We start from the raw sequence: 57671 nt of genomic DNA, 5'->3' as shown, positions 1-57671 counted from the left end.
CGATCTATGCGGCGACCAGTCACGGCAACACCACGATCGAGACCGGCGCGGCCTATGCCTGGGGCGGCTCGGCACGTGGCATCGTCGCCTATGCGTCGGGCACTACCACCGTGCATGCGGAATCGGTCGGCACTTCGGGCGGCGGCTACGGCACGGAGGCCGATGCGACGGCGGTGACCGCGATCGGCACCGCGGTCGATATCGCTATCTCGGGCGGTGTGCGCACCAATGGCGACTATGCCACCGGCATCTTCGCGCGCAGCAACCTGGTTTACAGCGACGACGAGGTCACGCCGACGATCAGCGTCAGCGCAGGCTCGGTCTCGACGTCGGGCGCCTTTTCGGACGGCATCGTCGCGCTCAACTATTCCGAAAGCGGCGCGGTCCACGTCGATGTCGGGTCCGTCGATACCCGCGGCCCGGCCTCGTTCGGCATCTATGCCGGCGGCAATGGCGATGTCTCGGTGCAGACCGGCAACGTGACGACGCTGGGCACGGGGTCGCAGGGCGTGCACGCGGTGAGCTTCGGCGGCGACATCACGGTCACCACCGGCAACGTCGCGACCAGCGGCGAGAATTCGCACGGCGTGTACGCGATCAACTACAGCGAGGGCTCGGTCACGGTGAAGACCGGCGACGTGAAGACGCGCCGCGACTATTCAATCGGCATCGGGGCACTGTCGATCGGCGACGTCTCGGTCGATGCCCATTCGGTGCAGGTGAGCGGCTATGGCAGCCAGGGCATCGTCGCATACAGCGTGGCCGGCTCGGTGGACGTCCAGGCGGGAACCGTATCCACCCTCGGCGGTAAGGGTACCGGCATCGGCGCCTACAGCTTCGCCGAGGGCGAGACCGCCCATATCACGGTGGGATCGGTGGAGACGCGCGGCGACTATGCGGTCGGTGCCCTGGCGCTTTCGGGCGGCGGGATGGCGAGCATCGACGTAACTGGCACGATCACCACGGCGGGCGAACACAGCGAGGGGATTGCGGCATCGGGCATCGCGCTCAACGGCGGGGACGCGGTGGTCATCAATGCCACCACGGTGATCACCACCGGCGGCGGTGCGCGCGGCATCTCGGCGAGCGGCTCGCTCGGTGACGTCCGGGTCAATGTCGACAAGGTCATCACCTCGGGCGATCTCGGCGGCGGCCGGCACTCAACCTGGGCGGAGGGGATCCTCGCCAGCACCTATAGCGGCACGATCTTCATCGATGCAGGCAGCGTCGAGACGTCCGGGCGCGGTGGCGCGGGCATCGACGCCCAGGCCAATTTCGGCAACATCGCGATAAAGGCCGACGCGGTCAGCACCGCCGGGATTCACGCGCCGGCCATCGTCACCGCCGCCATGGACGGCTGGACCACGATCGAAGCCGGTACGGTGAAGACCACCGGCGACGATTCCGAGGGGATCATCGCCCGCTCGATCCCGATGGACATCTATTCCGACGTCGATCGCAGCATCTCGATCAAGGCGGAATCGATCGCCACGACGGGCAACCGCTCGGATGCCGTCTATGCGGTGGGCGCGGGCGCGATCACTATCGATGCCGGCACCATCACCACCACAGGCACCGATGCCCGCGGCGTCTATGCTGCCAGCGTCTATGACGATGTCCGCGTCATCATCGACAGCCTCAAGACCACCGGCGTCGGTGCCACCGGCATCTTCGCCCTTTCGCCCTATGCGAATGTCAGTGTCGAGGCGGGCAGCGTAGAGACGCGCGGCGACGCTACCGATGCGATCCGCGCGGGCGGTCTGAATTCATCGGTCACCGTCCAGACCGTCATCGTCGCGGGAGCAGACTCACGGGCAGTCGATATCCTCGCCGCCGGCGGAGACGCGGTGCTGAAGGCCGGCACGATCACCGGCTCGGGTGACGGCAATATCGGTGCCGTGGTCACCAGCTATGACGGTGACACCTCGATCCAGGTCGACCGCATCACGCTCACCGGCGCCGGCAGCATTGGCATCGCCGCGAGCGCGATCGGCGGGAACCTGACAGTCTCCAGTGGCGCGGTCAGCACGACCGGCACCGCGATCGACGCGATGGCTAGCGGCGATGTCGGGATCACCGTCCGTGGCGCGACCAGGTCGCAGGGGGACGCGATCACTGCCACCGGCAACAACATATCCCTGACGATCGCCGCCGGCGGTAGCGTTTCGGGCGTCAACGGCGTCGTCGTCAGCGCGCAGACCTATGTGCCGCCCGCCGAGCCGGGCGACGGCGAGGAGCAGGGCCTGCGGGCGGCCGCAGATCCGATGCACCGCTTCACGCTGACCAATGCCGGGCTGCTCGAAGGCGGCAACGGCTATGCGCTGCGCGTCGACGCGGGCACCGCGACGATCGCCAACAGTGGCACGATCAAGGGTCGCCTGCTGCTCGGCGACGGCGATGATCTGCTGACCAATACCGGCCTGTTCCTCGCTACCGCGGACAGTGATTTCGGTACCGGCAATGACCGCTTCGTCAATCAGGGCACCGTCCGCATCGGCGCAGCGGGTGCGCCTGCCGCAAGCGTGACCTTGCTCGGGCTCGAGCGGTTCGAGAATGCCGGCGGCACGATCGATCTGTCGAACGGCCATGCCGGGGACACGTTCACCCTCCCGAAGGACTATGTCGGCTCGAACGGTGCCCGCGTTGCACTCGATGTCGGCAACGGCACGGCCGATCGGCTCGTCATCGGAGGCGCTGCGACCGGCTCCACCGCCGTGCTCCTCGCAGATGTTGGCAATGCCAACGCCGTCCTGACCGGTCAGGCACCCATCGCGCTGATCCAGGCCGGCGCGGGTTCCTCGGCCAATGCCTTCACCCTGGCAGTCAGCGACATTGGCCTGGTCCATTACGATCTCGGCTTCGACGCCGCGAGCGGGAAGTTCCTGTTGCGCAATGCAGCGGGCACGCCGGTCTACCGCCTGGCCAGGCTGAACGAGGCGCTGGCCAATGCATGGAACCGTGGCACCGACACCGTCGCGACGCATCTCGCCGGCGTCCGGGATGGGGGCACGGCCCAGCCCGGCGCGCTCTGGGGCATTTTCGGCGGCGGCTCCGAGCGTATCCGCCAGACCCGCTCTATCAACGGCAGCGATACAGCAGTCGGATACCGGCAGGACGAGGTGGAAGCCCGGATCGGCTACGACTTTGGCGGCGGCAATGCCGGGCGGCCGGGCTTCGGCATTGCCGGCGGCTATATCAACTCGAAGGTCAATTTCTCGGGCAGCGCGGCCCATGCCACTGCCGACAGCTTCGACCTTGGCGGCTATGGGCGTCTGTCGAGCGGCCGGTTCTTCGCCAATGGATCGGTGAGCGTGGCCTTCCATTCGCTCAAAGTCGTCGATCGGTCGCTGGGCTATAGCGACGACGTCTCCGGACGTAGCGTCGGCGCCCAGGCGGAGGTGGGTGCCCGCTTCGGTAAGGGGGTCTTCTTTGTCGAGCCCTCGGCCCGGCTGTCCTGGTCGCACACCAGCCTCGACGACATCACCGCACTAGGCCAGACGGTGTCGCTCGACAGTCTGAACAGCGTGCGCGGCACCTTTGGCGTGCGGCTGGGTGGCGCGGCCCATCTCGGCTCGACGTCGGCGACCTTCTATGGCGGTGTGCACTATGTGCACGAGTTTGCTGGTAAGAGTGCCGCGACGCTGTTCAGTAGCGCTGCCAGCGACGCGATCACCGGACCAGCACTGCCTGATCAGCTTCGGACGTCGATCGGAGCCAGCATTCGCGGCGCTGGGCCGCTCAGCGGATTTATCCAGGCGGAAGGAGCTTTTGGGTCTGGCCGTCGCGGAGGCGGCGGGCGCGTCGGTATCCGGTACGGATTCTGATTGCCATTGGATCGATTGCCGCCGCTGCGGCGACTGCGGCGGCAATCTGTGCCAAGGAATTGCGGTTCTGCAACGATGCCGTTCTCATCACCCTGTTCACGCCTGGCGTTCGCAGGAGTATCGCTGCAAAGCGGCAGGAGCGCCGCGTAAACGCTGTTGTCGAGGCCGCATTGCGTCCCTGTATTGCCATCGAAATTGCTGACCTCTTCGCGGATCGCCCGGAGGCCGTCGAGGCGCCCTTGAGTGATGGTTAAATCGTAAGAGACGGTGCGGTCGGAATTCATGACGTTCCTGCCGCACTTCATCTGCGGCGGCCTGCAGCATGTCCGCGTGTCCGATTTGCCCGAATGTCATCGGCATACGTTTTTTGAGTTACAGTTCCGCTCGCCAGGATTGTCTGAGGTCAGCAGAGCTGCCGCGATCCGTGGCAACGATCGGATTGAGCAATTGGACAGGGATAAGGCGGTCCGAACCTGGTTCTGTGAGGAGGTGCTTCCCCTTGAAGGGGCGCTGCTGCGCTTCATAAAAAGAAACTGGCCTAGCACGGACGATGCGACCGATCTGATGCATGACGTCTACGAGCTTGCAATCACCGGCGCCCGGAATGCTATTCCACACAATACGGCGGGGTTTCTGTTCACCGTCGCGCGCAATCACCTGATCAACCGTGCAAAGCGCGCCCGCATCGTTTCGTTCGAGCTTGTGGCAGACCTCGAGACCATTGCGCCGGAGATCGACATATTCGAAGCAGAGCGTCAGTTGCATGCGCGTGACGCACTGCGCAGAGTGCAGGCAGGCATTGAGAAACTGTCGCCGCGCGTCAGGGAGATCGTGCTGCTGCGCAAGGTCGAAGGGCTCGACGTCGCTGAAACGTCGCAACGGCTCGGGATCGGAAAGGATGCGGTCAATCACCAGCTTGCGATGGGGATGAAAGCGCTGGCCGACCACATGCTTGGGGGCGCGGGCAAGATCGTCAGGCGCAGATATCCGGCGCAACGGGCGAAGAGGGGCGAGTCGTGAGCGACGCCGGTTCAGCCAGAGACCGCGCCGCCCGCTGGATTCTCGCGCGCGAGCAGCAGGGTTGGTCCGATACAGACCAGGCGGCACTAGATGCGTGGCTCGAGGAATCCGACCTGAACAAGGCGGCCTATTGGCGCCTCGAGCACAGCTGGAGACAGGCCGATCGCATTGCTGCACTTCGAGATGGCAGTCCTGCGGTGGCGGCTAAGCGTGGACACGCTTTTCGGATAAAGCCCCGGGTCTTGAGCGGCTTGATTGGCCTCGCTGCCTCGCTGGTCGCGATCATAGGCGTGGTCGTTCATGACGGACATCGGAGAAACGCCGAAACCGGCAGCGTAGCTGCCGCTACCTTCACGACGGATGTGGGCGGCCACCGACTGGTCGGGCTCGCCGATGGCAGCCGCGTCGAACTGAATACCGATACCCGGGTCAGGACCGCGGTGGGCGGCGGCGGCCGTGCGGTGTGGCTGGATAAGGGCGAGGCATTTTTCGAAGTGGCGCACCGTGATGGGCTGCCGTTCGTGGTGCACGCCGGGTCCCGTGAAATCACCGTGCTGGGTACCAAATTTTCAGTCCGGCGGGTTGGTGGCAAGGTGGTGGTCTGGGTGCGCGAGGGGCGTGTGCGCGTCGATACTGCGGAACATGCCAGCGCGGCTCGCTCGGCGATAGTTACCGCCGGCGGCGTTGCGCTCAGCGATGGTGCGGCAACGCTGGTGACTGCAGCATCACCGGAACGCCTGGATCAGGCTCTGGCCTGGCGCGAAGGCATGCTGGGCTTCGATCACGAACGGCTTGGCGACATTGCCCTCGAGTTCAACCGCTATAATCGCAAGAAGATCGTCATCGCCGATCCGGCCGCCGCGAACATCCGTATCGGCGGCACTTTCCCGGCGTCGGAGCCGCGCGCGTTCGCACGGTTGCTCCGCGATGCCTATGGGCTCGAAATCGCGGAAACGGACGTGGAAATCAAAATTCAGAAAACTGCATTACAGCCGGCCGATCGTTGATTGTCCTAATCCCTGGAGACGGGCGGCTATGGAGCACCCGCACAAAAGGGGAAGAGGATGAGGTCCACCAGCCTCGCTGCGGCGCTTGCCGCCAGCACCTGCATGTTCGCGATTGCGGCGCCGGCTCAGGCGCAACAGCGAAACTTCGACATCCGGCCAGGCACCCTGAAGGCTGCTCTGGACGCATTCGCACGACAATCGGGCAGGCCGGTGATCTACCGTGTCGAGGACGTCGCCGGCTTGAACAGCGCCGGATTTCGAGGTGCTGCCTCTTCCGAAGATGCTCTGGCTGCGTTGCTGCGCGGCACGGGGTTCGGCAGCCGGAATGGCGAGGCTGGCGCGATCGCAATCGTGCGCGTGGGAAACGGACAGGCCGCAGGCGCTAGTTCGCCTTCCGGGGAGAGCTCCCAGGTCGAGGCATCGCCGGATGCACCCGAACAGGCAATCGTTGTAACCGGAATTCGTGGGTCGCTGCAGCAGTCGATCAATGTGAAGCGCCGTGCCGACAGCATCGTCGACGTTATCACCGCGCAGGACATCGGCAAGCTACCCGACCAGAATGTCGCAGAATCGCTGAGCCGCGTCACTGGCGTGCAGATCAGCCGGCGCGAAGGCGATGGCTCCACCTTCACGATCCGCGGCATTTCGCAGAACCGGCTGGAAATCAACGGCCGCAATTTCATCGGTCCGGGCAATGGCGGCAACGCGGCGCTGGAGACGATCAGCCCCGAAATCCTCTCCTCGATCGTCGTCGTGAAATCGCCGACCGCGGATATGCCGGAGGGCGCCCTCGGCGCGACAGTCAACCTGCGGACCAAGCGGCCACTGGAACTAGCCGATCTTGTCGTCGCGGGAAGACTTCAGGGCGCCTATGCCGACCAGGCCGACCATGTCGGCTATCGCGGGTCGGCTCTGGTCTCCACCAGGCTCGGTGACCGGTTCGGCCTGCTTGCCAGCGTCGCTTATTCAGACACCAAGACACTGGGTTACACCTTCGACAGTGGCGGCTGGACCCAGACCGGCGCCATCGACGGCAATGGCGACGGCATCGACGATCCCGGGCTCTTTCGGCCGAACCGTTTCATGGCGCGCGTATTCGACCGCACCGAGAAAAGGCTGACGCTCAATGGCACCGCGCAGTGGCGGCCGACGGACGAACTGGAAGTCATCCTCGACGCCACCTACAATCACCTCAAGCGTCGGCGGAACAGCGTCAACTACCAGGTGCTGTTCAACAATAATGACACGGCCGCCACGGTGAACGAAAAGGGCACCGTGGTTGCGGGCACCTTCACCGGCGTGACCGTCCGCCCGCTGATCTATGACGAACCGACCGACCTGAAATCGACGCTACTCGGCGGATCGGTGAAATGGGAAAATGATCGGGCACGCGTCACCCTCGACATGTCCTACAGCCGCGGCAAGGGCAGCGATGGTGGTCCGGGCGCGTCCTTCGCCTATGTTGTGGTTCCGCGCGCCGGGAACGTGGCGAATGCCAGCTATGACTTTCGCGGCGGCAATGCCGTGCCGGACCTGTCGATATCGGCCAACTTCAACCCGAACGATCCCGCGCAGTATCAGCTGCTGTCGATCTTCGACTATGACGCCGTCACCGACAACAGGGGCTATGACGCGCGTCTCGACTGGAAGTACAAGACGGAGTGGGGCATCCTTGCCTCGGTCGAGACGGGCATGCGCTACGAGCGCGTCGAACTGCTCGCGGCCGACCCGCAAAACCTGCCCGTGGCCGCGAGCCTGTTGAGCAGGGGGGATCGCAACGGCGACGGCATCCTGACTGTCGATGAGCTTCCGGGCCTGAGCTATGGCAAAGACTATGGCGCGTTCTTTCCGGGCGTCGCCGGAAACTTCCCGCGCGATCTGCTTGGTGGCGAGCTCGACAAGCAGGCCGCCCGTGAAGGGCTGGGGCTGGCGGCCCCCAATCCCTATGACACCAGCATCACGGTGGGGCCGACCTCGATCAAGGATGTGACGCAGGAGACGCTCGGCGCCTATGTGAAGGCGAATTTCGAGGGTGCGCTGGGCGCTATCGACTATACCGGCAACGCCGGCGTCCGATACATCGAGACTGCACGCTCCACGCTGGGCTATCTGTCGGCGACCCAGACTAACGTCATCAAATCGGATTTCGGCTACTGGCTGCCGAGCGCCAATCTGGCGGTCAACTTCAACAAGGATCTTACCCTGAGGCTAGCCGCCGCCAAGGTGGTATCGCGACCCAGCCTCAATCAGGTCAGCGCCAGCTTCGTTCCCAATACCGTCTCGATGACCGGATCACGCGGCAATCCGGGCCTGCGGCCGTTCGAGGCCATGCAGGCCGATGCGACGCTGGAATGGTACTTTGCGCAGGCGAGTTCGCTGACCGGCGCGGTTTTCTACAAGAAGGTCGATTCTTTCACTGTCAACACGGTCAGCCGCGAGTTCGTGCCCGGCTTCTCGGAGCGTTTCGGGCTGTTCGATATCTCGCAGCCCCAGAATGGCGAAGATGGCAGCATCAAGGGGTTCGAACTCGCCTATCAACAGGCCCTGCGCTTCCTGCCCGCGCCCTTCAACGGTCTCGGTGTCCAAGCCAACTATACCTATGTCGACAGCCGCACACCGCTCCGGGACGCGATTACCGGCGCGCGCCTGCCGCTTCCGGGGCTCTCCCGCGACAGCTTCACGCTGATCGGCTATTTCGAGGACAAGACCTTCTCGGTGCGGGCGGCCTATACCTATCGCAGCGAGTATCTGAACAGCGTCGGCGGCGCGGCGAGTGGCGGCAACAACTATGTCAACGGGCGCGGGCAGCTGGATGCGTCGGTGCAGGTCAATCTTACTCCCAACCTGCGTCTGACGCTCGAGGGGATCAATCTTACCAAGGAAATCGACTCCCAATATCTGGGCGAGCCCGATCGGCTGACCTTCTCCGCGCGTGAGGACCGCCGCATCTTCTTCGGCCTGGCCGCGAGCTTCTGAGCAGAGACGAAAGGGAAAACATGATCGAGCGCACGCTCTGCCGCGCCTTGGCAGTCGCCTGTATCGTCCCTGTCACCTTGGGTACGGGCGTACCGAATGCGATGGCTGCGCCAAATCGCGCTGACATAGTCATCTATGGCTGCACTTCGGGAGGTGTGATCGCCGCCATCGAAGCGCGGCGCCTGGGGCGATCCGTCCTGCTGGTATGTCGCGAAGACTATCTCGGGGGCATGTCCACCAATGGTCTGGGATGGTCGGATACCGGCAATCATCGCGCGATCGGCGGCCTGTCACTCGAATTCTATCGCAAGGTGAAGCGCTATTATGACGACCCAAAGATGTGGGTGCACGCGCCCAGGCCGGTTCGCGCCGAGAATTTCGTCGATGGAGAGGCGATGTGGCAGTTCGAACCCAGGGTCGGCGAGCGGATCTACGAGGATTGGGCGCGTGCGACGGGAGTGACGATCGTCCGCAACCAGCCGCTCGATCGCTCCAGGCTGGGAGTCCAGGTCGCGAACCGGCGCATCGTCGCTTTCCGTTCGAGGACGGGGCAGAGGTTCGAAGGCAAGGTCTTCATCGACGCCACCTATGAAGGAGACCTGATGGCAGGTGCCGGTGTCCGGTTCGCGGTCGGCCGGGAAGCCAATGCGACCTATGGCGAGACGCTGAATGGCGTGCAGTTGAAGAACACGACCAACCACCAGTTCACGCTCGACATAGATCCCTACCGGGTTGCCGGTGATCGCTCGAGCGGGTTGCTGCCGCGGATCAGCGCTGAGAGCCCGGCGCCTGACGGGACAGCCGACGCCAGGATCCAGGCTTACACCTACCGGATGTGCCTCACCGACGTGCCGGCCAATCGGGTGCCCTTTTCCAGGCCCCAGGGCTATGACGCCGGCCAGTATGCGCTCCTCAAGCGCTATATGGATGCGGGTTACCGCGACTTCTTCCGCAAGTTCGACCGGATCCCGAATGGCAAGACCGACACGAACAACTTCGGCGCCTTCTCCTTCGACAATATCGGGATGAACTATGGCTATCCCGAGGGCAGTGACGCCGAGCGACGCGAGATCGCGCGCGAGCACAGGGTCTATCAGCAGGGGCTGCTCTGGTTCATGGCGAATGATCCCGGAGTACCGGCGGAGACGCGTGCGGAGATGTCGAAATGGGGCCTCTGCAAGGACGAGTTCGCGCGCAATGGCCACTGGCCCCGGGAAATGTACGTGCGCGAGGCGCGCCGCATGGTGTCCGACTTCGTGATGGCGGAGCCCCACCTGCGAGGTACCCGCCCGACGCCGCGACCGATCGGGATGGGCTCCTACAACATGGACTCGCACAATGTGCAGCGGATCGTCGATATGCACGGCTTCGTCCGCAACGAAGGCAATATCGAGGTGAGCCCCGGCCGGGCCTATCCGATAAGCTATGACGCGATCGTCCCGCGCAGGAGCGAGGTCACGAATCTGCTCGTACCTGTGGCACTATCGGCGTCGCATATCGCTTATGGATCGATCCGGATGGAGCCGGTCTTCATGATCCTGGGCCAGTCCGCATCGGTCGCTGCCTCGATCGCGATCGACGACCGGTTGCCGGTGCAGGACATCGATTACGCGAAACTTCGCGGGCAACTGATAAAGGAGGGGCAGACCCTTGAGCTCGCCCAATAGTCTGCAGGCATGGTTCCGCCCATCTGGCTTTGATGCTGGTGGGATTCCCAATCTGCGGGATCATCGGTGGCTTTCCGCGGCCTTCAACCAGCAGGCGGCGGTCATTGCGGACTTTGACATCTGAAGGCCCCGGAAGCGGTTTACTGGCGACTATAGTCGGAACATAGACTTCCGGACCTGGGGTGCCGTGTGCCGACGAGCGATTGCGATGGTCGTCCGTCAATTGCAAAGGCGCCGTTGCTGGAAACTCATGGTGCTCCGTTGCCCAGACTCACGGCGTCGGCATATTGAGTGTCACTGACCTTTTCCATCCAAGTGACCGAGCGATTGCTCCTGGTTTCGGCGATGGCAACGTGAGTCATGGGCTCGGCCGCCGAGGCGCCGTGCCAGTGCTTTGTCCCCGGCGGAATCCAGATCACGTCTCCGGGGCCGATAGCCCGCGCGGAATGCTGCCATTCCTGTACGAAACCATGTCCTTGGAGGACGATCAGCGTCTGCCCTAGTGGGTGGGTGTGCCAGGCAGTCCGTGCGCTCGGTTCGAACATGACGGTCGCTCCGCCAACGCGCGCCGGAGACTCCCGCTGGAAGCGTCCCTGAACCCGAACCCTGCCGGTGAAGTTATCGGGCGATCCCTCGCTTGAAGGACCAGAGCCCGCCCGGATGACCGAGACGCTTTCCTGGTTCGGATCATTCGTTCCGGCCATTGCCAATGCCGAGAGCGAGGTCAGCCCGAGGGCGATGAATGTGCATGTCGCCCACCTCATTCTGCGTTGAAAACTTCACGCGCGATGCCGACGGCGGTGATTGCGTTGGGCCAGCCCGCATAGAAGGCGAGTTGTGTGATCGCCTCCACCATTTCAGTCTCCGTGACTCCGTTCCGACGCGCGAGCTGCATGTGCGAGCGCAACTGGTCGGGGCGGTTGAGCGCGATGAGCGCGGCAACCGTGATAAGGCTGCGATCCCGTTTCGCGAGACCGGGGCGCTCCCACACGTCGCCGAGGAGAACGTTATCGGTCAGCTCGGCCAGCTTGGGGGCAATGTCACCCATCAACTGCTGGGCGCGAGACGGCTGCTTGTCGGCCGCCTCGCCGCTGGTTTGCGCGTGCGCCATCGCCGATAGTGTCCCGGTCAGAAGAAGGCTCGCGCCCGCTGTCGCGAGCCTGATTGTGGTGCTGAACTTCATGCCTGGCGCCCCTGGGAGTCCACATCGCTTGCAAGACTGGTGTCGAAGAAAGGCGTGAGCTTGCCCATGGCGGCATCGACATATCGCGGGACCCAATATGTCTCGATGTGCGTGGCACCCTCGATCAGAAACAGCTCCTTTGAGGCGGTGCCGGTTGCCTTTGCGAAGGCGTCGTCGGTCATATAGGCGCTGTCGGCCCTGCTGCCGGCGATCATCAGCAATGGTTGGTCGATGAGCTCGATCTGGTCAGTGGCATCCCACCGCATAAGGTCCATCAGGCTGCTAACCGTATAGGTGCCGCCGGAATTCGGATAGGCGCCCGAATTGGGATGCCCATGGGTCCGCTCGTAATAGACCGCACCCTCGCGGTACATCTCGAAAGGAAGTGCCGCGATCTGGGCATCGGTCAGTGGAGCACCTCCGCCGATATATTGAGACTTGCCGCCCGCCGCTTCCCGGGCGCGCGCGTTCGACGCCTGGCGCAGTCGCTGCTGGATCGTGGCCAGTTGCGAGTCCTGGAAGCCATTGCGGCGCACGCGCCCAGAATTGAACATGCTGATCGTCGCGACGGACTTGAAGCGCTTGTCGACCTTGGCTGCCGCCAGCGAGTAGCCGCCGCCGCCGCAGATCCCGAGCAGGCCGATCCGCTCGGCATCGACGCCAGGGTAGCGGGTGATGAAATCGGCCGCGCCATGGATGTCCTCGGTGCGATATTGCGGCTTGTCGGTGTTGCGCGGCGCGCCGCTGCTCGCGCCCTGGAAGGCGGCATCCATCGTGATCGTGACATAGCCTTGCTCGGCCAGACGCTGCGCATAGAGACCCGCGACCTGCTCCTTCACGCCGCCATTCGGATGCGCGACGACGATCGCGGCATAGGTACGGCGCGGATCGTAGCCCGCCGGCGTGTAGACGTTTGCGGCGATCTCCCGTCCGAGATGCTCATATTTGACGGGGTGGATGTTGACCTTGCCGGGTTCGTTCCCGGTCAGCGCGCCGGCATAGACGAGGGAAAAGGGGTTATCGCGGTAGTCGAGTGGCTGGGCCGCGGGTTCAGCGGATGCGTCGTGCATGAAGGGCACTCCTGTCGAGGCTGAGGCGAGGACGAGCGCGGACACCTCAAGGAATCTGCGCCTGCTCTGATCGATTGTTGGGTTGGCCATGGTCTCAGTCCTCTCGATCCAGCTTCTTCTCGGCCAGGAATCGCGAGATCTGGTCCGCGATCTGAACATTGTTCAGGTCCGACATCATGAAGTGCGTGTTGCCGCGGATGCCGATCTCCGGGAGGTGTACTACCCGCGCATCGCCGCCGTGCCGGTTTATCGCCGCGACCCAGAGCTTCGCCATCGCGAGACGGACGCGCCAGTTGTCACGCCCGCGCTCAGCGGTCGGCGAGGTCGGGATATTGTCCCCGTAATAGATCACGATCGGGATGCGCGTGAGCTTCGCGAAATCTTCAGCTGAGACGGCCTGCGGCTTGAGCGTGCCGGCCACACTGGGCATTTCGGGCGGCAGTTCCGATTTCGGGAAGACGAACCCGCTTCCCGGCTCGATTGCAACGACAGCCTTGACGTTCGCGCTCTTGATCGCCGTTAGCCAGCCTGGCTCGCCGCCCTGCGAATGCGAGAACAATATTGCTGGGCCTGTCCTGTCGAAGAGTGCCGCCATGGCCCTCGCAATCACCTGAGCATCATATGGGCCAGTGTTTGGCGTCAGCGATCGGAAGAACTGATCCATTGCTTCGGGGCCGCGCGCGGCCTGCACGCCGTCGAAGTAGTTCGGCCAAGCACCGAAACGGAACTGATCGAAAAAGAGCTGATCGTTAGGCGTCGGCTCGATGGCCGTTGCGACCATACTGGCGCCGGCGCGACCGCGCCGAGGTTGGTCGACCAGATAGACGGGGAAGCGTCGGCGCAGGAAGATCGTCTGGAAACCCTCCCGGCCGTCGGGCGTCGTCTCCCAGCTTCGGCCCGATACATAGGCGCCGTGCAACATGACGATCGGCAAGGCACGCCGCCGCACCGGGACCTGGTAGAAGGCGTAGAGGTGATCGCCATGGAAGCTTTGGCCCTGGGTGGTCGGGGCGTTGTTCACGAAGGTCCCGGGCGCCTGTGATACCGTCTCGCCGACTGCAAAGCTGCCCTGCTGCTGGATGACCAACGGCTCGGCCGGGCCATTCGCGGCTGGGCTTGCACCGGCCGGCGCGTTGGTGCCGCACCCCAGAAGCAGGATAGCGAGAGACCCTTTCCAGAAGTTCACGAGCAATTCCCTTCGAGTTGGCGGGCGGTTCGTGGCGATGTGCGTGTCACGCCCCGAGGATCGGAGCGATGGAGCTAAGCGGACTCAGAGCTTGCGCGTGCCGAGCCACTTCACCATCGCGGGATCGCGGTGGTCGAAGAAGCTGCTCGCCTTCTGGTCGAGCGCACCGATGCGGGCGATGTCCTCGGCATCGAACGCGAAGTCGAAGATCGCGAAGTTCTCGGCCATGCGCTCCTTGCGTACCGATTTGGGGATCGCGACGATGCCGCGCTGGATCAGCCAGTGCAGCACCACCTGCGCGATGCTCTTGCCGTGCTTATCGCCGATCGCCTGGAGAACCTCGTTGCTGAAAAGGCCGTTCTTGCCTTCCGCGAACGGTCCCCAGGCCTCTGGCTGAACCCCATATTCGCGGAGCAGCGCCTGCGCATCGGCCTGCTGGTGAAAGGGATGGATCTCGATCTGGTTCACCGCGGGCGTGATTTCGTTGTGAAGCACGAAGTCGAGCAGCCGGTCGGGATAGAAGTTGCTGACGCCGATTGCCCGGACGCGTCCAGCCTTGTGCATCTCCTCCATCGCGCGCCAGGCGCCATAGACGTCGCCATAGGGCTGGTGGATCAGCCAGAGGTCGAGATAATCGAGCTGCAGCTTATTGAGGGAGCGTTCCAATGCCGCCTTGGCGCCCTCATAGCTCGCGTCCTCGATCCAGAGTTTGGTCGTGACGAACAACGCTTGGCGGTCGATGCCGTGGTTTCGGATCGCTGCGCCAACCGCTTCCTCGTTCCCGTAGGACGTCGCGGTATCGAGCAGCCGATAGCCAACATCGATCGCATCGGGCACGCTGCGCTCGCATTCGGCGGGATCGGGCACCTGGAAGACGCCAAAACCCAGGATAGGCATCTCGACGCCGTTGTTCAGCGTCACGTTCGGGGGAGTGCTGGTCATGTCTTCTCCTCAATCGGTCAGCGACGGACCAATTGCCCATGGGAGCGGCATAGCACCCGTACTGCGCTCGACGGCGGCGGCTGCTTGTCGCGATGGGAGCTATGTAACCCGAACCGGTTCTACGGATTAGACAGGGCAAATCGCTTGGGTCTATGACTCGGTGTCATGAAACCTGACTTACGGGCGACGAGACATGCGGCGTGAAGAACTGGGCAGCCTGGCGATGTTCCTGGCCGTCGCGGAAGACCGCAGTTTCACCAAGGCAGCCGCCAAGCTCGGCATCTCGCAGTCGGCACTCAGCCATTCTATGCGACGCCTGGAGGCGAGCCTGGGGCTGCGTCTGCTCACCCGAACGACGCGCAGCGTCGCGCCGACCGAGGCAGGCGAGCGGCTGATCGAGACGCTTCGCCCCGCGCTGGACGATATCGACGACAAGCTCGCCGCCCTGACCGAGCTTCGCGATCGTCCGGCAGGCACGGTGCGCATCACGGCGGGATCTCATGCCGCGCGCGCGGTATTGTGGCCGGTCATCGATAGGCTGACCACCGAGAATCCCGACATCAATGTGGAGGTGAGTATCGAAGGCGGGCTCGTCGACATCGTCGCCGAGCGGTTCGATGCCGGCGTCCGGCTTGGCGAAAGGCTCGAGCAGGACATGATCGCGGTCCCGATCAGCCCGAAGCTGCGCATGGCCGCGTTTGGCGCGCCGTCCTATTTCGCTGAGCGCGGAATACCCGGGACGCCCTATGACCTTGCCGCCCACAGCTGCATCAACCTACGCCTGCCTGGGTCCCGGGCCCTGTACGTGTGGGAGTTCGAGCGGGATGGCAAGGAACTCAGGGTCAAGGTCGAGGGTCAGTTCGTGTTCAACGATGTCGACCTCATCATGACCGCCGCGCTCGCCGGCCACGGGATTGCCTTCCTCCTTGAAGATCATGTGACCAGCCATGTCGCGGAGGGGAGGCTTCTCCGCGTCCTGGAGGATTGGTGTGAGCCGTTCGACGGCTATTACCTCTATTATCCCAGCCGGCGGCAACCTTCGCCTGCGTTCAGCCTCTTGTTGAACGCCTTGTGGCATCGCGATTGAATGGTTCCCGGCACCGGCTCATCCCTGGACGTGACGGTAGTTCACAGCCTCCCGTCTCGCCGGCACCGGTGAGAACCTCGATCGCCGCGCTCATCGTGGCGATCGTTCAAACAGGCGCTTGAGGCTGGGATAGAGAATGAAGGGCGATCGCCCGATCTTCACGGTCTCTTCTGGCACGAGGCCGAAGGGAGGGCGCCGCGCCAGCCGAGGGCAGTGCAGCGACAGGCTGGGCGGTCGCCGGATCTGCTCCTGCGCGCAAATCTATTGAACAGTGTAAAGTTCAGGGGCAGGTTGGCCCGGTGGCACGCCGGTCCGATCATACCCGGGACGAGCTCCGGACCATGATAGTCCACGAGGGGCATCGTCAGATTTCAGAAGTCGGCTTTGCGCGGTTCTCCGCGCGCGAGGTGGCGAAGCGGATCGGCTACTCGATCGGCACGGTCTACAATGTGTTCGGCAGCCACGACATGCTGATCGTGGCGATCAATGCGCGCACGCTGGCGCAGTGGCAGGCGCATGTCGAGGCGCGCCTGGCTGCTGCGACCGGTAACCGGCTGCGGGTGCTGGTGGAGGCCTATTTCGAGTTCGCCATCCTGCACCGCCATGCCTGGACGGCGCTATACGATCACCGGCTGCCCGACGATGTCGAAGCACCCGAATATTATCGCGACCATATCCGTTCGCTCACCGGGATCGTGCGCGACGAGATCGCCGCCGCGCTGCCGGCCGAGCGCCGGGACGAAGCGGACGCTCTGACGCGATCGCTGCTGGCAACGGTGCACGGCCATTGCTTCTTCACGCTCAACGGCACCTTCGCGCTGCTCGGCGAAACCGATCCGCTCGACACCGTCCATGCCCGCGTGCTCGAGGCAATTCGTTGCGCCCCCTTTACAAGTAAATAGACACTGTTCAATATATTCGCATGAATGCGACTCGGGGCCTCGGTTTTCGCTTCGCTGGCAGCGGTGTCGCGCTGCCCAGGACTGCCGTTCCCTCCGTGGAAATCGATGCCAGGCTTGGCCGGGATCCAGGCTGGACCGAAGCGAATTTCGCGATCGCCACCCGCTATTGGGCGCGCGGCGACGAAACCAGTTCGTCGCTTGGCGCCGCTGCCGCGTCCGCGGCCTTGGCGGCGGCGAACTGGGATGCCGCCGATCTCGATGTGGTGATCTCGGCATGCGGCGTGATGGAGCAGCCGATTCCGGGCAACGCCCCGCTCATCCAGCGCCGGCTCGGCATCGGCGCGAGCGGCATCGCCGCATTCGACGTCAATGCGACCTGCCTGTCGTTTCTCGTCGCGCTCGACACGCTGTTGATGGGAATGGCGATCGGCAAATGGCGCCGGGGCCTGATCGTTTCGGTCGACATCGCTTCCGCCGCACTCGATTTCGGTTCGCCCGAGTCATCGGTGATCTTCGGCGACGGCGCGGCCGCCGTGGCGATCGAAGCCGACGGCCCCAGCCGCCTGCTTGCCTGCCGGCTCGCGACCTTCGGCGACGGGTCAGAATTGTGCCGGCTTGAATCGGGCGGCACCCGCATGCGCCCGACCGAGGATCTCGATGCCTTCCTGGCGGTATCGAAGTTCCGGATGGACGGTCCCGCATTGTTCGCCGCGACCGCCAAGCGCTTCCCGCGTTTCCTGCGCGACCTGCTCGTCGCCGGCGAGGTGACGGCCGATGCTCTCGATACGATCGTGCCGCACCAGGCAAGCGCGGCGGCGATCGAGCATCTCAAGCGCTCGGTGCCGGGTGGCCATGCCAGGACGGTCGACATCTTCCGGGACCATGGCAACCAGATTGCGGCGGGTATGCCGCATGCGCTCCATGTCGCGCGTGAGCGAGGTCAACTCGCGCCCGGTAGCCACAGCCTGCTGATCGGGACATCGGCTGGCGTATCGCTGGGCGGCGCGGTGATCCGCTGGTGACCCGGCATGCGCTGGTGACCGGAGCGACCGGCGGACTGGGACGCGAACTGGTCGGCCAGTTGCGCGCGGCCGGATATCAGGTGCGCGCGACCGGCCGCGACCGGGCGATCGGTGCCCAGCTCGGAACGGAATTCCTGCCGGCCGATCTGGTCACCGATCCGTTGGCGCCGCTGCTCGGCGGCGTGGATGTGGTGTTCCACCTTGCCGCGCTCTCGTCTCCCTGGGGATCGCGTGCGGCTTTCGAGGCGATCAACATCACCGCGACCCGGCGGCTGGCCGATGCCGCGCGCGCGGCGGGGTGCGAGGGGCTGGTCTACGCTTCCACGCCCTCCATCTACGCCGAACCGCGCGACCGGATCGGCCTGACCGAGGACAGCCCGGTCGGGCCGCGTTTTGCCAATGACTATGCCGCGACCAAATATGCCGCCGAACGACTGGTTCTGGCTGCCGACGCGCCGGGCTTCCGCAGCCTCGCGATCCGCCCGCGCGCGATCGTGGGGCCGCATGACACTGTCCTGCTGCCGCGAATCCTGCGCGCCGGGCGTCGCGGGCGGTTTCCGCTGCCGGGCGGGGGCAGGGCACTGATCGAGCCGACCGATGTGCGCGATGCCGCAGCCGCCTTTGTCGCCGCCGACCGCCGATTGGCGACGGCGGGCGGGCAGGCGATCAACATATCGGGCGGCGATCCGCGGCCGGTGCGCGAACTGCTGGGCCAGCTGTTCGCGCGGATCGGAAGCGCACCGCGCCTGGTGACGGTGCCGACCAGGCTGGCGATGACAATGGCCGGCGCGATGGAACGCGTTGCCGCGCTGCTGCCCGGCAGGCCGGAACCGCCGGTAACGCGTTACAGCGTCATGACCTTCGGCTTCTCGCAGACGATGCGGCTCGATCGCGCGCGCGATCTGCTCGATTGGGTGCCGCGCCACGGGATCGACGCGATGATCGCCCATGCCCTGCCGGAGGCGATCGATGCGTGAGGTCGAGGTCAGGCTGATCCGCGCCGGGCATTGCCTCCACCCGCAGCGCGCAACGATCCGCGACGGCAGCCTGCGCCCGGCGATCTTCCCCGCGCTCTCGATCCTGATCGTCCACCCGCAGGAGGGGCCGATCCTGTTCGATACCGGCTATGACCCGGCATTCTTCGCCGCGACCCGGCCCTTTCCCGAACGCTTTTATCGCTGGCTGACCCCGGCCACGCTGCCGCCGGGCGCGGACGTCGCGAGCCAGTTGCGGCGCTTCGGCTTCGATCCGGGCGATGTCCGCCATCTGGTCCTGTCGCATTTCCACGCCGATCATATCGCGGGCACCCATGCCTTTCCGAATGCCGCGATCCACTGCGCGCGTGCCGGGCTCGACGCGGCATGTTCGAGCGGGCGGGTGAAGGCGTTGCTCGGTGGCGTGCTGCTGGCGTTGCTCCCCGCCGATATCGCGGCGCGCGCGCGCTTCTTCGAGGATGCGCCGCGCGTTGCCCTGCCCGGCGCGTTGCAGCCCTTTGCCGAAGGGGCCGACATATTGGGCGATGGCAGCCTGCTCGCGGTCGAGCTTCCCGGCCATTGCCCGGGGCATTGGGGCATGGTCGTTGCCGACAGCCTGCACGGCGAGCATTTCCTGGTCGCCGATGCCGCCTGGTCGAGCGACGCGATCCGCCGCAACATGCCGCCGCCACGGCTGACCAGCAGCCTGCTGGGCAATGCCGGGCGCGTCGAGCAGACCCTGGCAAAGCTGCATGCGCTCTGGCAGCGCAATCCGGCGATCCGGCTCACGCCTGCGCATTGCCCCGAACGCGCCGCCGAAGCCGAGGCGTGAGCAAGATCCTCATCACCGGCGCGCGCGCGCCGGTCGCGGTTGATCTGGCGCGGTCCTTCGCAGCAGCGGGGCATGAAGTTCACCTGGCCGACTCGATCGCCGGCTGGGCGGCGCGCCTGTCGCGGGCGGTGGCCGCGACGCATCTGCTGCCGCCGCCGCGCAGCGATTTCGCGGGGTTCGCCAGCGCGCTGCGCGACCTGGTGGCGAGGCTCGATCCGGTGGCGATCATCCCGACCTGCGAGGAAGTGTTCTACGTTGCGGCGGCGGGTCTCGGCGATCGCGTGCTGGCGCCGCCGCTTGGGACGCTCCGTACGCTGCATTCGAAGCTGGCTTTCGTCGCGCATGCTCGGGGACTGGGCATAGTGGTGCCCGAAACCTCGCGGATCGAGGCTCGTGCCGAACTTGAGGATTTGCCGGTCGCATTCGAAGAGCTGGTGCTGAAGCCAGATTTCTCCCGCTTCGCGACGGAGACTCTGGTCCGGCCTTCGCGCGCGCAGCTGGCGCTGTTCGATCCGTCCGCCGACCGGGCCTGGGCGGCGCAGCGTTTCGTCGCGGGCGAGGAACTGTGCCTATGGTCCTTCGCCCGGGCGGGGCGGTTGGTTACCGCGGTCGTGTATCGCCCGGTCTGGCGGCACGGCAAGGCGGCGTCCTATGCGTTTGAGGCCGTCGATTGCCCGGCGGCGATCGAAGTCGCGCGCATGCTGGCTGCGGCAAACGAGCTGACCGGGCACCTCTCGCTCGACCTGATCCTCACGCCGGAGGGCGTGGCGGTGCCGATCGAGTGCAATCCGCGTGCGGTTAGCGGAGTGCATCTGTTCGATGCGCGGCCGGAACTCGCGGATGCGATGCTCGGCCGGGGCGAGGCGCAGCCCATTAAGGGCTTGCGCTATCTCGGTCCGGCGATGGCCTTGCTAGGGCTGCCGGCTGCGATCGGGGGCGGGCGGCTTGGCCAGTTGGCGCGCGACGTCAGGCTCGGCCACGATGCGGTGGGGCGGCCGGGCGATCGCCGCCCGGTTATCGGTGCGATGCTCGATGCCGCGCGTTTCGCCAGACGAGCGCTGCTGTCGCGCGGGAGTGCGGCGGGCGCGACCACGACCGACATCGAATGGAATGGTGAGCCGATCGCATGATCCTGTTCGATCCGCTCGACCCGCCGCCGGGCGCGTGGCCGGCCGGCTGCGATTCGCGTGCCTATATCGAAGGCATCGCGCGGGCGGGCGTGGGCGCGATGATCCCCAACGTCGCCACGCGCTGGATGGCGCTTCGCGCGGGCGAGCGCGTCTATCCGGTGACGATCAATGAAGGCGGGGTGGGAGGCAGCTATGTCTGTCTGCCGCACAGCGCCTATATCCTCTACGCGCGGGCCGAGCTCGACATCGTCGATACCGGGTGGCTGCGACCGCTGCTGCGCGCGATGATCGCTGCCGCCGATCGGCTGTTGCGCTGGGGGCAGGTCAATCGCGTCCTCCATATCGACAACTGGATGCTGTCGACCAACCTGCACGGCGACTGGCAGGGCGACGATCTCCCGGCGATCCGCGCCTTCCTGGCCGAGCGTTTTCCGGCCCATGCCATCGCGGTCCGCTCGGTGGACGGCTGGTCCTCGCCGGCCCTGCTCGACGCGGCGCGGAGTGACGGCTGGCGGTTGCTCGCCAGTCGCCAGATCTGGGTGACCGGCGACCTCGAAACGCAGTGGCGCGCGCGGCGGAATACCGGGCACGACTTCCGCCTGCTTCGCCGCAGCGGGCTGGCGATCGACGAGTTCGCGGTTATGACCGAAGCCGACGCGGCGCGGATCGCCGAGCTCTACCATCTGCTCTATGTCGGCAAATATTCGCCGCTGAACCCGATCTTCTCGCCGGATTGGATCCTGATGACCTGGCGGGAGGGCATCCTGCGGTATCGTGGGGCACGCGACGCGCAGGGCACGCTGCTGGCGGTGACGGGCGCCCTGGTGCGGGGCGATGTCCTGACCCCGCCGATCGTCGGCTACGACACCGCCCGGCCGCGGCGAGAAGGCCTGTACCGCATTGCCACGCTCCTGTTCACCTCGATGGCGCACGAGAAGGGCATTCGGCTCAACGGCTCGGCCGGTGCCGCGCAGTTCAAGCGCAACCGCGGTGCCACCGGGGTGATCGAATATACTGCGGTCGCCGCCGGCCATCTGCCCTGGCGACGGCGCGCCGTGCTGGGGTTGATGCAGGCCGCGCTCGATCGGCTGGCAGTTCCGTTGATGAGGAGGCGAGGGCTATGAGCGACGCATGGCCGGTGGCGATTGCGCAGGGCTGGCATCCGTTGGCGGCATTGGACGCGCTCGGCAGCAAGCCGGTGGCGCGGCGGCTGATGGGCACGCCGGTCGTGCTGTTCCTGAGCGCGGGCAAGCCCGTCGTCATGCTCGATCGCTGCCCGCACCGCGCGCTCAAGCTTTCCGACGGCTGCGTGCAGGGCGGCACGATCGCCTGCCCCTATCACGGCTGGCGCTTCGGCGCGGACGGCCGCTGCGTCGAGGTCCCCGGCTCCGATGCGGTGCCGGCGGTCTCCGCACGGGTCCTGCCGGTCGAGATCCGCGCCGGGCTGGTCTGGACCTGCCTGGCCGAGACCCCGCCGCCATTCCCTCGCCTGCCTGCGCTGCTCGACGATCCGGCGCTCGACCATTTTCGCTGGCTGGTCGCGCCCAGCCGGATGCGGTTGCTCGACGGGATCGAGAACATGCTCGACGCCTCGCACCCGCATTATGTCCATCCCTGGTTCCTGCGCGGTACCGGCAAGCGCCGGGCGATGCGGGTGGAGGTGTCGCTCGGGCCCGATGGCGCGCAAGCCGTCTATCACGAGAACGCCCGTGCCGAGGGCATCATGCCGCGCCTGCTGGAGGGCAAGAGGACGGTGTCGATCGGGCGCTATTTCCCGCCGACGATCGGCCAGCTCGAATTCCGCACCGACCGCGGCCTGAGTGTCTCGCTGACCGCGATCTTCGTGCCGGAGGACACGGATCTGGTGCGCCCCTATGCGCTGTTCTCCACTCGCCGGGGCATCGCGCCCAACTGGCTCAAGCGCTGGGTGCTCAAGGCGTTCAACCTGCCGCTGCTGCGCCAGGACCAGCGAGTGCTGGCCGACCAGGTCGAGGCGCTGAAGGACTGGGGCGCGGTCGATTTCGCGATCGGCCCGGCCGATCTGATCGGGCCGACGGTGTGGCGGCTGGCCAATGGCAGGCCGCAGGCGGTCGAGCAGCGCGAGGCGATACTCTACCTCTGACGCCACTCCCGCCGGACGCGGCGCAGCTTCCGGTCGAAATCCACTGTCAGCCCGCGGGTGATCGCGATCTCTGGCCGCACCACGCCGGCACGATCGAACAAGCCTGCCAGCGAGGCGGACACTCGCGCGTCGCTCTCCGGCGGGAGTATGGGGTCAAGCGCGACGCTGATCCGGTCCTCCGCGGTCTGGACGATGCGGAAGTCGGTGATCGCCCGATCGGCATCGACAACGGCGTTGCGCAGCACGTCGGGCGTGATCATGCGCCACTGCCCGCCGGCATCCTGCAGCTCGAACACGTCATCCTGCCGCCCTTCGATCCGCGCGACGGCCTGTAGCGGCGAGCCGCAGGCGCAGCGTTCGTCGGAAAGGACCAGCAGGTCGTTCATCCGGTATCGCGCCATGATCTGGGTCCGCCGCGTGAAATCGGTGATCAGCGGCGTCACCAGTCCGCTGTCCCCCGATGGCTGCCACTCGAACCGCACCGCATCCTCGGCAAGATGCAGCGTGCCGTGCGGACAGGCGACGCCGAACAGCCCTTCGGTCGCCATGTAGATCTCACGCACCCTGGCGCCGGTCGCAGCCTCGATCACCGCGCGGTCCAGCGGATCGAGCACTTCCGCGCCGCTGAACAGGTTGTGCGCGGTCAGCCGGCCGCTCTCCGCCAACCTCCGCAGCACCTTGGGCGGCGCCACGATCGTGTCGGGCGCGAAGGCGGCGAGCTGGTCGGCCCAGCCATCGACCCCCAGCGCCAGGTCGAAGAAGCGCAGGCTGATCCGCCGCCCCCGTTCGGCCGAGCGATAGAGCGTCGAGAAGCCGGGCAGGGCAAGCGCGACACGGTGCCGCCGCCACAGCACATCGGGAAGCGCCTTGGCGAGAATCGTTCCCAGCCAGACGAAGCGTTCGGCTTCGCTGATGACGTAATAGCCGCGATTCCCGCTCGTCCCGGTGCTTTGCCCGATCGGATGGCCCCGCACCCGATCCGCGCCCGCATCGAGGGCCGAGCGGATTTCGTCCGCCGTGATGCGGGGGCGGTTATAGGCGGCGAAATCGGCGGTCAGGATCGCCTTGTCCATCACCGGCAGTTCCTCGAGGCGGCGAACCGGCTCCTCCGCAAAGGCATCGACGCGCGGCACCGCGGCCTTCATCCAGCTGGCAAGCCTCGCGGCCTGCCAGCGTCGCACGTCGTCAGGCGTTGCCAGCCGCCGGGCCAGCCGGCGCGTGCGCACGAAAGCGGAGACGGCGCTCATCACAGCAAGCATGGCGCCAGTGTAGATATCGCCATGGCCGCGTCCACTGCGACGGCGCAGATTTGCGGGAGTCCGAAGTTGACGCAGGGCATGCGCCGGATAAGCCTCGCGCGCGTAGGCTTGGGGACCGGCGTTGCGCATTGCCATCATCGACGACAGCGGGCTGCGCGCCACGATCCTGGAGGAGGGATTGCGCGAGGCCGGCTTCGAGGAAATCGAGATCGTGCCCCCGCACGGTGCCTTTGTCGCGCGGCTCGAGCGGATGGCGCCCGACGTCGTGCTGATGAACCTCGGCAACGCCAATCGCGATTCGCTGGAGGAGATGCTGACGGTGAGCCGCGCGCTCGCCCGGCCGATCGCGATGTTCGTCGACCAGTCGGACGAGGGGATGATCGGCGCGGCGATCGATGCGGGCGTCTCGGCCTATGTCGTCGACGGGCTGCGCAAGGACCGGGTGAAGCCGGTGCTCGACCTGGCGATCCGCCGCTTCAATGCCTTTTCCAGGCTGCAGACCGAGCTCGATGCCGCGCGCACCGAGCTTGCCGAGCGCAAGACGCTCGATCGCGCCAAGGCGATCCTGATGCAGAGCCGGGGCCTCAGCGAGCCCGAAGCCTATGCGCTGCTGCGCACCACCGCGATGAAGCAGGGGCGGCGCATCGCCGAAGTCGCCGAAGCCCTGATCACCGCCGCCGACCTGTTTGGAGACGGGCGATGACGCCGCTTTCGATCGCCTTCCTCCCCCTGACCGACAGCGCGCCGCTGATCGTGGCGCGCGAGCGTGGCTTCGCCGAGGCCGAGGGCATCGCCCTCACCCTGGTGCGCGATACCAGCTGGGCGACGGTGCGCGACCGGCTGGTCTATGGCCAGGTCCAGTGCGCGCACATGCTCGCGCCGCTCGCCGTGGCGGTGACGCTGGGGCTCAGCCAGGCGCCCTGCGCGATCGCCGCGCCGTTCAAGCTCAACGACAATGGCAATGCGCTGACGCTTTCGGCCGAGCTGGCGGCCGCGCTCGATCCCGATCCGCGCAACCGCGTGCAGGATCCCGTCGCCACCGCGCATGATTTCGCCGCCGCGATCGGGCTGCATCGCCGAAAGCCGGTGATCGGCATCGTCCATCGCTATTCGAGCCACGCGCTGATGCTGCGCTACTGGCTTGCCTATGCCGGGGTGAACCCGGACCGCGATGTGACCCTGCGCGTGCTGCCGCCCTCGCTGATGGTGCAGGCGTTGCGGCTGGGCGAGATCGACGGCTTCATCGCGGGCGAGCCCTGGGGCAGCGTCGCGGTGGCCGAGGGGATCGGCGAGATCGCCGCCGCGGGCGTGAACATCTGGCAGCGCGGCGTCGAGAAGGTGCTCGCTACCCGCGCCGACTGGGCCGAAGCCAATGCCGATCAGCTCGGCCAGCTGCTCCGCGCGCTCGACCGCGCCGCCGCCTGGTGCGACGATCCGGCCAACCGGGAGGATGTGGCGGCCCTGCTTGCCCGGTCCGACTATGTCGGCCAGCCCGCCGAGCTGATCGCCCAGGCGCTGGCCGGGCGGATGCCGCTGATGCGCGGCGGGGAGGTGATCGACCTGCCCGATTTCCTGGTCTTCCACCGTGGCGCGGCCAACTTCCCGTGGCGCAGCCAGGCGCTTTGGATCTACTCGCAGTTCGTCCGCTGGGGGATGGTCGAGCCGAGTGCCGAGGCCGAGCGGGCGGCCGCGGGCGTGTTCCGCTCCGACCTGTACCGCAGCGCGCTTGCCGGGCGCGGTGTCGCGATGCCGGGCGCGAGCATGAAGGTCGAGGGTTCGCTGGCGAATCCGCTCGCAGCTGCGTCGCATCAGGGCAGCCTGATGCTCTCGCCCGATCGGTTCTTCGATGGCAAGTCTTTCGATCCGCAGGATATTTCTGGCTATCTGCAGGCCCTGAAACAAAGCTGAAATTTTTGCACTTGCGAAGAAATCCACTTCGCGTCAGCTTATGCGAGTCGCCCGAATGGCCGGGGGACGCTTATCGGATGTCCGCGGCGACGTAGGCGCGAACATCCACCGGAATTCAGCAAAGCCGCTGTCCGATCACCGCCTCGCGGGGGATCGGCAGCGGCTTTTTTCGTGCCTGCGGCACATCAGATTTTTCGTGCCGGACGGCACGGGGGAGCAGAGCGGATGAAGATCGCGGAACTGGCGCGCGAAGGCTTCGAGGCGATCGGCGGGGGTGCCGATGTCGATTCCTTTCCGGCACGCAAGGCAAAGTCGGCATTCTGGAGCAGCGGTCATACGCCGACGCTGATCGCCGCCTTCCTCTATTTCGACCTGGCCTTCATGGTCTGGGTGCTGCTCGGCCCGCTTGCGCCGGAGATCGCCAAGGACCTGCACCTCAGCCCCGCGCAGAAGGGCCTGATGGTGGCAACGCCCACCCTGGCCGGCGCGGTGCTCCGCCTGCTTGTCGGCCTGCTCGCCGATCGGATCGGGCCGAAGCGCACCGGGGTGATCGGCCAGGTGATCGTGATCGCCGGACTGCTCACCGCCTGGCGGCTGGGCGTCCACAGCTTTGCCGGCACGCTGGCGCTGGGCGGTGTGCTCGGCTTTGCCGGCGCCAGCTTCGCGGTGGCGCTGCCGCTCGCCAGCCGCTGGTATCCGCCCGAGCATCAGGGCAAGGCGATGGGCATCGCCGGCATGGGCAATTCGGGTACCGTGCTCGCCGCGCTGTTCGCGCCGATGCTGGCCAAGGCGTTCGGCTGGAACGCCGTGCTCGGCCTGGTCTGCATCCCGCTGGCGATCGTGCTGGTTGTCTATGTCGTGCTGGCCAAGGACGCGCCGAACCAGCCCGCGCCCAAGCCGCTCGCCGCCTATCTCGAGCCGCTCAAGACCGCGGACGCCTGGTGGTTCATGCTGTTCTACGGCGTCACCTTCGGCGGCTTCTCCGGCCTCGCCTCGTCGCTGACCATCTACTTCACCGATCAGTTCGCGCTGAGCACGGTAGTCGCCGGCTATTGCACCGCGGCCTGCGTGTTCGCCGGGTCGCTGGTGCGCCCGCTCGGCGGGGCGCTCGCCGACAAGGTGGGTGGCGTCGCGGCGCTCACCGCCGTCTATATCGTCGCGGCACTCGCGCTGCTCGGCGTCAGCACGTCACCGGCCAGCCTTGGCGTCGCGCTCACCCTGTTCGTCATCGCGATGCTCGCGCTCGGAACCGGCAATGGCGCGGTGTTCCAGCTGGTGCCGCAGCGCTTCGGCAAGGAGATCGGCATCCTGACCGGTCTGGTCGGCATGGCGGGCGGCATTGGCGGCTTCTACCTTGCCTCCTCGCTCGGCTTCGCGCGGCAGGCGACCGGTGGGTTCGGCCCGGGCTTCCTGATCTTCGCGATGCTGGCGCTGGGCGCACTTGCCGGCCTGACCTTCGTCAAGGGCAAGTGGCGGGCGCGCTGGGTCGCCGCGGCGCAGGGAGTGCGGATCTGATGCGCGCCGCGCTCCTCCTTCCTCTGGCCATCGCCGCGACGCCGGCGATGGCGCAGGAGATGAAGCCGATCGTCGATGCGCGGCTTCGCTATGAGCGTGTCGATCAGGCCGGGCTGGCACGGGATGCCGATGCGCTCACGCTGCGTGTCCGCGCCGGGTTCGAGCTCAAGCAGGGTGTTTTCGCGCTGCTCGCCGAGAGCGAAGGCACGCTGGCGCTGAGCGAACGCTACAACAGCACCGTGAACGGCCGCACCGCCTGGCCGATCGTAGCCGATCCCGAGAATGTCGAGATCAACCGGATTCAGCTCCAGTATCGCGGGATCAAGAACACCGTCTTCACCGCCGGCCGCCAGCGCATCGCGCTCGACGACCAGCGCTTCGTTGGCAATGTCGCCTGGCGGCAGAACGAGCAGACCTTCGATGCGGTGCGCGTCGAGAGCAAGGCGCTGGGGCCGGTGGCGATCGACCTGACCTATGCCTGGGCGGCGCGCACGATCTACGGCGTCGAGAGCCCGATCGCCGGGATCGGCGGCGACAATGTCTTCGCCGGCGCGAGCGTGAAGCTCGGCCCGGTCAGCGCCAAGGGCTTCGCCTATCTGGTCGATCAGGACTCGACCGGCCGGCGGCAATTCTCCAGCCAGACCTATGGCGGGCGGGCGGCGACCACGCTGCCGCTCGGCGCCGCCAAGCTTTCGCTCGCCGCCAGCTATGCCCGCCAGTCGAACTGGCGCGACAATCCCAATCGCTATGCCGCCGATTACTGGCTGGCCGAGGGGCAGCTCCAGGTGAAGGCCTTCGGGGTGAGCGGCGGCTATGAGGTGCTCGGCGCGGACAAGGGGCTGGCGAACACCAGCTTCCAGACGCCGCTGGCCACGCTGCACAAGTTCCAGGGCTGGGCGGACAAGTTCCTCGTCACCCCGGCGGACGGCATCCGCGACCTCTATGCCGGGGGCAGCTATGCGCTGGCGCTCGGCAAGGTGCCGGTGATCACGCTGCAGGCGATCTACCACCGCTTCGACAGCGACCGGAACGCGCGCCGCTACGGCGAGGAATGGGACCTGCAGCTCGGTTTCAAGCCGCTCAAGCGCGTCGCCGCCCTGATCAAATATGCCGATTACCGCGCCGCCAGCTTCGCGACCGATACGCGCAAGCTGTGGCTCGAGCTCGATTTTACCCTGTGAGGTTGCACGCATGACCCATCACATCGACCGCCCGCACCTGGTGGTGATCGGCAACGGCATGGCCGGCTGCCGCGCCGTCGAGGAACTGCTCGCCCGCGATCCGGGTCGCTACCGGGTGACGATCTTCGGCGCCGAGCCGCATGTGAACTACAACCGGATCATGCTCTCCCCGGTGCTCGCCGGCGAGAAGACGTTCGACGAGATCGTGATCAACCCGCGCGACTGGTATGACGGCAACGGCATCGAGCTGGTCGCCGGCGACAGCGTCACCGGGATCGACCGCGCGGCGCGAACCGTCACCGCCGCCAGCGGTCGCACGGTCAGCTATGACAAGCTGCTGATCGCCACCGGTTCGGATCCCTTCATCATCCCGGTGCCGGGCAAGGACCTGCCCGGCGTTATCAGCTTCCGCGACATGAAGGATGTCGACGCGATGCTGGCGGCCGCAGGGAAGGGCGGTGACGCGGTGGTGATCGGCGGCGGCCTGCTCGGGCTCGAGGCGGCGCATGGCCTGACCCTGCGCGGCATGAAGGTCACCGTGCTGCACCTGATGCCGACGTTGATGGAGCGCCAGCTCGACGAGGCGGCGGGCTGGCTGCTCAAGTCCGAGCTGGAATCGCGCGGCCAGACGATCCTCACCGGCGCCGACACCGCCGAGATCCTCGGTACCGATCATGTCGAGGGCGTGAAGCTCAAGGACGGGCGGGTGATCCCGGCCAGCCTGGTGGTGATGGCGGTGGGCATCCGCCCCTCGACCGCGCTTGCCCGCGAGGCCGGGCTGGCGGTGGGCCGCGGCATCCAGGTCGACGATCACATGGTCACCAGCGACGCCAATGTGCTCGCGGTCGGCGAATGCGTCGAGCATGACGGCAATGTCTATGGCCTGGTCGCGCCGCTCTGGGAGATGTGCCGGGCGCTCGCCGACGGGCTGGTCGAGGCACATACCGGCTATCGCGGTTCGGTCACTTCGACCAAGCTCAAGGTCTCCGGCATCGACCTGTTCTCCGCCGGCGATTTCTCGGGCGGTGACGGTGCCGAGGACATCGTCCTGCGCGACGCCAGCCGCGGCATCTACAAGCGCGTGGTGGTCAAGGACGACCGCATCGTCGGCGCCGTCCTCTATGGCGATACCGCCGATGGCAGCTGGTATTTCGATCTGCTCAAGAAGCAGGAGGACATCTCCGATCTCCGCGACCTGCTGATCTTCGGCCAGGCATTTGCCCAGGGAGGTGGGCAGGCGGACCCTAAGGCGGCCGTTGCGGCGCTCTCGGACGATGCCGAGATCTGCGGCTGCAACGGCGTGTCCAAGGGCCAGGTCGTCGCCTGCATCGAGAAGGGCGCGTGCAGCCTGGATGCCGTGCGTGCCGGCTGCAAGGCATCGGCGAGTTGCGGCTCCTGCACCGGGCTGGTCGAGACGCTGCTGGCGGTCACGCTGGGCGACGCAGTCCAGGCCGGGCCCAAGACGATGTGCAAATGCACCAGCTTCGGCCATGACGATGTCCGTCGCGAGATCGTCGCGCAGGGCATGCGGTCGATCCCCGAGGTGATGCAGAAGCTGCACTGGTCGACGCCCGACGGCTGTTCCTCCTGCCGCCCGGCGCTCAATTACTACCTGCTCTGCGCGCTGCCCGGCGACTATCAGGACGACCAGCAGAGCCGCTTCGTCAACGAGCGCATGCACGCCAACATCCAGAAGGACGGCACCTATTCGGTCGTCCCGCGCATGTGGGGCGGCATCACCACCCCGCAGGAGCTGCGCGCGATCGCCGACGTCGTCGAGAAATACGATGCGCCGATGGTCAAGGTCACCGGCGGCCAGCGGCTCGATATCTTCGGGATCAGGAAGGAGGATTTGCCGGCGGTCTGGGCCGATCTCAACGCTGCCGGGATGGTCTCCGGACACGCATACGGCAAGGCGCTGCGCACGGTGAAGACCTGTGTCGGCTCCGAATGGTGCCGCTTCGGCACGCAGGATTCGACGGGGCTCGGCGTGAAGCTCGAGCGCGGCTTCTGGGGCAGCTGGATGCCGCACAAGTTCAAGATGGCGGTCTCGGGCTGTCCCAGGAACTGCGCCGAGGCGACGATCAAGGATTTCGGCGTTGTCTGCGTGGATTCGGGCTATGAGCTCCATGTCGGCGGCAATGGCGGCATCCATGTCCGCGCAACCGACCTGCTGGTGAAGGTCGCGACCGAAGAAGAGTCGCTCCACTACGCTGCAGCCTTCGTCCAGCTCTACCGAGAGGAAGCGCGCTATCTCGAGCGCACCGCGCCGTGGATCGAGCGGACCGGCCTGCAATATGTGAAGGACCGCATCGTCGAGGACGAAGCCGGTCGCGACGCGCTCGCCGCGCGCTTCTGGCACTCCCAGACCTTCAGCCAGGACGATCCCTGGGCCGAGCGCGCCGCCGGCCAGGAACGCGAACAGCATGCGCACATGGCTGCCTTCAATCCCATCCGCGTGGAGGAAATCGCATGATCGGCGAATGGCTCGATATCGGCTGGCTGCAGGAGATCCCGGTGCGCGGCAGCCGCACCATTCCGGTCGAGGGCGGCGAGGAGATCGCGGTATTCCGCACCGGCGACGACAAGGTGTTCGCGCTGGTCAATCGCTGTCCGCACAAGGGCGGCCCGCTCAGCCAGGGCATAGTCCATGGCCATAGCGTCGCCTGCCCGCTGCACAATTGGAACATCGCGCTGGCGACTGGCCTGGCGCAGGGCGAGGACAAGGGCTGCACCCCGGTGATCCCGGTGAAGATCAGCGGCGGCCGCGTGCTGATCTGCCGCGCGAGCACGCTGAAGGCGGCGGCATAGCATGACGGCGACCCGCACCACCTGCGCCTATTGCGGCGTCGGCTGCGGGATCGTCGCGACGCGCACCGGCGCGCGCTCGGTCGAGATCAAGGGCGATCCCGAGCATCCCGCCAATCATGGCCGGCTCTGCTCCAAGGGCACGCATCTCGGCGAGACGGTGGGCCTGGAGGGTCGCCTGCTCCACCCGATGATCGGCAAGCGCCGGGCGAACTGGGACAAGGCGCTCGACCTGGTGGCGAAGCGCTTCCGCCAGGCGATCGCCGAGCACGGACCGGACAGCGTCGCCTTCTACGTCTCGGGCCAGCTGCTGACCGAAGACTATTACGTCGCCAACAAGCTGATGAAGGGTTTCATCGGCTCGGGCAATATCGACACTAATTCGCGGCTCTGCATGTCGAGTGCTGTCGCCGGCCATGTCCGTGCGTTCGGCGAGGATGTCGTGCCGGCCAGCTATGACGATCTCGACGCCGCCGACCTGATCATATTGGTCGGCTCGAACACCGCCTGGTGCCATCCGATCGTCTACCAACGGATCCGCGCACGCTGCGATGCCGGGGCTAAGCTGGTCGTGATCGATCCGCGCCGCACCGAGACCTGCGAGGGAGCCGACCTGCACCTCGCCATCCGTCCGGGCAGCGACGTCGCGCTGATGAACGGGCTGCTCGCCCATTGCCGCGAAGCCGGTCTGGTCGATGAGGCCTATCTCACCGCGAGCGTCAGCGTGCCCGAGAATTTCTGGGACCAGGTTGGAGAGGGAAGCGACCTGTGGTCGGTGGCACGGACATGCGAAGTGCCGGCCGCCGACCTCAGGCGCTTCTATGAGCTGTTCGCCGCGCATCCGCGCACGATCACTTTGTTCAGCCAGGGCATCAACCAGTCGATCCGCGGCACTGACCAGGTCAACGCGATCCTCAACCTGCACCTCGCCACCGGCCGGATCGGCAAGCCGGGCGCGGCGCCCTTCTCGATCACCGGCCAGCCCAATGCGATGGGCGGGCGCGAAGTCGGCGGGCTGGCCTCAAGCCTTGCCTCGCACATGGATTTCGCGCCCGAGAACCGCGCCCGCGTCCAGCGCTTCTGGGCCTCGCCCACGATCGCGCCCAAGCCCGGCCTCAAGGCGGTCGACCTGTTCCGCGCGATGGGTGAGGGGCGGATCAAGGCACTGTGGATCATGGCGACCAACCCGGCGGTCTCGATGCCCGATGCCGGGGCGGTGCGCGAAGCACTGGCCCGCTGCCCCTTCGTCGTCATCTCCGATGTGATCGCCGAGACCGATTGCACCCCCTTCGCCCATGTCCGCCTGCCCGCCACCGGCTGGGGAGAAAAGGACGGTACGGTCACCAACTCCGAGCGCCGGGTCAGCCGCCAGCGCGCCCTGTTCGAGGCACCCGGCGAGGCACGGCCCGACTGGTGGATCATCAAGGAAATCGGCCGCCGCATGGGCTGGCCGGGCGACTTCGCCTATGCCCGGCCTGCCGACATCTTCCGCGAGCATGCGCGCCTTTCCGCCTATCAGAATGACGGCGCCCGGCTGTTCGACCTGGGGGACAAGGTCGCGATCGGCAATGTCGACTATGAGGCGATGGCCCCGTTCCGCTGGGGCGGAGACGCCTTTGCCGATGGACGCTTCCCGACCCCCGATGGCCGCGCGCGGCTGGTGCCGGTCGCCCAGATGCCGCTGCCTGCGCCGCTCGCCAACTGGCCGCTGACGCTCAACACCGGGCGCTACCGCGATCAGTGGCACACGATGACGCGCACGGGCCTCAGCCCCAAGCTTTCGCGCCACCGCGAGGAGCCCCTGGTCGAGGTTCATCCCGAGGATGCCGCTGCCCAGGGCCTGGAGGATGGCGGCCTCGCCCGCGTCTCGACGCCGCAGGGCGCGAGCCTGTTCCGTGTCCAGTTCAGCACCGGCCAGCGCCGGGGCGAGATCTTCACGCCGATCCACTGGACCGATCGGCAATCCACCGGAGGCCGCACCGGCCTGCTCCCGCGTCCGCTGGTCGATCCGCATTCCGGCCAGCCCGGCTTCAAATCGACGCCCGCGAAGATCGAGGCGGTCGCTCCCGCCTGGCGCGGCTTCTTGATCACTACCGAAGCAATGGACCGCCCGGATTGCCTTTGGGCCACCCGCGTCTCGGTGCCCGGCGGCACGCTCTACGAACTGGCCGGCGATGGCGATGCGCAGGCGATCGAAGCCAGGCTGCCGCGCGGCGAGCGGATCGAGAGCTTCGACCGTGCACGCGGATCGCACCGGGTTGCGGTGATGCGTGACGGCCGGCTGGTCGCGGCGCTGTTCCGCACCGAACGCGGGCTCCTGCCCAAGCGCGAATGGCTGGTCGAACAGCTTGGCCAGGCTGCCACCGCAGCCTTGCTCGCCGGCGCGCCGCCGGGCGCGCGCGAGGATCGCGGGCCGATCATCTGCCTGTGCTTCGATGTCGGCCTCAAGACAATCGTCGCGGCGATCGGCAGCCAGCAGCTCACTACGGTCGAGGCGGTGGGCGCGGCACTGTCGGCGGGCACCAATTGCGGTTCGTGCCGGCCCGCGATCCGCCGGATCCTCGACGAAAACAGGAGTGCCGCCAATGGATGAGTTTCTTCCGGGCGAAGTCTGGCTTGTCGGTGCCGGACCGGGCGATCCCGATCTGCTCACCCGCAAGGCGGAGCGGCTGCTGCGCGGCGCGAGCGTGGTCTTCTATGACGCGCTGGTCGGCCCCGGCGTGCTGGCGCTGATCCCCGAACATGTGCGCCGCGTGCCCGTCGGCAAGCGATCGGGCCGGCATTCGAAGGATCAGGGCACGATCGATGCGCTGCTCGTCGAGGCCACGCTGGACGGCGAGAAGGTGGTGCGTTTGAAGGGCGGCGATCCCTCGGTCTTCGGCCGCTCGACCGAGGAGATCACGGCGCTGGCCGCTGTCGGCGTTCGCGCACGAATCTGTCCCGGCATCACTGCGGCGAGCGCGGCGGCGGCCTCGGCCGGCATCTCGCTGTCGCTGCGTGGCCTGGCGCGCCGCGTCCAGTTCGTCACCGCGCATGTCCGGGCCGGCGAGAAGCTGGCGCTCGACTGGGCGGCGCTCGCCGATCCCGCCGCAACGACGGCCTTCTATATGGGGCGCGGTGCCGCGGGTGAGATCAGCCGCCAGCTGGTCGCGGCGGGACTGGACCGGGCGACGCCGGTGCTGATCGCCTGCGACATCAGCCTGCCGGGCGAACGGCTGCTCCACACCCGGCTCGACCTGCTGCCGATCGCTGCCGCGGCAATCGCGGAGGACAAGCCGACCCTGCTTCTGGTAGGCGCGGCGGTGGCGAGCACCGGCGGTCAGTCGGCTGCGATGCTGGCGGAGCGAGCGCAGTGAAGCATGTCCGGGTTCCGGTCGATGCGCGTGTGCCTTGTGGCGCCGCGCTGCGGTTCGATGCCGCCCAGGCGATCCTCGCCGCGGTTGCCCGGCCGCTGGGCACGGAACGCGTGTCGCTATCCAGGGCGGGCAGGCGCGTGCTCGCCGAACAGGTCCGCGCGGCGATGGACATCCCGGCGCGGGATCTTTCTGCGATGGACGGCTTTGCGGTGCGCGAGGCTGATCTCGCCGTCGGCCGGCGGCGATTTGCCGTGATCGGCGCTGCCTATCCGGGCGCGCCTTTTCATGGAGCGATCGCGCCCGGCGAGGCGGTGCGGATCATGACCGGCGCGCTGATGCCCGCCGGCGCCGACCGAGTGTTGATGCGCGAACTCGTCAGCGCCGAAGCTTCGATCGCCACGCTCGACGGCGCGGTTCCCGCCAAGCCCCATGTCCGGTTGCGCGGATCGGACACGATGGCCGGAGCCGTCGTGCTGCCGGCCCGCAAGCTCCTCGATCCACGCGCGCTTGTGGTTGCTGCCGCGGCCGACGCAGCGGAACTGACCGTCTGGCGCGCGCCGCGCGTCCGTGTGATCGCGACCGGCGATGAACTGGTGCCCGCCGGCGAGGCGCAGGCGAGCGGTGGCATCCCCGACAGTCTTTCCGAAGCCGTGCTGCTGATGGCGCGCCAATGGGGCGCCAGGCCGCTCGGCGCCGTGCAGGTGCGTGACGACGCAGCGCTGCTCGCCGCCGCGGCCGAAACTGCGCTGGCGGATGCCGATGTCCTTGTCCTGTGCGGCGGGGCCTCGCGTGGGGATCGAGACTTCGCCAGGTCGGCGCTCCTGCCGCTGGGCCTCGAGCTGCTGTTTGCCGATGTCGCGATCAAGCCGGGCAAGCCCGTCTGGCTCGGGCGGATCGGCACCAGGCTGGTGCTCGGCCTGCCGGGAAACCCGACCGCGGCGATGACGGTCGCACGCCTGTTCCTTGCACCGCTGCTCGCCGGACTGGGCGGTCGTGGCGTGCAGGCGGCGCTTCGCTGGGAAAGTCTGCCGTTGACGGAGGATATGGAAGCCAATGGCGACCGCGAAGCCTTTCTGTGCGCCGAGCGGGCCGATGCGGGCGTGCAGGTGATCGCGGCCCAATCTGCCTCGGCCCAGTCCATGCTCGCGCGGGCCGACATGCTGGTCCGCCGCTTGCCGGGGGATCCGGCGTTGGCGGTCGGCAGCACAGTGTCCTTCCTCCGATTCTGATTTTGTTGTTATTGCGACGCGTTCGCGATAATGCGCGCGCGTGTATCCACCCAAACGCTCATTGTCGGAGCGGTCCGGCGCCGTCACCCTGACCCTGCTGCTGACGGCCGCGCCGCTCGGGGCGGTTCTCGCGCTGTTCGCCGCGCCGATGCCGCAGACCGCCAGCACCCGCGCGATGCGGATCTTCGACGTTTCCGCCGAAAGCATCGCACCAGAACCCGAGCCTGATTCCGAATCTGCAATCCGATCTGTCGTGCGGCCGGAGATTTCCGCACCTTCTCCCGTGCCGGTGGTTGCTCCGAAGCCGGTGCGGCCGGTGGAAGTCGCATTGGCGCCGCCGGTGACGCTCGCCGTCGCAGGGCCTATCCAGGCAGCGCCTGCCGCAGCCGAGAGCGCGGCGCGCCCGGCATCCACCGGCGCGGAGAGTAGTCGTGCAGCCAAGCCGACCGAACGCCGCGAGGAGGCCGACCAATATGGCCGCGCCGTATTCCGCGAGATCCGGGCGCGGCAGAGCTATCCGGCCGAGCTGGCACGCGCGGGGCTTACCGGTACGGTGGTGGTGGAACTGAAGGTCTCGTCCCGCGGCCGGGTCTATGCGGTTGTCGCGATATCCTCCGAGAATGCGGCGCTCGATCGCCTGGCGCTGGCGCAGGTGCAGGCCACGCTTCTCCCCCCGCCGCCGCGAGGGGAGCCGCGCGTCTTCCGCATCCCGATGACCTATCGTTCGCGCTGAGGCTCACAGCATCTCGAGAAACGCCACGAGCGCGGCGCGTTCCTCGGCGGTGAGCGCCACTTTCTTCAGCTGCGGATCGGGCTGGGGTGGCGGCGCCTTGGTGGTCGCGCTCTGCACCTTGCGATCGACCCCGCCGCCCGCGGCATAGAGGTTCACCACCCCGGCCAGGGTGGGGAAGATGCCGTTGTGCATATAGGGCCCGGTCCGCCGCAGCGCGCGGAGCGAGGGCGTGCGGAACCGGCCGACATCGATCGCGTCGTGCGTCACGCCGTAGCGGCCGACATCCTCCAGCCGGCGTCCGTAGAAGCTGATGCCGAGATTGTGGAACTTCTGGTCGGTCAGCAGCGGTCCGTTATGGCAGTTCGCGCAGCGCGCCTTGGTCCGGAACAGGTGCAGGCCGAGCAGTTGCTGGTCGGTCATCGACGCGGTGCCGCGGGTGAACACCCGGTCCCACGGGCTGGTCGGCGGCCGCAAGGTGCGCTCGAAGCTCGCGATCGCCCGGGCAATATCGTCCATCCGGATACGCTTGACCCCGAACGCCTGCCGGAAGGCGTCGCGATAGTCCTTCTCGCCGTTGATCCAGTGCTCGACCCGTCCCGGCTTGGCCGCCATCTCGACCAGGTTGGGGATCGGCTGCAGCGCCTGATGCTCCAGCGTCGGGCTGCGTCCGTCCCAGAACAGGCTGTGCATGAAGCCCGCGGTGAACAGGCTCATCGCGTTGCGCTGGCCGCGCTGGCGATCATGCCCGAACGACGTCTTCAGCCCGTCGCCGAACCCAAGTTCGCGGGCATGGCAGGAGGCGCAGGCGAACTGTCCCGATGCCGAGAGCCGCGGTTCGTCGAACAGCCGCGCGCCCAGCGCGACCCGCTCGGCGTCGATGCCGGCGGGGCGCTGGGCCGGGGGCAGGGGGCCGAACTCGACGAACTCCACCCCCGGATCCACTTCTGCGCCGGGCCAGGTCGAGACCGGCCCGGCATAGGCCCGGCGCAGGTCGAGCGGCTCCGCGTCCTGCCGGAACGCCGCTGCCGTCAGGAACAGCAGCGTCGATCCCAGCAGGGCAAAACGGGAAACCCGTTCCATGCGCATCAGAACTTGTACGACAGGCCGAACCAGGCCGAGCGGCCGGTTTGGTAGGGATTCGAAGTCAGGGCGTAGTCCTGCATCGGAACGCGGTTGAGCAGGTTCGAAATGCGCGCATCGAGCGTCAGCGTGCCGAGCCTGCTGCGGATCACCTCGAGTTGCGCGTTGAGGTTCATGTCGAGGCTGGCGCGGTAGTGCCTGAGCGCCACCACGTCATAGCTGACCCCGTTGATCGTCTGGTTCACCCCCGAATCCTCGATCCGGTCGAACCCGTTGCGGAAGCGCGCATTGACGTTGGTGGTCAGCCGGTCGTCGAGCCAGCGCCCGGTCCAGGTCATGTTGGCGATGAACGGCGAGGCGAATTCCAGCCGCTGGTTCTGGTCGAGGATCGACAGCGCCGAGACCAGCTGGCCATTATAGACGTACATCACGTCCGCATCCTCGACATTGTCGCTCGTCAGCAGATAGTCGGTGTTGCTGGTATAGGCCTTCGAATAGTTCACGTTCGCCGCGATGCTGTGCTTGCCGAAGGCGCGGGTCCATTCGAGCGAGCCGCCCCGGTAGCGGCTGCGGCCGTCATTGTTCGGCGTGTAGAGCGTATAGGTCGTCGTTGCCCCGGTCTCGAGCGTGCCGGTCACCCGCGTCGCCACCGAGCGCGAGAACTCGTCCTTCGCCCAGCGGAACACCCCCTTGAGGCGCACCGTGCCGCCCAGCACCTTGCCGGTCACCGCTCCGGTCAGCTCGTCCGAATAGGGCGTCTTGAGGTCGGCATTCGCGTAGCTCGTCGAATGGGTGGTGCTGTAGAGCGTCCAGCCGCTGTCCGAATAGGTCAGCCGCCCGCCCGAGCTGACCCCGTTGCGGCGATAGATGAAGTTGTCGGGATATTGCTCGCGCAGCGCATAGGCGAGCATCGAGCGGCCATAATAGCGATTGGCGCCGCCGGTGAGCGACCAGCCCTTCCACAGGTCGACAGTAGCCGACAGGCGCGGCGCGAAATTGTGGTTCCCGAGGAAACTCTCATAGTCGTAGCGCACGCCGCCGCGCAGATCGACCGGCCCTGCCTTCACCGAATATTCCGCCCAGCCAGCGATGCTGTCGAGCTCGACCTCGGCGCGATAGGCGCGATATTCGCTATACTGGCCCAGCGCATATTGCCCCGTCGCGCAGAGCAGGCTCTCGCCGCTGGCGCAGACGATGTTGGTGCCGCTGGTCGCGCGCGAATAGGCATAGTTGGTCTCGGGCCGGCTGCGCATCGCGGTGATCCGCTGATAGTCCACGCCGCCGCGCAGCTCGCCCGGGCCGATGTCGCGCGCCGCGGTGAAGCTGAGCCCGAAATTATCCTGCCACTGGTCGACATTGCCGAAGCCGCCGATCGTGCAGTTGGCGCTGCTGCACACCGCGCCGTTGGTACTGGTCGAGGGGATCGAATAATTGTTCGCCGAGGCGGTGCGCCCGGAATCATTGTGGCTGAACCGCGCCTTCAGCGTCCAGCGCGTGCTTCCGCTGTTCTCGAGCTGCAATTGCCCGGCAAGGCCACCGCCCTTCGAAGTGACGAGATTGTCGATGCCGTTGTCCGCCGAGGATTCGCTCTCATAGGGCGAATAGGTGAACTGCGCCGTCAGCTTCAGGCTGGGTGACAGGTCGGCCACGCCGCGCAGCATGATGTTGTCGCTCACGCTGCTCTGTCCGTAGGAAGAGCCGCCATAGGCGGCGGCGCGATAATAGGTCACGTCTGCGCGCGAGCGATTGGCCGCGATCAGGAAGGCGACATCCTCCGAGACCGGTACGTCGACACTGGCGCCGAACCGCCATTTGCGGAAGCTCGGCCGGTCGGGCAGCGCGGCGCCGTTCAGCGCGGCGCGCGAGGCGTCGGAGATGCGATAGTCGACCAGCTCGTCGGAGGTGAAGCTGACCGTGGCCGAGCCGCCGAACTTGTGCCGGGGATCGCGGGTGCGGATATCCAGCGCGCCGCCCGTGAAGCGGCCGAATTCGGCCGAGACGTTGGAATCGCGCACTACGATCTCGCCGACCAGGTTGGAATCGAGCCACAGATTTTGCGCCGAATTGCCTGCGGGCTCGGCGAAGTGCTGCGGGTTGTCCTGGGTGATGTCGAGCCGGCTATTGGCATCGATGCCGTCGATGGTGATGAGATTGTCGTAGATCCGCCCGCCGGAGATCGAGATGTCGGCGGGGCGCAGGTCCTGCAGATCCTCGCGCGATGCCCGGCCCTCGGCGCGGTCGAACTGCACCGTCGGCAGCGCCTTGAGCAGCTGGTTCACATCGCCCGAGCCCGGCGCGCGCGCCTTGATCTCCTGCTCGCGGATGATCGTGGTGCCGGTGTCGTTGCCCGGTTGCAGCTCATAGCTCGGTGCGGCCTTCTCGCCCTCCGCCACGGTTTCCGGCAGCGCCTCCGCCTGCTGTGCCTGGGCGGTGCCGGCCGCGAGCAGGCCGAAGGCGATGGCGGCGAGGGAGGCGGATAGACGAAGATGCATTGCGGACCCCTTTTGGTTTTAGGGGCCGCGCAATAGCAGCTGAAATTGCTAATGCAAACGATTCGCAATATAAGTTGAGCGGAAGGCGTCGCCAGCCGATGCGCCCGTCAGCTCATGCCGCAACGAACCTTTCGAGGAATGCCTGGTGCGCCGGCATCTGCGCCACCGTCTGCGTGATGTCGGCCTTGAGCTTGCCGAGCGCCCCCTGCAGCTCGCCCTCCACGATCATCCGGCCCATATGGTGATGGCTTCGCGGCTCGAGCCGCTGGCCCAGCATCACCTGCACCCAGCTGTCGACACGGAACAGGTCGTCCGATGCCTGCCAGGCGATCGCCCCGTCGCGGAACGCCGCGATCCGCTCCTCGAGCGAGTCCGGGATGTCCATCGTCCGGCAATGTTCCCAGAAGCCGCCATCCGCGCGCTCGTTCAGCCGGTAATGGAGGATGATGAAGTCGCGGATCCGCTCGATCTCGGTGCGGCTCAATGCGTTGAACCGCTCCGCGACGCCTTCGCTCACCCCGCCGAACGGGAAGAGCTGTACCAGCCGGGTGATCGCGATCATGATCAGGTGGATGCTGGTCGATTCCAGCGGCTCGACAAAGCCGCTGGCCAGGCCGAGCGCCACGACATTCTTGTCCCACACCTTGCGCCGGCGCCCGGCCTTGAAGCGGATCAGCCGCGGCTCGATCAGCTTCTCGCCTTCGATCCGCGCATCGAGCAGCGCGCGGGCGGTCTCGTCGTCGAGAAAGTCCTTCGCATAGACCAGCCCATTGCCCACCCGGTGCTGCAGCGGGATGCGCCATTGCCATCCCGCCTGGTGCGCGGTCGCGCGGGTATAGGGAACCGCCGGGCCGACCGAGGCGGTCTGCACCGCGAGCGCGCTGTCGGTGGGCAGCCAACGGCCCCAGTCCTCATAGCCGGCATGCAGCGCCTGCTCGATCAGCAGCCCGCGAAAGCCGGTGCAGTCGATGAACAGGTCGCCTTCGATCCGATCGCCGGAGGCAAGCTTGAGCGCGGTGACGAAGCCGGTTTCGGGATGCTGCTCGACCGTCTCGATCTTGCCCTCGATCCGCTCCACCCCCAGCGGCTCGGCGAACTTGCGCAGGAAGCGCGCATAGAGCCCGGCATCGAGGTGATAGGCATAGTTGATATGCCCCTGGTCGGGGATGGCGAAGCGCTCAGCCTTGGCCGCCTGCAGCTCGAAGCAATAGTCGCCCAGCTCGCCACCCCAGCCTTCCTCGCGCGCATGCAGCCAGAAATGGTGGAAGTCGCCCATCCAGTTCGATTTGCCGAGCTGGCCGAAGCTGTGGATGTAGCGATCGCCTTCGCGCGCCCAGTCCTCGAACAATATGCCCAGCTTGAAGGTGGAGAGCGTATCGCGCAGGAACGCCTTCTCGTCGATGCCGAGCAGGTCGTGGAAGGTGCGGGCGGTCGGGATGGTGCTTTCGCCGACGCCGATCGTGCCGATCTCGTCGCTTTCCACCAGCGTGATCTCGAGCAGCGGCCCGAGCAGCTTGGCGAGCGCCGCCGCGGCGATCCAGCCTGCGGTGCCGCCACCCGCGATAACGACGCGCCGCACCGGTGCCTGGTCCATCTCGTCCCCCTAGCGATTGAGCTTGTTGATCAATTGGGCGCGCAGCCGCCGCGCCGATGTCGCATCGATCGGCGCGAGCGGGCCCTGCGCATGCGCCGGCAGATGCGCCGCGGCCTGGCCAGCGGGCCCGAAGACATAATAGTCGAACATCGCCTTCCACGCGGCCTTCTCGGCATCCGGACGGTCGCGCAGGCTCAGCATGGCGTGGAGCAGCGTGGTCTGCGGCGTGTCGAGGAATGCCGGCGCCTCGTTCCACCAGTAATTGACCAGGATGTTGAAGCGCCCGAGCGCCTCGACATGATGCCACCATAGCGCCGGGTAGAAGAGCAGGTCGCCCGGCTCCAGCTCGGCCACCTGCGCACTGGCCATCGCGTCGCGGAAGCGCGGATGCGCGGCGAAGTCCGGATCGGCGAAGTCGACCATCGAGATCACCTGCCCGCCGGGCGTCGGCTCCAGCGGGCCGGGATAGAGATTGGCGATCTGCTCGGGCGGGAACAGGGTGAAGCGGCGCTTGCCCGCGGCGCAGATCGCCATGTTGTGCGACATGTCGTGATGCGCATGGGCGGTGGTCCGCGTGCCGATCCAGATGCTCGCGAGCACGCCATGCGCGAACATCGGATCGTCCAGCGGCAGGTCGTTCTCGGCGCGGAATCCGGGCAGGTACCGGTCGAGGTCGGTCGAGCCGATATAGAAGCTGGCGGGGGAGGGCGCGTCCAGTTGCGCGCGGATCCGCTCCAGGAAATCGGCCATGCCGATCCGGGCGCCCTCGAAATTGAAGCCGGTCAGCCCGGCATTGTAATGGAAGCGTCCGCCGATCTCGGGCGCGCCCGTGAAGCCCACCACCGGCTGGCCGGAATCGAAGTGCTCGACATAGGCGATCGCGGCTTCGTCGGACTTGCGTGCGGCGGCGACCAGGGGCCAGTCCCTCGCGATGCCGCGCAGGATGGTCGGCGCCTGCGCCGCCAGCAGTTCGGCATAGGGAATGGCGTCCAGCGCGATACCGGTCCGCTCGCGGACCCTCGGCGCGCTGGCGGCGAGGACGTTCACGCCCCGCCCAGTGCGTTCTTGCGCTCGATCAGGCTCGAAATGTTGCCGAGCGAGGCGGCGAGCAGGAAAGCCGCACCGAGATGCCCGGCGCGGTTGAGCTGGTCGAGCGCATCGGGGCCCAGCGCGGCGAGCTTCTCGGCGGAGAGGACTTCATGGTCCGAGATCACATAGCGCCGTTCCTCGTCGAGCATCAGCTCGAGCGCGACCGGCTGGATCAGTCCCAGCGCGTCGAAGGCGGCGTACATCGGCCCGGCATCGGCCATGCCGACATGGATCGCGCCGAGCACCCGGCCGAGATGGTCGAGCATGCGGCTCTGCCCGCCCTGGGGCAGGAACAGCGGCTCGCCGTCCGCGGCATTCACGCGCGGATCGTCCAGGTCGATCTGGATCACCGGCGCGCCGCCATCGGCGTTGAGCCCGATCAGGAAGGGGCCACGCTGCAGGATCAGCGGGATATGGCGGCTGGTCCAGCGCGCGCCGTCGAGGAACAGATTCTCGTCGCGGTCGAGCCCGAGCAGGGCGACGGCCTGCAGCCCTTCGGCGGGATCGCGCTGGAACAGGATCGGGAAGTCACGCTGCGCTTCGCCGAATTCGGTGGGGAAGACGAGCGCCCGGTTGACCGCCTCGCCATAAGCGGCGCCGTGGCGGAGCGCGACGCGGAGATCGGCATGGGCGACATTGTCGAGCGCGACCGGTCGGGACATCGGGAAATCCAGCTTGTTGGCGGCCAGCATGGCGCAAAGCGCAGCCGGTCTCAATCAGAGAGAAAGGGGCCGCCGCACATGGCGGCAGCCCCAGTTCCCCCTCTTAACGTCGTGTCCGATCAGAACTTGAAGCGGGCACCGAGCAGGAAGCGCCGGTCGAGTTCCTGCGCGAACCAGAGCTGCTTCTCGTTGCGGGCATAGGTCCGCACCGAGGTCTCGGTCAGGTTGATGCCCTCGAGCGTCAGCGCGATGTTCGGCGTGAACTCGTAGCTGATCGTGGCATCGAGCTGGCCGAACGGCGCGGTGAACTCGGGGTTGCGCGAGCCCTGGCGGTTGATCCCCGAGAGGAACTTGTCGCGCCAGTTATAGGCCACGCGGGCCGAGAGGCCGTGCTTTTCATAGATCAGCGTGCCGCTGAACGTATCCGACAGGCCGAGCAGCGCGAACTGATCCTGCGAGGGATCGGCCCCGATGTTGAAGCCCACGTCGCCGCGCACCAGCGTATAGGCTGCCGCGATGCCGAAGCCCGTCGAGCCGAGGAAATACTGGCCGGCGAGCTCGACGCCGTAGATCTCGGCGTCCTTGTTGTTGATCGGCTGCGTCACCTGGAACTGGTAGAGCGGATCGCTGGCGATGCCGTTCAGGTCATAGGTGTTGTTGATCGTCTTGACGAAATTGTCGTCGAGCGAGCGCGTCGCCGGGTTGTAGTTGGCGTTGAACTGCGCGGTCGCGGCCGCCACCGATCCCGTTGCCTGGATCAGCGCCGACATGACGAACAGGTTCACGTCGCTGACATCGGCGCCGAGACCGCCAAGCGCGGCCTTGGCCGAGCCCGAACGGCTGCCCGCCGCGCCCGAGCTCGGGTCGCGAAGCCCGAACAGCGAGGAGGTGAACTGGCCGTTGCCGATGAAGTTGCGCACGCGCTTGTCGAAGAACGCGACCGAGATGTAGCTGTCCGGCTTGAAATACCATTCCAGCGACGCGTCGAAGTTATCCGATTCCAGCGGACGCAGCCGGGCGTTGCCGACCGAGGCGGTGGCGATGCCGCCATTGTTGATCGGGCGCGGCGGGCCGCCCACCGTGGTCGCCGTGTAGAGGTTGTTGTAGTTCGGCCGGGCGATCGTCTTGCTGTACGACAGGCGGCCGATCAGGTTCTTGGCGAACTCGACCTGGAAGTCGACCTGCGGCAGCAGGTTGCTGTAGCTGCCGCCATCGGTGACGAACTGGGTCTGGTTCGAGATCGACACGGTGAAGTCGTTGTCCGACACCCAGGCGATGCCCGCCGGGATGGCTTCGAGCGACGTCGTGGTCGACTTGGTGTGCTCGTAGCGGACGCCCGCGACGAGGCGTGCCGGCGCACCGCCCAGCTCACCCTTCCAGGTCAGCTGGCCATAGGCCGCCCAGATCTCTTCCTTGACCCGGTTGTCCTGGCTGCTGGTGACGCCCACGGCCTTGCCCTGGCTCGCATAATAGGGCGACAGGATCGAGTAGATGTCCGAGGCCACGCCGCGGAAGGCCACCTGCGATTCCGGATCGCCGCCGGGGTTGAACTTGTGGAACTTGCACTCGAGGCAGAAAGCCTGGAGCGCGCCCGGCGCGCGCGCCTGCACGTCGCCCGGGTTGTTGATGCCCCAGTCGCCCAGCGTCTGCTGCGTGGCGCGGAAGGTCTGGTGCATGTCGGTGGTGCGATAGTTGCCGCCGAAGTCGAAGCGGCTCTCCTCGCCCAGGTCCCAGCCGAAGTCGGCGCGCAGTTCCTTCACCTTCTGCTGCTGCGTCGAGCGATAGGTGCGGCCGACCTGCGAGCCGACGTCATTCACGTCGAGCGGGCCCGCGGCACCGAAGGTGATGTCCTGGCGCGGAATGCCGCTCGAATAGTCGACCGAGTGCGACGCGACGACGTTGGCGCCCATGCCGACCAGCGTCGAGCTGACGCCGTTGGGATTGTCCGGCGTGCTCGACGAGGTCGAGATATGGCCGTCCAGCTTCAGCCCGAAATTGCTGGCGAACTGCCATTCGAGGTTGAGGCCGTAATCCTCCAGCTTGCCCTTCTGCGCGCGCGACTGGGCCTCGAAGCCTTCGTCCTTCTGGCCGTTGATCGTCTCGTGCAGATACTGCGCGGTGGCGACGGTGGTGTTGCCGTCGAAGGTCACCACGTCGAACGGGCGGCTGAACCAGTTGGAGAGGTCCGAACGCGTCTCCTTCTGCTTGTTCTGCGCATAGAGCGCGTCGGCGGTGATCGTCAGCGCGTCGGTCGGCCTGAACTGGACGACCGCCTGGCCGTTGATGCGCTCGCGCGTGCCCTCGGCATAGTGGTAGCGGCTGTCGTTCGGGATCGCGACCAGCTGGTTGGGGTTGGTCGGCGCGTTGTTGACCACGGTGCAGGTCGGCGTCGGCGTCGTAGTGCCGGCCGGGCAGGCGCCGCCCGAGCGGGCGAAGCCGCCGGTCAGGAAGGTGCTGTACGGAACGATGTTCCAGTCGTTCGAGGTCGCCGCGATCGAAGTGTAGTTGCGCTTCTGGTAGCTGCCGAACAGCATCACGCCGAAGCGCTGGTCCGGATCGCTCCAGCTGACCACGCCCGAGAACTCCGGAGTGACCTTCGAGCCGCAGTCGATGCAGTCGTTGACGCTGGTGTCATAGACCGCCTTGGCGCCGATGCTGCCGTTGAGGCCGCTCTTGTTGTCGTCGAGCGGCTTGCGCGAGACGACGTTGATCGTCGCGCCGATGCCGCCCGAGGGAACCGCCGCGCGGCCGGTCTTGTAGACCTCCAGCGTGCGCACGCCTTCGGTCGCCAGGTTCGAGAAGTCGAACGAGCGCGAGGTGCCCTGCGCGCCGTCGGCATTCTGGTCGCCGCCGACCACCGAGACCGCCGCCGTCGCCAGCTGGCGGCCGTTCAGCGTCACCATGTTGTAGGTCGGGCCGAAGCCGCGGACGGTGACCTGCGAGCCTTCGCCGTTGGTGCGGTTGATCGACACACCCGGGATGCGTTGCAGCGATTCCGCCAGGTTGGTGTCGGGGAACTTGCCGATGTCCTCGGCCGAGATCGCGTCGACGATGCCCGGCGCCTCGCGCTTGATCTGGATCGAGCGCTCGAGGCTGGCGCGGATGCCGGTGACGACGATCGCGCCGTCATCCTGGGCGTCCTGGCCGCCGGTGTCCGCGGTCTGCGCCGCGCTGACAGCGTTGTCGGCCTGCGCATGGGCGAAGCTGGGCATGGCAAGGCCGGCGGCCATGGCGAAGATGGATGCAGAACGCGCAAGTATAGGTGTGCGCTTGAAGCTAGTCATAACCCCTCCTCTAAGCGCCACTTTCCGGGCGCGACTTTTTATTTATTTCGGGCGAGCGAAGTGCCTCCCTGATGTTATCGCTATCATCGGTTTTCCGTCTGTCAATTGGACCATGTCGATTGGAAGCGGTTCCAAATTCGGATTGATGCAAACTGTTGCCCGGCTGCGACAGGATGCGGTGCAGCATCGCCCCGGAAGGGGTGTGGAATTGCAGGCGATGGCGGGTTTTTCGATCCGGATCGGTGCCGTCGGTCGATTCCGAGTCGGCATTCCTCTCTCTGTTCCCCGGCCTTCGCCGGGGAACTGCCCAATCAGCAGCCGCGCCTCAATCGTGAAAGCGCGCCCATTCATCGAGCGGCGCGCGTTCGACCGGAAACTGGTTGAGCGGCGAATCCGGATCGCGAAAGCCGATCGCCATGCCGGTGAACAACATCTGCTCTTCGGGCAGGCCCAGGAAATCGCGCACCGTCGCATGATACGCCGACCAGGCCTCCTGCGCGCAGCTGTCGACCCCGGCTTCGCGCAGGAGCAGCATCAGCGTCTGCAGGAACATCCCGCAATCGGACCATTGCGGCGGCCCGTGATCGCGGCGGAGGGTGCAGAACAACCCCACCGGCGCGCCGAAGAACTGCCAGTTGCCGGCGAACCAGCGCAGCCGCGCCGGCTTGTCCTCGCGCGGAATGCCCAGGCCCGCATACATCGCCTCGCCCACCTGGAAGCGGCGGCTGCGATAGGGTTCGCCGAGCGGGGAGGGGTAGACGGCATAGTCGGGCGGATCGCCGAACGGCGCCTCGGCCAGCCGTGCGCGCATGATCGCCTTGAGCCGGTCCATCGCGCCACCCGATACGACATGGACATGCCAGGGCTGGAGATTGCCACCCGAAGGCGCCCGCCCGGCGCGTTCGATCAGATCGCGCAGCAGGTCGAGATCGACCGGCTTGTCGAGAAACGCCCGCACCGAACGGCGGGTAGCGACGGCTTCGCTGACGTTCATGGTTGCCCTTTCGAACCTCCGTCACCCCGGCCTTGAGCCGGGGTCCCGCTTCTTCCCGCAACCACAAGGATAGCGGGACTCCGGCTCAGGCCCAGGGTGACGACGATCAAAGCGACCGCCCGATCACTTCCTTCATGATCTCGTTCGTCCCGCCATAGATCCGCGACACCCGGGCATCGCGCCAGAGCCGCGCGATCGGATACTCGTTCATATAGCCGGCACCGCCATGCAGCTGCAGCGCCGCGTCGCACACCTCGCCCTGCAGATCGGTGTGCCACAGCTTCGCCGCGGAAGCCTCCACCGCGGTCAGCTCGCCGGCGACGTGCCGCCGGATCGCCCAGTCGAGATGCGCCCAGCCGACCTGCAGCTTGCTCGCCAGGTCGGCCAGCACGAAGCGCGTGTTCTGGAAATCGAACACGGTCCTGCCGAACGCCTTGCGATCCTTGACGAAGGCCAGCGCCTCGTCGAACGCGCGCTGCGCCGCCGCCTGTGCGCCCACCGCGATCGACAGCCGCTCCTGGGGCAGCTGGTTCATAAGGTACGCGAAGCCGCGCCCTTCCTCGCCCAGGCAATTGGTGATCGGCACCCGGACATCGTTGAAGAACAGCTCGGACGTGTCGGCCGAATGCTGGCCGATCTTGTCGAGGTTGCGCCCGCGCGCAAACCCCTCGCGGCTGGCCTCGACCAGGATCAGCGAAATGCCCTTCGCTCCCGCCTCGGGATCGGTCTTGGCGACGACGATGATCAGGTCGGCGTTCTGGCCATTGGTGATATAGGTCTTGGAGCCGTTGACGACATAATGGTTGCCGTCCTTGCGCGCAGTGGTCTTAACGCCTTGCAGGTCCGATCCCGCGCCCGGCTCGGTCATCGCGATCGCGGTGACGACCTCGCCCGAGATCATCCCCGGCAGCCATTGCTGCTTCTGCTCCTCCGATCCGTAATGGAGAATATAGTCGGCAACGATATCCGATTGCAGCGTGATGCCCGCCGACGAGCCCGACCAGGCCAGTTCCTCGCCGATCACGGCGTTATAGCCGAAGTCGAGGCCCAGCCCGCCATATTCCACGGGCATGGTCGGGCAGAGCAGCCCGGCCTCGCCGCAATCGCGCCAGAACTGGCGATCGACGATGCCCTCCTCCTCCCAGCGCTCCAGGTTCGGCGTCAGCTTGGCGTCGAAGAACCTGCGCACCTGATCGCGAAACAGCGCCTGTTGCTCGTCATAGGCGGTGCGCCCGTTGGTGTTCAGCACATCCCGTCTCCCTTATGTTTTTGTCAGGCTGTTCAACCTTCAGTCAGCCCCTCTCGCAAGCGCTACGGGTTCCCTCGGCCATTGAATGACTGCGGTCATCCCCGAACATCCCGTCATCCCCGCCTTCGCGGGCATGACGACGAAATTACCCTAAGCCACCTCAGCCACACGCCCCACCGGCGCCACGCTGCGATATTGGTGGATCGGCTTGCCCTGCTCCGCAAGCGCGCGCAGCAGCGGGGAGGGGGTATGCCCCATTTCCTCCAGCGCATCGGCGATCTTGGCCAGCCCCACGCCGTCCGCCCAGAACAGCGGCCCGCCGGTGAACACCGGCCAGCCATAGCCGTAGACCAAAGCGACATCGACGTCGGAGGCGCGGATTGCCACGCCTTCCTCCAGGATCCTCGCGCCTTCATTGACCACCGGATAGAGCAGCCGCGCGACGATCTCCTCGTCGCTGAACCGGCGCTGCGCCACGCCGGTCTTCGCCGCGAAGTCGCGGATCACCTGCTCGGCGATCGGCGAGGGCGCGGCGCGGCGCTTCTCGTCGTAATCATAATAGCCGCCGCCTTTCTTCTGCCCCCAGCGGCCCATCTCGCACAGCACTTCCACGACGCTCGAAGAGCTGCTCGTCGCCGCATCCCAGCCGATCACGTCGAGCCCGACCAGGTCGAGCATCGCGAACGGCCCCATCGGGAAGCCATAGTCGAGCATCACCCGATCGATCTCCCAAGGGGCAGGTCCTTCGAGGATCAGCGCCTGGGCGGCGGCCATGCGCGGCGCCATTATCCGGTTGGCGATGAAGCCGTCGCACACCCGGCTCAACACCGCGACCTTGCCGATCCTGCGGCCGATCGCCATCGCGGCGGCGACCACCTGCGGATCGGTCTCGGCACCGCGCACCACCTCCAGTAGCTTCATCACGTTCGCCGGCGAGAAGAAGTGCATGCCGACCACGCTTTCGGGCCGCCCGGTCGCGGCGGCGATCGCATCGACATCGAGGAAGGAGGTGTTGGTTGCCAGGATCGCGCCCGGCTTCGCCACCTTGTCGAGCCGCGCGAAGATCTCCTGCTTGAGCGACAGCTTCTCGAACACCGCCTCGATCATCAGGTCGACTTCGCCCAGCGCTTCGAACTCCAGGCTGGGGGTGAGCAGGGCCATGCGCTGCTCGAGCTGCTCGGCGGTCATCCGTCCCTTGTCGACCGTGACCTGATAGTTGCGCCGGATCGTCGCCACGCCGCGATCGAGCGCGTCCTGCGCCTGCTCGACGATCGTCACCGGCAGCCCGACATTGAGGAAGTTCATCGCGATGCCGCCGCCCATCGTGCCCGCGCCGATCACGCCGGCGCGCTTGACCGGGATCTCGGGCAGGTCTGCGGCCAGGTCGGGCACCTTGGCGGTCTGGCGCTCGGCGAAGAAGAAGTATCGCTGCGCGGCGGATTCGCGGCTGCGGAACAGCTCCCAGAACAATTCCGCCTCGCGCTTCATGCCCGCATCGAAGGGCAGGGCGACCGCCGCCTCGACCGCCTTGATGATGTTCTCCGGTGCCTTGAAGCCCTTGAAGGCGCGGGCATGCTTCGCGCGGAAGGCATCGAACAGCGCGGGATCCTGCCCGGCGATCCTGTCGGTACGGTCGCGGATGCGAGTGCGCGGGGTGTCGAGCTTGCCCTTGAGGAACGCCACCGCATCGGCGTGCAGCGTCTCCTCGCCGGTGATCGTATCGACCAGCGCCATCGCCAGCGCATCCGTTGCGCGTACCGGCTTGCCGATCGCCATCATCTCCAGCGCCGCCTCGGCGCCCACCACGCGTGGCAGCCGCTGGGTGCCGCCGGCGCCGGGCAGCAGGCCGAGCGCGACTTCGGGCAGACCGAGCTTCGCGGAAGGGGTGGCGACCCGGTAGTCGCACACCAGGGCCGTCTCCAGCCCGCCGCCCAGCGCGGTGCCGTGGATCGCCGCGACCACCGGCTTGGGCGATCCCTCGATCAGTGCGAGCACGTCGTGCAGCGGTGCGCCTGTCGGCGCCTTGTCGAATTCGCTGATATCGGCACCCGCGATGAAGGTGCGCCCGGCGCAAATCAGCACGATGCCCTGCACCGCTTCATTCTCGATCGCGGCACGGAAGCCCTGGTCGAGTCCGTCGCGCACCGCAGCGGACAGCGCGTTCACGGGCGGGGAATCGAGCGTGAGCGTCGCGATACCGCCCGCCACATCGAGCTGGGCGACCGAATTTATCTGCATGACTAAATTTCCTCTCGCGCTTTGTTTCTTTCGCATTTATTCGGCTAATTAAATCGAGAAACAACTAGCGGAGTGGATGGGCGTGGGCAACGGGGAACGCGATCTTGCGGGGCGCGTGGCGCTGGTGACGGGCGCGTCCTCCGGGCTGGGCGCGCGGTTCGCCCGCCTCCTGGCATCGCGTGGTGCTCGGCTGGTGCTCGCTGCCCGCCGCGAATCGCTGCTCGCCGAATTGCGCGACTCGATTGTCGCCGGGGGCGGGGAGGCGATCGGCGTGGCGATGGACGTCACCGACGAAGCCTCGGTCCAGGCCGGTTATGACGCTGCCGAAGCCGCGTTCGGCACCGTCGATACGGTCATCGCCAATGCCGGCATGAACATGGAAGGCCCCGCGCTCGATCTCGACGTCGCGGCGTTCGACCAGGTACTGGCGGTCAATGTCCGCGGGGTGTTCCTCACCGTCCGCGAAGGCGCGCGCCGGATGATCGCGGCCAGGGCGGATGGGCGCGTGCTGATCGTATCGTCGATCACCGCGCAATCGGTCTCGCCCGGGCTCGCGACATACAGCGCCTCCAAGGCCGCGGTGCTCCAGCTCGGCCGGGTGCTGGCGCGCGACTGGGCGAACAAGGGCGTCAACCTCAACATCCTGTGCCCCGGCTATATCGAGACCGATCTCAACGCCGACTGGTTCGGCACCGAGGCTGGCCACAGGCAGATCGCCAAATGGCCCCGCCGCCGGCTGATGGACGGCGACGCGCTCGACGGAGCGGTCGCGTATCTCTGCGGCCCGGCGAGCCGCTTCGTCACCGGATCGGTGGTCACCGTCGATGACGGCCAGTCGCTCTAAGGAGGAGAATCCATGATCCGCACCCGTTTCACCGAGGCTTTCGGCGTCGAGCATCCGATCGTGCAGGGCGGGATGATGTGGGTCGGCACCGCCGATCTCGTCGCCCCTGTCGCCGAGGCCGGCGCGCTCGGCTTCCTCACCGCGCTCACCCAGCCGACGCCCGAGGCGCTCACCAAGGAGATCGCCCGCGTTCGCGAACGCACCGACAAGGTCTTCGGGGTGAATCTGACGATCCTCCCCTCGATCAACCCGCCGCCCTATGCCGAATATCGTCGCGCGATCATCGAGAGCGGCATCGGGATCGTCGAGACCGCCGGCTACAAGCCGCAGGAGCATGTCGAAGATTTCAAGGCCGCCGGCATCAAGGTCATCCACAAATGCACCGCCGTCCGTCACGCGCTCTCCGCCGAGCGGATGGGGGTCGACGCGATCTCGATCGACGGCTTCGAATGCGCCGGCCATCCGGGCGAGGACGACATCCCCGGCCTGATCCTGATCCCGGCCGCCGCCGACAGGGTGAAGGTCCCGATCCTCGCCAGCGGCGGCTTCGGCGACGGTCGCGGACTGGCGGCGGCGCTGGCGCTCGGCGCCGACGGCATCAACATGGGCACCCGCTTCTGCGCGACCCGCGAGGCGCCGATCCACGACAATTTCAAGGCGGCGATGGTCGCAAACGACGAACGCGCGACCGAGCTGATCTTCCGTTCCTACCGCAACAGCGCCCGCGTCGCCCGCAACCGCATCGCCGAGCAGGTCGTCGCGATCGAGCGCGAGGGCCGCCCGTTCGAGGATGTCGCCGCCCTGGTGAAGGGCGCCCGCGGCCGCGAGGGGCTGGTGTCCGGCGACATCGACCACGGCATCTGGACCGCCGGCATGGTCCAGGGCCTGATCCACGACGTTCCCACCGTCCGCGAACTGGTCGAGCGCATCGTCGAGGAGGCCGAGGCGATCATCGCCCGCCGCCTCGCCGCGATGCTCGCCCCCGAACCCGTTCCCGCCTGAAGGAGCCCACGCATGGACATGGACTGGACCCAGGCCGAGCTCGCCTTCCGCGACGAAGTGCGCGCCTTCCTCGCCGACAAGCTCACCCCCGAGATCCGCCGCGCCGGCACGCTCGCCACCAGCGTCTACCCGGATCACGAAGCCAGCATGGCCTGGCAGCGCATCCTCCACGCCCGCGGCTGGGCCGCGCCGCACTGGCCGGTCGAGCATGGCGGCTGCGACTGGAGCGTCGCCCAGCACTATATCTTCAACCGCGAGCGCATCGCGGCCGGCGCCCCTTCGCTCTCGCCGATGGGCATCCACATGGTCGCCCATGTCATCATCCGTTTCGGCACCCCCGAGCAGAAGGCCTGGTTCCTCCCCCGCATCCTCACCGGCGAGGTGTTCTTCTGCCAGGGCTATTCCGAGCCCGGCGCCGGCTCCGACCTCGCCTCGCTCCAGATGCGCGCCGAGCCGGACGGCGACGACTTCATCCTCGACGGCTCGAAGATCTGGACCACCCACGCCACCGAGGCGAACTGGATCTTCTGCCTCGTCCGCACGTCGAAACAGGGTCGCCCGCAACAGGGCATCACCTTCCTGCTCGTCCCGATGGACCTGCCCGGCATCGAGGTCCGCCCGATCCTGATGACCTCGGGCGAGCATGTGCAGAACCAGGTGTTCTTCGACGCTGTCCGCGCCCCGCGCGCCAATGTGCTCGGCGAAGTCGATGCCGGCTGGTCGGTCGCCAAATATCTGCTCGAATTCGAGCGCGGCGGCTCCTACGCCCCGGCGCTGCAGGTCCGCGTCAGCGAGATCGAGGCCGCGGCGGGCGACCGCCTGAACGCCCCCGTCCTCGCCACCCGCCTCGCCGAGCTGCGCATCCGCATTGATGTGCTCGAGATGATGGAGCTGCGCCTGCTCTCGGCCAGCGAAGGCGCCAGCGTCGGCGCGCTCGCCTCGATGATGAAGATCCTCGGCACCGAGCTGGCGCAGGACCTGGCCGCGCTCCACCTCGAGGCGGCGGGCGCCCAGGGCCTCGCCTATCAGCCGCATGTCGTGATGCCCGGCGGCGCGATCCCCGCCTACACCCCGCCGGCCGACGGCTACGCCACCGGCGCCCCCTGGCAGGCGCTCGCTCCGCTGCGCTACCTCAACGAGCGCGCGGGTTCGATCTATGCAGGTTCGAACGAGATCCAGCGCAACATCCTGGCCAAGGCGGTGCTGGGGTTGTGATGTCCAGGGCGAGCTGCTTGCCATAGCTGTTCCCCGGCCTTCGCCGGGGAACAGAATATTGCTACGACTTACGCGGCCGCCCGCATCAGCGCCGCATAGCGCGCCACCTGCGCATCGGTGCTGCCGAAGCTCTGCGCGATCACCGTCGCCCGCTTGAAATAATGGCCGACCGCCAGCTCGTCGGTCATGCCCATCGCGCCGTGGAGCTGCACCGCATTCTCGCCGATGAAGCGCGCCGCCTTGCCGATCGTCGCCTTGGCTGCCGCAACCGCGCGCGCCCGTGCCTCGGGCGGCGCGCCCAGGTTGAGCGTCGCGAGATGGCTCGCCGACACGGCCTGTTCCAGTGCCAGGAACATGTCGACCATCCGGTGCTGCAGCGCCTGGAAGCTCGCCAAAGGCTGGCCGAACTGCCGCCGCTGCCTGGCGAACTCCACCGTGTCGTCGAGCATGCGCCGCAGCACGCCCACCGCCTCCGCGCACAAGGCAGCCCGCGCCGCATCGAGCACCGCCTCGATCGCCGGACCCGCCGCACCTGGCGCGCCAAGCAGCGCATCCGCAGGAAGATGCGCGTCGATCGCGACATCCCCGGCTGGCCGGTCGTCGATCAGCTGATAGCCTTGGATGGCCACCCCCGGCGCCCCGGCCTCAAGCAGGAACAGCGAAGGCCCGTCTCCCGAAGTTCGCGCCGCCACGACCAGGTGGCTCGCGCCCGGCGCACCGACCACCACGGACAGTCGACCGCGCAGATGCCAGCCGCCCGGTGCCGGCTCGGCCGCGAGCATCGCGGGCTCCAGCGACGACGCGATCCGCACCGCACCACCGGCGATCTCCGCCAGCAAGTCCTCGGCCCGCGTCCCGCCGCCCGCCAGCAGCGCCGCGCCGATCACCACTGTCTCCAGGAACGGCTCCGCGACCAGTGCCTCGCCGAGCAGCTCGGAAACCAGCATCGTCTCGATCGGCCCGCCGCCCATGCCGCCGGTCGCCTCGGGCAGCAGCACGCCGAGGATGCCCAGTTCCGCCAGCGCTCGCCACAGCGCCGCATCCTGCCCACGCCCCACGCTCACCCGCGCCCGCCGCGTCTCGAAGTCATATTGCTCGCGCAGATAGCGCCGCAGCATGTCGCGCAGCATCGCCTGTTCTTCGGAAAGCTCGAAATTCACTACCGGTCCTCCACCGGTAAAGCCTTGGCGAAGCAGGCGGATGCGGCAACTGCGAGAAGTGCTAGGGCGGGGGAGCATGCAATATTCCCCTCCCTGCAAGGGAGGGGCTAGGGGTGGGTTAGAAAAGAGCGAGCTCGATGCCCGGTCTTTTCTTTTTTCCCACCGGCTGGCTGAGCTCCCCCGGCCTTCGCCGGGGTCGCAACCCACCCCCGACCCCTCCCTTTCAGGGAGGGGAGTAATGAAAGGGAAAAAACCTACCGCGCGCTCACAAATCCCAGCCCCGCCGCGATCTGGATCGCCTGCGCCCGTCCGGTGCTGCCCAGCTTGCCCCCCGCATTGCGCAGGTGGAACCGCACCGTCGAGGTCGACAGCGACAGGATGATGCCGATCTCGCCATCGGTCTTGCCTGCCGCTGCCCAGCGCAGGCACTGGACCTCGCGCCGGGTCAGCACCATCGGCCCCGATGCCGCGCGCAGCCGCGACGAGGCTTCGGCATGGCTCGCCACCAGCTTGAGCGCCAGCCCCTGCAGCCGCACCGCATGTTTCGCGAATTTCTGCTCGATCGCGTCGCCCTCGCGCCCGGCCCACACCACCGCGCCGACGATCGCGCGCGGCAGGTGCACCGGCGCGATGATCGCCGCCGCGATGCCCGTGGTCGCGGTCACCTGCCGGCAATCGATCGAATCGAGCAGCGCGCTGGTCCGCCAGGTGCCGAGCTTTCCCTCGGCATAGAAGCAGGGCTCGGCCATCACCCGCGCCACCTGCAGGAAGGGCGCGTGCAGCGCGAGCCGGCGATTGTGCCAATATTGGTCCGAGGGATCGAGCCACTGGAAATGCGTCTCGGCATAGGGCCGCCCGTCGGCGTCGCGCATCGGCTCGGGATCGGCGATGTCGCCCTGTGCCGCGACGAACGGCAGGCCGATCGCCAGCCCCGCTTCGCGCACTTCCTCGATCAGCAGCGTGGTTTCGGCCCACGCCTGGTCGCGTTCGATCGCCATGCCTCTCTCCCGAACCCTGTGACGGGTACCAGCTTGATCTGTTCTGCCGGCAGGCGATGGTCTGCATCAAACAAGCAGCCTCCGGAAGCCAGAAAACGGAGCGAAATGGGAGAGTTGGATGACGCGATTTCAGGTGGGATCGGCGATACCCTTCCTGTTGCTTGTGGCCGGCTGCGATTGGGGTTCGAGCGTCGATCTGCGCAATGAATCGGGCTCGGTCGTCGCCGCGCAGATCCGCAAGGTCGCGGGCGGCAGCGACTTCGCCCAGCCAGGCCGCTGGGAGACGAAAATCACCCTCAACCAGGTCGATGCCCCCGGCATGCCGGCGGGTTTCGTCGACAAGCTCAAGGCGCAGATGCGCCAGCCCCAGGTCGCCGCGAGCTGCCTGACGGCCGACGACGTGAAGAAGGGCGCCTTCTATGTCGGCGAGGAGAACCAGGCCTGCCGCTATGAACGCTTCGCGATGGGCAAGGGCCGGATCGACGGCATGCTGCGCTGCTCGGACCAGATGGGCACCCGCTCGATGGCGATGTCGGGCAGCTATGCCCGCGACAAGTACAAGCTGGTCGTCACCACCGACAGCCAGAGCGCCCAGCAGCCGGGCGCTGCGGGCAAGGTATCGGTGACGATGACGATGGACGCGAAGCGCTCGGGGCAGTGCCTGGGCACGGAAGGCAGGCCGCTGACGCGGCTATAGGGACGCCCGCCCAGTTCCACTAAACTGCTCCCCGGCGCACGCCGGGGCTCAGGGTTTCTCTGCCGTCCCGCTTGTGATCCTGGGCCCCCGGGGTTGCCCGGGGACAAAAATTGGGAACCCCCCCCCAAAAAAAATACCAG

At 66.9% G+C, this 57671-nt stretch carries 44 protein-coding genes (1 of these 44 running past the window's edge); 27 read left to right on the top strand and 17 right to left on the bottom strand.

Annotated elements, in window-relative coordinates; all coding sequences use genetic code 11:
* The 5 genes from AAHM44_RS10765 to AAHM44_RS10745 all read left to right on the top strand — a co-directional run.
* On the top strand, positions 1–3824 hold the 3' portion of the coding sequence (locus tag AAHM44_RS10765; protein WP_342249973.1) for a beta strand repeat-containing protein. The gene continues 583 nt to the left of window position 1, outside the view; 3824 of the gene's 4407 nt are visible here — the last part of the coding sequence; its start codon lies off the left edge, out of view; its stop codon occupies positions 3822–3824.
* A gap of 282 nt (positions 3825–4106) precedes the next feature.
* A complete protein-coding gene (locus tag AAHM44_RS10760; protein ID WP_269574165.1) occupies positions 4107–4844 on the top strand; it encodes an RNA polymerase sigma factor in 738 nt (245 codons plus the stop codon).
* Positions 4841–5851, top strand: a complete 1011-nt coding sequence (locus tag AAHM44_RS10755; RefSeq protein WP_269574166.1) for a FecR family protein — start codon at positions 4841–4843, stop codon at positions 5849–5851. The genes AAHM44_RS10760 and AAHM44_RS10755 overlap by 4 nt, the downstream gene beginning before the upstream one ends.
* A 57-nt stretch (positions 5852–5908) precedes the next feature.
* Positions 5909–8827, top strand: a complete 2919-nt coding sequence (locus tag AAHM44_RS10750; protein ID WP_342249972.1) for a TonB-dependent receptor — start codon at positions 5909–5911, stop codon at positions 8825–8827.
* Positions 8828–8847: 20 nt separating this feature from the next.
* Positions 8848–10494: an FAD-dependent oxidoreductase gene (locus AAHM44_RS10745; protein WP_342249971.1), complete on the top strand. Its 1647-nt coding sequence runs from the start codon at positions 8848–8850 to the stop codon at positions 10492–10494.
* Positions 10495–10742: 248 nt separating this feature from the next.
* On the opposite strand, the gene AAHM44_RS10740 is transcribed toward AAHM44_RS10745, so the two are convergent.
* From AAHM44_RS10740 to AAHM44_RS10720, 5 genes are all read right to left on the bottom strand, one after another.
* Entirely contained in the window at positions 10743–11198 is a 456-nt protein-coding gene (locus AAHM44_RS10740; RefSeq protein ID WP_342249970.1) for a (R)-mandelonitrile lyase, read from the bottom strand.
* Between the two features lie 56 nt (positions 11199–11254).
* A complete protein-coding gene (locus tag AAHM44_RS10735; protein WP_342249969.1) occupies positions 11255–11677 on the bottom strand; it encodes a carboxymuconolactone decarboxylase family protein in 423 nt (140 codons plus the stop codon).
* On the bottom strand, positions 11674–12747 hold the full coding sequence (locus AAHM44_RS10730) for an alpha/beta hydrolase (protein WP_342249968.1): 1074 nt from the start codon (positions 12745–12747) through the stop codon (positions 11674–11676). The genes AAHM44_RS10735 and AAHM44_RS10730 overlap by 4 nt, the downstream gene beginning before the upstream one ends.
* A gap of 94 nt (positions 12748–12841) precedes the next feature.
* Positions 12842–13933: an alpha/beta hydrolase gene (locus AAHM44_RS10725; RefSeq protein ID WP_342249967.1), complete on the bottom strand. Its 1092-nt coding sequence runs from the start codon at positions 13931–13933 to the stop codon at positions 12842–12844.
* 84 nt (positions 13934–14017) lie between these two features.
* Positions 14018–14875 carry an aldo/keto reductase gene (locus tag AAHM44_RS10720; protein WP_342249966.1) on the bottom strand — a complete coding sequence of 286 codons (858 nt, stop codon included), beginning with the start codon at positions 14873–14875 and terminating at the stop codon, positions 14018–14020.
* A gap of 193 nt (positions 14876–15068) precedes the next feature.
* Between AAHM44_RS10720 and AAHM44_RS10715 the strand changes: the two genes are divergently transcribed.
* The 8 genes from AAHM44_RS10715 (at position 15069) to AAHM44_RS10680 (ending at position 22944) form a co-directional block, all read left to right on the top strand.
* The gene (locus AAHM44_RS10715; RefSeq protein WP_269574173.1) at positions 15069–15962 is read left to right on the top strand and encodes a LysR family transcriptional regulator; all 894 of its coding nucleotides are present in this window, start codon (positions 15069–15071) and stop codon (positions 15960–15962) included.
* Between the two features lie 341 nt (positions 15963–16303).
* On the top strand, positions 16304–16864 hold the full coding sequence (locus tag AAHM44_RS10710; protein ID WP_342249965.1) for a TetR/AcrR family transcriptional regulator: 561 nt from the start codon (positions 16304–16306) through the stop codon (positions 16862–16864).
* A 20-nt stretch (positions 16865–16884) separates the two neighbouring features.
* Positions 16885–17886 (top strand): 3-oxoacyl-[acyl-carrier-protein] synthase III C-terminal domain-containing protein, encoded by a 1002-nt coding sequence (locus tag AAHM44_RS10705; protein ID WP_342249964.1) that lies wholly within the window; start codon positions 16885–16887, stop codon positions 17884–17886.
* A complete protein-coding gene (locus tag AAHM44_RS10700) occupies positions 17883–18863 on the top strand; it encodes an NAD-dependent epimerase/dehydratase family protein (RefSeq protein ID WP_342249963.1) in 981 nt (326 codons plus the stop codon). The genes AAHM44_RS10705 and AAHM44_RS10700 overlap by 4 nt, the downstream gene beginning before the upstream one ends.
* Positions 18856–19692, top strand: a complete 837-nt coding sequence (locus AAHM44_RS10695) for an MBL fold metallo-hydrolase (RefSeq protein ID WP_342249962.1) — start codon at positions 18856–18858, stop codon at positions 19690–19692. Before AAHM44_RS10700 ends, AAHM44_RS10695 begins: the two co-directional genes overlap by 8 nt.
* Positions 19689–20822 carry a hypothetical protein gene (locus AAHM44_RS10690; protein ID WP_342249961.1) on the top strand — a complete coding sequence of 378 codons (1134 nt, stop codon included), beginning with the start codon at positions 19689–19691 and terminating at the stop codon, positions 20820–20822. Before AAHM44_RS10695 ends, AAHM44_RS10690 begins: the two co-directional genes overlap by 4 nt.
* Complete coding sequence (locus AAHM44_RS10685; protein ID WP_342249960.1) at positions 20819–21946, top strand: hypothetical protein; 1128 nt, start codon at positions 20819–20821, stop codon at positions 21944–21946. The genes AAHM44_RS10690 and AAHM44_RS10685 overlap by 4 nt, the downstream gene beginning before the upstream one ends.
* Complete coding sequence (locus AAHM44_RS10680) at positions 21943–22944, top strand: Rieske 2Fe-2S domain-containing protein (protein ID WP_342249959.1); 1002 nt, start codon at positions 21943–21945, stop codon at positions 22942–22944. The genes AAHM44_RS10685 and AAHM44_RS10680 overlap by 4 nt, the downstream gene beginning before the upstream one ends.
* Here AAHM44_RS10680 and AAHM44_RS10675 read toward each other — a convergent pair.
* Positions 22935–24203, bottom strand: a complete 1269-nt coding sequence (locus tag AAHM44_RS10675) for a F390 synthetase-related protein (protein WP_342249958.1) — start codon at positions 24201–24203, stop codon at positions 22935–22937. The genes AAHM44_RS10680 and AAHM44_RS10675 overlap by 10 nt on opposite strands.
* Positions 24204–24324: 121 nt before the next feature.
* Here AAHM44_RS10675 and AAHM44_RS10670 point away from each other — a divergent pair, with 121 nt between their 5' ends.
* The 10 genes from AAHM44_RS10670 to AAHM44_RS10625 all read left to right on the top strand — a co-directional run bounded on the left by AAHM44_RS10670 (position 24325) and on the right by AAHM44_RS10625 (position 36933).
* Positions 24325–24906, top strand: coding sequence for an ANTAR domain-containing response regulator (locus AAHM44_RS10670; RefSeq protein ID WP_184170618.1), 582 nt, complete (start codon positions 24325–24327; stop codon positions 24904–24906).
* The gene (locus AAHM44_RS10665; RefSeq protein WP_342249957.1) at positions 24903–26111 is read left to right on the top strand and encodes a CmpA/NrtA family ABC transporter substrate-binding protein; all 1209 of its coding nucleotides are present in this window, start codon (positions 24903–24905) and stop codon (positions 26109–26111) included. Before AAHM44_RS10670 ends, AAHM44_RS10665 begins: the two co-directional genes overlap by 4 nt.
* 225 nt (positions 26112–26336) lie before the next feature.
* On the top strand, positions 26337–27626 hold the full coding sequence (locus tag AAHM44_RS10660) for a nitrate/nitrite transporter (protein WP_269574183.1): 1290 nt from the start codon (positions 26337–26339) through the stop codon (positions 27624–27626).
* Positions 27626–28807, top strand: a complete 1182-nt coding sequence (locus AAHM44_RS10655) for an alginate export family protein (protein ID WP_342249956.1) — start codon at positions 27626–27628, stop codon at positions 28805–28807. Before AAHM44_RS10660 ends, AAHM44_RS10655 begins: the two co-directional genes overlap by 1 nt.
* Positions 28808–28817: 10 nt before the next feature.
* Positions 28818–31283: a nitrite reductase large subunit NirB gene (gene nirB / locus AAHM44_RS10650; protein ID WP_342249955.1), complete on the top strand. Its 2466-nt coding sequence runs from the start codon at positions 28818–28820 to the stop codon at positions 31281–31283.
* A complete protein-coding gene (gene nirD / locus AAHM44_RS10645) occupies positions 31280–31618 on the top strand; it encodes a nitrite reductase small subunit NirD (RefSeq protein WP_342249954.1) in 339 nt (112 codons plus the stop codon). The genes nirB and nirD overlap by 4 nt, the downstream gene beginning before the upstream one ends.
* 1 nt (position 31619) lies before the next feature.
* A complete protein-coding gene (locus AAHM44_RS10640; protein WP_342249953.1) occupies positions 31620–34208 on the top strand; it encodes a molybdopterin-dependent oxidoreductase in 2589 nt (862 codons plus the stop codon).
* Positions 34201–34971 (top strand): uroporphyrinogen-III C-methyltransferase, encoded by a 771-nt coding sequence (cobA, locus tag AAHM44_RS10635; RefSeq protein ID WP_342249952.1) that lies wholly within the window; start codon positions 34201–34203, stop codon positions 34969–34971. Before AAHM44_RS10640 ends, cobA begins: the two co-directional genes overlap by 8 nt.
* Positions 34968–36200 (top strand): molybdopterin molybdotransferase MoeA, encoded by a 1233-nt coding sequence (locus tag AAHM44_RS10630; RefSeq protein ID WP_269574189.1) that lies wholly within the window; start codon positions 34968–34970, stop codon positions 36198–36200. Before cobA ends, AAHM44_RS10630 begins: the two co-directional genes overlap by 4 nt.
* A 61-nt stretch (positions 36201–36261) precedes the next feature.
* On the top strand, positions 36262–36933 hold the full coding sequence (locus AAHM44_RS10625; RefSeq protein WP_342249951.1) for a TonB family protein: 672 nt from the start codon (positions 36262–36264) through the stop codon (positions 36931–36933).
* A 3-nt stretch (positions 36934–36936) separates the two neighbouring features.
* On the opposite strand, the gene AAHM44_RS10620 is transcribed toward AAHM44_RS10625, so the two are convergent.
* The 9 genes from AAHM44_RS10620 to AAHM44_RS10580 form a co-directional block, all read right to left on the bottom strand.
* The gene (locus AAHM44_RS10620) at positions 36937–38013 is read right to left on the bottom strand and encodes a cytochrome-c peroxidase (protein ID WP_342249950.1); all 1077 of its coding nucleotides are present in this window, start codon (positions 38011–38013) and stop codon (positions 36937–36939) included.
* Between the two features lie 5 nt (positions 38014–38018).
* Complete coding sequence (locus tag AAHM44_RS10615) at positions 38019–40505, bottom strand: TonB-dependent receptor plug domain-containing protein (RefSeq protein ID WP_342249949.1); 2487 nt, start codon at positions 40503–40505, stop codon at positions 38019–38021.
* Between the two features lie 112 nt (positions 40506–40617).
* Positions 40618–42099 carry a tryptophan halogenase family protein gene (locus tag AAHM44_RS10610; RefSeq protein WP_342249948.1) on the bottom strand — a complete coding sequence of 494 codons (1482 nt, stop codon included), beginning with the start codon at positions 42097–42099 and terminating at the stop codon, positions 40618–40620.
* A gap of 9 nt (positions 42100–42108) precedes the next feature.
* On the bottom strand, positions 42109–43146 hold the full coding sequence (locus AAHM44_RS10605) for a cupin-like domain-containing protein (protein ID WP_342249947.1): 1038 nt from the start codon (positions 43144–43146) through the stop codon (positions 42109–42111).
* The gene (locus tag AAHM44_RS10600) at positions 43143–43880 is read right to left on the bottom strand and encodes a SapC family protein (RefSeq protein WP_342249946.1); all 738 of its coding nucleotides are present in this window, start codon (positions 43878–43880) and stop codon (positions 43143–43145) included. The genes AAHM44_RS10605 and AAHM44_RS10600 overlap by 4 nt, the downstream gene beginning before the upstream one ends.
* A gap of 89 nt (positions 43881–43969) precedes the next feature.
* Complete coding sequence (locus AAHM44_RS10595; RefSeq protein ID WP_342249945.1) at positions 43970–47080, bottom strand: TonB-dependent receptor; 3111 nt, start codon at positions 47078–47080, stop codon at positions 43970–43972.
* 379 nt (positions 47081–47459) lie between these two features.
* Positions 47460–48128 (bottom strand): nitroreductase, encoded by a 669-nt coding sequence (locus AAHM44_RS10590; protein WP_342249944.1) that lies wholly within the window; start codon positions 48126–48128, stop codon positions 47460–47462.
* Positions 48129–48234: 106 nt separating this feature from the next.
* Positions 48235–49377, bottom strand: a complete 1143-nt coding sequence (locus AAHM44_RS10585; protein ID WP_269574198.1) for an acyl-CoA dehydrogenase family protein — start codon at positions 49375–49377, stop codon at positions 48235–48237.
* Between the two features lie 150 nt (positions 49378–49527).
* Entirely contained in the window at positions 49528–51615 is a 2088-nt protein-coding gene (locus tag AAHM44_RS10580; protein WP_342249943.1) for a 3-hydroxyacyl-CoA dehydrogenase NAD-binding domain-containing protein, read from the bottom strand.
* 82 nt (positions 51616–51697) lie between these two features.
* On the opposite strand from AAHM44_RS10580, the gene AAHM44_RS10575 reads away from it, so the two are divergent.
* Genes AAHM44_RS10575 through AAHM44_RS10565 form a run of 3 tightly spaced genes read left to right on the top strand, consistent with a single transcriptional unit; the run spans position 51698 to position 54676 of the window.
* The gene (locus AAHM44_RS10575; RefSeq protein ID WP_342249942.1) at positions 51698–52459 is read left to right on the top strand and encodes an SDR family NAD(P)-dependent oxidoreductase; all 762 of its coding nucleotides are present in this window, start codon (positions 51698–51700) and stop codon (positions 52457–52459) included.
* A 12-nt stretch (positions 52460–52471) separates the two neighbouring features.
* Positions 52472–53461 (top strand): NAD(P)H-dependent flavin oxidoreductase, encoded by a 990-nt coding sequence (locus tag AAHM44_RS10570; RefSeq protein ID WP_342249941.1) that lies wholly within the window; start codon positions 52472–52474, stop codon positions 53459–53461.
* 12 nt (positions 53462–53473) lie between these two features.
* A complete protein-coding gene (locus AAHM44_RS10565; protein ID WP_342249940.1) occupies positions 53474–54676 on the top strand; it encodes an acyl-CoA dehydrogenase family protein in 1203 nt (400 codons plus the stop codon).
* A gap of 68 nt (positions 54677–54744) precedes the next feature.
* Here the strand turns inward: AAHM44_RS10565 and AAHM44_RS10560 are convergent, their stop codons facing one another.
* Positions 54745–55836 carry an acyl-CoA dehydrogenase family protein gene (locus AAHM44_RS10560; RefSeq protein WP_342249939.1) on the bottom strand — a complete coding sequence of 364 codons (1092 nt, stop codon included), beginning with the start codon at positions 55834–55836 and terminating at the stop codon, positions 54745–54747.
* 254 nt (positions 55837–56090) lie between these two features.
* Complete coding sequence (locus AAHM44_RS10555; RefSeq protein WP_342249938.1) at positions 56091–56834, bottom strand: helix-turn-helix transcriptional regulator; 744 nt, start codon at positions 56832–56834, stop codon at positions 56091–56093.
* A 118-nt stretch (positions 56835–56952) separates the two neighbouring features.
* Between AAHM44_RS10555 and AAHM44_RS10550 the strand changes: the two genes are divergently transcribed.
* Entirely contained in the window at positions 56953–57531 is a 579-nt protein-coding gene (locus AAHM44_RS10550; RefSeq protein WP_342249937.1) for a DUF3617 domain-containing protein, read from the top strand.
* The last annotated feature ends 140 nt before the right edge of the window (positions 57532–57671 follow it).

Source organism: Sphingomonas sp. OTU376 (genome assembly GCF_038440415.1).
GTDB classification, from domain to species: domain Bacteria; phylum Pseudomonadota; class Alphaproteobacteria; order Sphingomonadales; family Sphingomonadaceae; genus Sphingomonas; species Sphingomonas kyeonggiensis_A.
Note: the sequence above shows the minus strand (reverse complement) of the source record. Positions and strands in the feature narration are given on the sequence as shown.

What these genes read in the sequence shown, in the direction of transcription:
- AAHM44_RS10760 (WP_269574165.1), top strand. Translation starts at nt 4,107, where the DNA reads ATGACGTTCCTGCCGCACTTCATCTGCGGCGGCCTGCAGCATGTCCGC.
- AAHM44_RS10750 (WP_342249972.1), top strand. Translation starts at nt 5,909, where the DNA reads ATGAGGTCCACCAGCCTCGCTGCGGCGCTTGCCGCCAGCACCTGCATG.
- AAHM44_RS10745 (WP_342249971.1), top strand. Translation starts at nt 8,848, where the DNA reads ATGATCGAGCGCACGCTCTGCCGCGCCTTGGCAGTCGCCTGTATCGTC.
- AAHM44_RS10740 (WP_342249970.1), bottom strand. Translation starts at nt 11,198, where the DNA reads ATGGCCGGAACGAATGATCCGAACCAGGAAAGCGTCTCGGTCATCCGG.
- AAHM44_RS10735 (WP_342249969.1), bottom strand. Translation starts at nt 11,677, where the DNA reads ATGAAGTTCAGCACCACAATCAGGCTCGCGACAGCGGGCGCGAGCCTT.
- AAHM44_RS10730 (WP_342249968.1), bottom strand. Translation starts at nt 12,747, where the DNA reads ATGCACGACGCATCCGCTGAACCCGCGGCCCAGCCACTCGACTACCGC.
- AAHM44_RS10720 (WP_342249966.1), bottom strand. Translation starts at nt 14,875, where the DNA reads ATGACCAGCACTCCCCCGAACGTGACGCTGAACAACGGCGTCGAGATG.
- AAHM44_RS10715 (WP_269574173.1), top strand. Translation starts at nt 15,069, where the DNA reads ATGCGGCGTGAAGAACTGGGCAGCCTGGCGATGTTCCTGGCCGTCGCG.
- AAHM44_RS10710 (WP_342249965.1), top strand. Translation starts at nt 16,304, where the DNA reads ATGATAGTCCACGAGGGGCATCGTCAGATTTCAGAAGTCGGCTTTGCG.
- AAHM44_RS10705 (WP_342249964.1), top strand. Translation starts at nt 16,885, where the DNA reads ATGAATGCGACTCGGGGCCTCGGTTTTCGCTTCGCTGGCAGCGGTGTC.
- AAHM44_RS10695 (WP_342249962.1), top strand. Translation starts at nt 18,856, where the DNA reads ATGCGTGAGGTCGAGGTCAGGCTGATCCGCGCCGGGCATTGCCTCCAC.
- AAHM44_RS10685 (WP_342249960.1), top strand. Translation starts at nt 20,819, where the DNA reads ATGATCCTGTTCGATCCGCTCGACCCGCCGCCGGGCGCGTGGCCGGCC.
- AAHM44_RS10680 (WP_342249959.1), top strand. Translation starts at nt 21,943, where the DNA reads ATGAGCGACGCATGGCCGGTGGCGATTGCGCAGGGCTGGCATCCGTTG.
- AAHM44_RS10675 (WP_342249958.1), bottom strand. Translation starts at nt 24,203, where the DNA reads ATGCTTGCTGTGATGAGCGCCGTCTCCGCTTTCGTGCGCACGCGCCGG.
- AAHM44_RS10665 (WP_342249957.1), top strand. Translation starts at nt 24,903, where the DNA reads ATGACGCCGCTTTCGATCGCCTTCCTCCCCCTGACCGACAGCGCGCCG.
- AAHM44_RS10660 (WP_269574183.1), top strand. Translation starts at nt 26,337, where the DNA reads ATGAAGATCGCGGAACTGGCGCGCGAAGGCTTCGAGGCGATCGGCGGG.
- AAHM44_RS10655 (WP_342249956.1), top strand. Translation starts at nt 27,626, where the DNA reads ATGCGCGCCGCGCTCCTCCTTCCTCTGGCCATCGCCGCGACGCCGGCG.
- nirB (WP_342249955.1), top strand. Translation starts at nt 28,818, where the DNA reads ATGACCCATCACATCGACCGCCCGCACCTGGTGGTGATCGGCAACGGC.
- nirD (WP_342249954.1), top strand. Translation starts at nt 31,280, where the DNA reads ATGATCGGCGAATGGCTCGATATCGGCTGGCTGCAGGAGATCCCGGTG.
- AAHM44_RS10640 (WP_342249953.1), top strand. Translation starts at nt 31,620, where the DNA reads ATGACGGCGACCCGCACCACCTGCGCCTATTGCGGCGTCGGCTGCGGG.
- cobA (WP_342249952.1), top strand. Translation starts at nt 34,201, where the DNA reads ATGGATGAGTTTCTTCCGGGCGAAGTCTGGCTTGTCGGTGCCGGACCG.
- AAHM44_RS10620 (WP_342249950.1), bottom strand. Translation starts at nt 38,013, where the DNA reads ATGGAACGGGTTTCCCGTTTTGCCCTGCTGGGATCGACGCTGCTGTTC.
- AAHM44_RS10615 (WP_342249949.1), bottom strand. Translation starts at nt 40,505, where the DNA reads ATGCATCTTCGTCTATCCGCCTCCCTCGCCGCCATCGCCTTCGGCCTG.
- AAHM44_RS10610 (WP_342249948.1), bottom strand. Translation starts at nt 42,099, where the DNA reads ATGGACCAGGCACCGGTGCGGCGCGTCGTTATCGCGGGTGGCGGCACC.
- AAHM44_RS10600 (WP_342249946.1), bottom strand. Translation starts at nt 43,880, where the DNA reads ATGCTGGCCGCCAACAAGCTGGATTTCCCGATGTCCCGACCGGTCGCG.
- AAHM44_RS10595 (WP_342249945.1), bottom strand. Translation starts at nt 47,080, where the DNA reads ATGGCCGCCGGCCTTGCCATGCCCAGCTTCGCCCATGCGCAGGCCGAC.
- AAHM44_RS10590 (WP_342249944.1), bottom strand. Translation starts at nt 48,128, where the DNA reads ATGAACGTCAGCGAAGCCGTCGCTACCCGCCGTTCGGTGCGGGCGTTT.
- AAHM44_RS10580 (WP_342249943.1), bottom strand. Translation starts at nt 51,615, where the DNA reads ATGCAGATAAATTCGGTCGCCCAGCTCGATGTGGCGGGCGGTATCGCG.
- AAHM44_RS10570 (WP_342249941.1), top strand. Translation starts at nt 52,472, where the DNA reads ATGATCCGCACCCGTTTCACCGAGGCTTTCGGCGTCGAGCATCCGATC.
- AAHM44_RS10565 (WP_342249940.1), top strand. Translation starts at nt 53,474, where the DNA reads ATGGACATGGACTGGACCCAGGCCGAGCTCGCCTTCCGCGACGAAGTG.
- AAHM44_RS10555 (WP_342249938.1), bottom strand. Translation starts at nt 56,834, where the DNA reads ATGGCGATCGAACGCGACCAGGCGTGGGCCGAAACCACGCTGCTGATC.
- AAHM44_RS10550 (WP_342249937.1), top strand. Translation starts at nt 56,953, where the DNA reads ATGACGCGATTTCAGGTGGGATCGGCGATACCCTTCCTGTTGCTTGTG.